This is a genomic window from Komarekiella delphini-convector SJRDD-AB1 (genome assembly GCF_014831675.1).
Classification (GTDB): domain Bacteria; phylum Cyanobacteriota; class Cyanobacteriia; order Cyanobacteriales; family Nostocaceae; genus Komarekiella.
In genome coordinates this window covers 103,586-161,256 of record NZ_VJXY01000010.1, presented here as the reverse complement: position 1 = coordinate 161,256, position 57,671 = coordinate 103,586, and the positions used below count along the sequence as shown (strand labels likewise).

The window sequence follows — 57,671 nt, the reverse complement described above, 5'->3', positions numbered from 1 at the left end:
TTAGTAGCTTACAGTGGCATCACTGAGCAAGTATTTCAAGCAATTGAATACTTGGAATTTAATGAGGGAATGTGCGGAGTGGTGGCAGAGGAAAAACGTCAAATTGTCGTCAACGATGTGCTGCACTCTACCCATCCAAGAGCACACATCCTCTACTCTTTAAATATCACAGCCTATGCAGGTCAACCGTTAATTGCTCAAGGAAAGTTGCTTGGCGTACTCTCCTTTGCCAGCCGCACCCGTACCCACTTTACCCCAGAAGAAATTGCCCTGCTGCAAGCAACCTCAGATCAGGTGGCGATCGCTCTGGAACGCGCTGATCTCATGGCTTCGTTACAGCGACAAAAAGAGCAATCAGTCCAAGCTAATCGAATCAAAGATGAATTTTTGGCAGTTCTCTCCCATGAACTCCGTACGCCACTAAACCCCATCCTGGGCTGGTCAAAGTTACTGCGAACTAAAAAGTATGATCAAGTAACCACTGATCGCGCCCTCGAAACTATTGAGCGTAACGCCCAGTTACAAACCCAACTAATCGAAGATTTGCTGGATGTCTCTCGCATTCTCCAAGGCAAACTGAGCCTGAATGTGAGTCCGGTGAATCTGACATCTGCGATCGCTGCGGCCATAGAAACCATGCGTCTAGCCGCTGAAGCCAAATCAATTAATCTGCAAACTGTCTTTGAACCGCACATAGGACACGTGGCGGGTGATTCCAATCGCTTACAGCAAGTCATCTGGAATCTACTTTCCAACGCTATTAAGTTTACACCCCAAGGCGGACAGGTAGAAATCAGTTTAGCGTCTTCTGGTTCTCAGGCTCAACTGCAAGTGCGTGATACAGGTAAGGGAATTAGCCCTGACTTTTTACCCTATGTATTTGACTACTTCCGCCAAGCTGACGGCGCAACTACCAGGAAATTCGGTGGACTAGGCTTAGGATTAGCGATTGTTCGTCACATCGTAGAGCTGCATGGCGGCACAGTTCACGCAGAAAGTTTAGGTGAGGAACAGGGTGCAACTTTTACAGTTATGCTACCGCTAATGAAGATTAATTCCAAAAGCCTTGAGATTGGTAGACAACCTGATGATTCTGTGCATCTAAATGGGGTGAAAGTTCTGCTTGTGGATGATGAGGATGATACACGAGATTTGATTGCTTTCATTTTAGAGCAGTCTGGTGCAGAGGTAATCCAGGTAGCTTCGGCTGTGGAAGCACTACGCGCTCTACCTCAGTTCCAGCCAAATCTGCTGTTAAGCGATATTGGCATGCCTGACGTAGATGGCTATATGCTGATGCGTCAAATCAGAGCCATGCTACCAGATTTGGGAGGAATGCCAGCGATCGCCCTAACTGCTTACGCTGCTGAGGTTGATTATCAACAGGCGATCGCTGCGGGATTTCAGCAGCATATCACGAAGCCAGTGGAGCCAGCTAAGTTAATTCGCGCGATCGCGAACCTGATTGATGGTCATAGCCACCCGCAAACTAGCTTACAGCAAGTTTTACACGAATAGACCACAGTAGGGTGGGCATTGTAATGCCCACCCTACAACTGATAATGCGATTGCGTCGAGCGACAATTCGATTGTATCGACCTGCAAAAATTAACTCACCTTATTCTTATTCCCATGCTCAGCATGGGAATAAATTAAATCAGTGAACAGTAAACAGTTATCAGTCCTAACGTCGTATGGTAGGGGATTTAAACCCATCAGATAGCGCCTCGTACTAATCGGCTTTGGGTTATCAACGAAGGAAGAAGTTTGAAGTTCGTAGGAAGAAGGAATTTCTTCAAACTTCTTGATATAAAGGTTTAAAACCCCAACCTAAAACTAAACTTCTTACGAATTTCTTCTTCCCTCTTCCTTCTTGAATAGTTTTCAGTTGCAAGTACTCGCCCCCGTAGTGATTCCCCTTAAACCCAATTATCTTGAATGTTTACTGTTGACTGTTTACTGTTGACTGCTAACTAAGGGACTCAATTAACTTGACAACTCGTTCCTTAACTTCATCACGAACGCGGCGAAAGGTTTCAATTGATTGTCCCTCTGGATCATCAAGTTGCCAATCTTCAAAGACATCTCTTAACACCCAAGCTTCGGGTAAATTTACCCCGCAACCGCATAAAGAAATCACCGCATCGTAATCTTCGGGATTGAAATCACTTAAAGCTTTTGATGTCTGATTGCTAATATCAATACCAATTTCCGACATGATATCAACAGATTTGGGGTCTACATGACTTGATTCCAACCCGGAACTACTAACAGCAATTTTGCCTGCTCCTAAAGTCCGAGCAAAACCCTCTGCCATTTGGGAACGTCTGGAATTTTTCTTGCAAACAAACATTACTCGTTTCATGATATTTTTGGTACTTGATAATTTGACAAAAGAAAACTTTTATAAAAAGGTTTCGGGAAAACCCATTCATTCTCGGTAGGTGATGAAAGACGCCCCAACGCCGTTAACAGTTAACAGTCAACAGTCAACAGTCAACAGTCAACAGTCAACAGTCAACAGTCAACAGTCAACAGTCAACAGTTAACAGTCTTTCGTGTTATCCCATCTCCTTTTATGGGTGGGATGAGCTATTGACTTCTAGCGCACTATTCGCTACCTTGATAGCTTCCTGCGCTGCTTTTTCCTTACGTTCGCTGTGGCGATCAGTTAAGTAATCCACCTTGTCACGCAACAGCAAGGTAAATTTATAGAGTTCTTCCATCACATCGATAACGCGATCGCGGTAAGGTGAATTTTTCATAGTTCCATCTTCGTTAAACTCCTGATAAGCTTTCGCCACCGAAGATTGATTGGGAATCGTAAACATTCGCATCCAACGCCCCAAAATTCGCAGCGTATTCACAGCATTAAAAGATTGAGAACCACCACTTACTTGCATGATTGCTAAAGTTTTTCCTTGAGTTGGTCTAACAGCTCCTAAACTTAAAGGAATCCAATCAATTTGGTTTTTGAGGATACCAGTAATATTGCCGTGCATCTCAGGAGAAGACCACACTTGACCCTCAGACCATATACTCAATTCGCGTAATTCCTGTACCTTATGATGAGTGTCCGGCACACTGTTGTGAATCGGTAAATCAAGAGGATCAAAAAATCGAACTTCTGCACCAAATTCCTCAATAATCCTAGCTGCTTCTTCTGCTAACAAGCGGCTATAAGAACGCTCTCGCAAAGAGCCATATAAAAACAATATTCTCGGTGGATGATCAAAAGAGGTCATTCAATTTTACATTTTAGGTTTTGCGGAAATTTGTAAGGAGGGTTTCCCTCTGTAGCAAACTTTTCAAGACAGATTTTGGATTGATACTACAGATAAATCTGCTTGCTCTGTAACATCAAAGAATGTCATCCATGAATATCATCAATAAGCTCTAAATCACGTAATTTCTTCTTAGTTGAAATCAGAATTCTGTATTTACTTGTGCATAGTTACAGCAGCTATTCAAGTTTGCTTAAGCAAAGCTCGTCGTAGACATCGCCTATATAGCCGTCCTAAATGATTTATGAAATTCTCTATTTCTTTCTTGGTGGCTTGGCGGTTCGATAGTTTTCATATTCAAATGACAAACCCCACTTTCCCTTATTCATTAAAATCTCGAAAACCATTAGAAAGTTGCCCATAAACTACAACTGCTAATTGCGCTCCTAAAATTGGTGCAACCCAATAAACCCAGTGATACTGCCAAATTCCTCCCACAAAAGCAGGGCCCAAAGAACGCGCCGGATTCATACTTGCACCAGTAATTGGCCCCATAAACGCCGCCTCCATTCCCACAGTTAACCCGATAGCCAACCCAGCAAAGCCAATGTGTGCGCGGCGATCCAATCCAGAACCAAAAATTATAAACATCAAAATGAAGGTGAGAACAAACTCCAACACCAAAGATTGCAACCAATTACCATTCAGTGGTAAAGTCGCACCTAAATTGGCAACTCTTCCCAAACTAATTAGCAGAAAAGCTGAAGCTGCGATCGCACCTATTAACTGCGCCAAAATGTACGGCAAAACTCGCCGTTTTGGCAAAAAACCACTCTTCCAAAACGCTAGTGTCACCGCTGGATTGAAGTGTGCGCCGCTAATATGCCCGATTCCGTAAATCAACGCAGTAACTACCGCACCAAAAACAAAGCTAATACCAATATGGGTAACAGCACCTTGGCTTATGTCATTTACCATGACTGCACCAGTACCCGCAAATACTAAAATAAAAGTGCCAATTCCTTCTGCTAAAACCTCCCGTCTGCACTGGGAAACTTCTTTTAAAAATGACTTCATTATCTAAAACTTCGCTTGTTTTCGTAATAACTCCCCAAGCGTCAGATTCAGCTGAGCCTCCCCATCAAATACTGTTCCCACCTTGCCATTATAAAAATGAACATTATCCAAGTAGTAGCCTTCATTTGGTAAAGGCACATAGCCCACAGAACTAACTATTTTTGGTGCTTTTTCAATGTAGAAATTTACGAATTCTTTGACTGGCCGTTTCTTTTGTGCAGACTCAAAATTAGCGTAGATAAACAAAGGTCGAGATAGTGGCTGATACTGGGCTTTTTCTACTGTTTGACGCGACGGTAGCACTGCACCCTTGCCGTTGTTGACTGCAATAGCTTTTAATTTACCTTGGTTTTCTTCGTAATAGGCATAGCCAAAGTAACCTAAAGCATTCGGATCTTGACTAATTCCTTTGACTAAAACTTCATCGTCTTCGCTGGCTGTGTAATCGTTGCGACTAGCTCTAACTTTGCCTACTACTGCCTCTGTGAAGTAGTCAAAAGTACCAGATTTCTTGCCTGCACCATATAAAGAAATTGGACGATTTGGCCAAGACGCACGCACCTGGTTCCAACGGGTAATTTTCCCTTCAGCAGCAGGTTCCCAAATCTTTTTCAATTCTGCAATGGTGATGTCTTTTGCCCAGTCATTTTGCGGATTAACGGCGACGGTAAGGGCATCAAAAGCAACAGGTAACTCGTAATACCTCACGCCATTTTTGTTACAAGCTTCCATCTCTGCTTTCAAAATCGGTCGAGAGGCGTTGCTAATATCTGTTTCTCCAGCACAGAATTTTTCAAATCCGCCACTGGTTCCAGAAAAGTTCACTTGAACTTGGGCGTTATTCTTAGAGTCGGCTTGAAACTCTTTAGCGATCGCCTGGGTTATCGGATAGACTGTGCTCGAACCATCTATCTTGATCGTCGTCACCTTCGCGGAATCAGTGACTTGTGTCACCTTTGACGATGGCTGAGTTTGAGTTGATGAATCGGAAGTGGCTGTGCAACTGGTCGCAAAAGCCAAAATTCCAACTGCGAGAGCCAGTTTTTTTGGTATTGCCTTCATTGACCTCACCTGTATGTTTGATATTGAAGGTATATTTATATCATTTCAAAAAAACTTGATATGTCAATTACTAGGGCACTACTATATACAAAAATTCATCAATAAAACTTGATGTTATACTTTTGCTGAGGTCATTAACCATGACTGCGCCAGTATTTATAAACACCGCAGAGGTTTCCCAAGTGCGAGTATCAACTCTCTAATCGCAGCGAGAAAGCGCAGGCAAAACTACACGCTTCTGGTGAAAATTCGCCAAATATTCCTCTAAAATCCTAAATTGGGAAAGATTCAAGCTGTAATAAATCCAGCGCCCTTCCTGACGGGTGTGAACTAAGCCTGCTTCCTTGAGAGTTTTCAGGTGAAAAGACAGTTTTGACTGACTTACCCCCAAGGCGTCACACAAGTCACACACACACAGTTCTTGCTGTCGTAGTAGTTCTAGCACACTAATTCTGAGTGGATCGGAAAGGGCATGAAAGCCAGCAGCAATTAAATTAGGGATAGTAGTAGCAGGGATTTGCATGAATTAAATTTCGATAATAGATGCTATCTCTATTGTGAAGCAGAGAATACAGCTTCAGAGATTGTAGCGTGGGCATTGCTATTTATGCTTCTATGGATTTACCAATTTTTGAGCGCAACGCCTACACTGTAAAATTAGCGATTCATACACTTAACAATCAGGGGAAAATTCTTTTTACATCAGAATAAGCAAGTATTATTTCATCTACACTCACCAAAGGAACATCATACATTCTTGCTGTTGAAACGATAATTCTATCGGCTGGATCTTTATGAAAATTACCTGGAAGTGAGTAGGAATCAATGGCAATTTGTGGAGTAATTGATAGAATCAGCACTCCTTCTTGTGCCAAAGCAATATTAAACCATTCTTGAATCGAACAGGGAAGAATTAACTTATTTTGGGTAACAAGTCTGCTAATCTCTAACAAACTTATGGAGCAAACACCTAAACCATGAGGTCTTTCTTTATTTATTGCCTCACGGTGTGGAAGAGTCAACCTTGAATCATTGTGATTCCACCAAACCCAAATATGAGTATCAAGAATGATCACACATTCACTTCAAAATTTTGATTCATTTCCCAATCATCAGGAGAAATAGCAGGTTCATTAGGATCTGCTAAATAAGCATAGGGTTGCATTTTTAGAAGAGGATTAATGGCAAATTTGCCTTGATTCTCATAAGAGTATCTAATTTGCCCAAACTTTTCTTGAATACTTTCCCTCAAAATAGAAGAAGCTAGTTCTTCAACAGACATTTCTTTTAAAGCAGCAGCTTTAATTAGAGAGTCTTGAGTTTCTTGACTGATGTAAATATTCGTACCAATCATTTTTAACTCTTTCTACTTTTTTACATGATATCAAACATCATCAGCAAAAATTTTAGTCATGTAATGTTGGGTTTTCTTCCTCTATTCAACTAACCAGATCGGCGATCGCTTCTGAATTAGAAAGTGGGGCTTCAGGCTGATAACGGATGCCAGCTTGCTTGAAGCGATGTAAAGCTTCACCCAAGCGATCGCAGTCTGCAATCAAACTTATTCGCACATACCCCTCACCCGCAACTCCAAAGGCATTTCCTGGGGTGACGACAACGCCAGTTTGCTGCAATACATCGAGGGCAAAATCTGTGGAACCCCTACCAACAGGACACTTCACCCAAAGATACATTGTCGCCTTCGTTTTCGGAATATCCCAACCCAATTGTCCTAATCCTTGAATTAGAAAATCGCGGCGGGTACGGTAGCGTTGTTGCACTTCATGCAAATAAACATCTGGCAGTTGTAAGGCGGTTTCTGCTGCTGTTTGCAAGGCGGCAAAAATGCCATAATCCAAGTTGGTTTTGAGAGTTCGCAAACCTTGAATTACATGACGGTTCCCTACCACAAACCCCACACGCCAACCAGCCATATTATATGTTTTAGATAAGGTGTGAAATTCCACACCAATTTCTTTCGCGCCAGGAATTTCTAGCAAGCTAGTTGGTTGATAACCATCAAAAGCCAACTCGGCATAACACAAATCATGCACCAGTAGAATTTCATACTTGCGGGCAAAGGCGACGATTTCTTCAAAGAATTCGCGGGGGGCGGTGGCAGCTGTAGGATTGCTGGGATAGTTGAAATAGAGAATTTTGGCTTGTTCAGCAACAGCATCAGGAATAGCAGCTAAATCAATTAACCAGTCATTCTCTGGTTTGAGAATCAAGCTGTGGATTTTCCCACCAGCAATTACCGGGCCCCGGAAATGGGCAGGATAAGCGGGAGAAGGAACCAGAACTACATCACCAGGGTTAATGTAAGCGATCGCTAAATGGGTCAATCCTTCTTTAGAACCCAGTAGTGGCAAAGCTTCGCTATCGGGATCAAGAACCACACCATAGCGCCGATGATACCAGTTAGTGATGGCACGACGAAAACTTGCAGTGCCTTCAAAAGGAGGATAACCGTGATTAGCGGGATCTTTCAAAGCAGCGATCGCTGCTTCTACCACTGGTTGTGGTGTTGCGCCATCGGGATTTCCCATGCCCAAATCAATTAAATCTAGCCCTTGTTCTCGTGCCTTAGCTTTAAGTTCATCTAGACGGGCAAACACATAAGGTGGCAGTGTTTGTATACGTTCTGCTGGGACTATCCAATTCAAACTCATTCCTCAACCTCATCACTCATTCCTCTTATTGAGACTCGATTAATCGTCGTGTCTCTACTATCTATTGGTGCGGTGGTAGAAACCATCGCAGCCATCAACTGTTCCGGTGCGACTTTAAACGGTAGTCGATGGATGTCAGAATTAGGAGATAGGGCAATTTCTGCCGACCGTTGCAATTCGCCTAATGTGATATTGCCTAACCCCAAATCACTTAATTTTTGTGGCAGTCCAATTTCTGCATAAAACTTTAACAACTGTTGCCGTGCCGCAGCAGCTAATTGATTGCCTTGTAACATTTCTTCTAACCGTAGCTGCACCAAGATCCCAAAAGCAACTTTTTCACCGTGAATACTGCCATGTCCTGAAATATGAGTTAAACCATTATGCACGGCATGGGCTGCAACGGTGCGACACTGCGCCCCTCCTAGTCCCCCAACTACCCCAGCCAGTAAGACGGTAGCGTCTACAACTTCTCGCCATTCGCTACCAGGTTCTTTGAGGGCGGCGGCTGACTTTTGCAACAGGATATCTCGCAAAACTCGCGCTTGTTGGACTGCGGCAATGATTAAAGTATCTTGTGAGTGTCCGCTGCTCACTGAAGCTTCGTACCACTTAGCGATCGCATCACCAATTCCAGCTACCAGGGTACGTTGTGGTGCAGTTTGAATCAAGTCGTAGTCGAGTATTAATAAATCTGGACAGCGAGACAATGCGACATCGTAAAGAAACGCTCCTGCTTGTGAATAAACATTTGACAAGGCACTCCACGCTGCACAGGTAGCAGCCGAGGTCGGAATTGTCACTACTGGTAACTGCAACTGCTGCGCGACTAATTTAGCTGTATCCAGTGCTTTTCCGCCACCTACACCGATAATCACATCAGCTTGATGTGCTTTTGCGGTTTTCTGTAAAGATTCCAAACTAGCTTTGCAACAATCCACGCCATAGGAGGCTTGAGCAGTATCTAACTGTTGTTCTCCCAGAATTTTTTGCAAACTCTTTTGACTATTGTCAAAAGTGCGTAAATTTGCGATCGCTTGCCGTGAGGTATCACCTGTCACAATTAAGGGACGACTTCCCAAATGGGCAATCTCTTTTGTGGCTGTTTGCAACACGCTAGAACCACGGATTACCTTGGCTGGGGCAACTGTGAGTGTAAATAACGAACTAGAAGTTTGAGTAGACACAGTTTGAGTAGAAGATTGATTAGGCATATAACTAGTTTGCCAAAAACTTGATATTTCTTAATCAAATTAGACTTGCGGCTAGAAATTCGGCGTTGCCACGCTGATTTCAAGATGACTATGAGTTTACACTTGACTCAATTAGGTTTCAGTCGTCATGAAATACAACTCGGCTGTTGCTGACTGGTTGAGCCGTTTGACGAAGTGGCTGGATAAGATTGACATTAGCCTTAAATTCCGAACTATCAAAATTTTGAATAACCGTATAATTAATTAACATTATCACTCTGAGATTCCTAGGAAAGTTATCGATAACCGCTAATTAGGCTTTAGGGGAGCTCATTCATTCCACCTGATTGCCTTTAGGAATCGGTGAGTATTCTTAATAACCATTGCCCATTCACAGCACACTGATTAACTTTTTACCAGAATCATTAGATTAATATTTTAATATAAAAATAAAGATTTTTGTATTATAAAGTACAAAAAAAATTAGATTAACCTGGTAATAAATCAATTATTGATGACTTTTGAACCACTAAGACACTAAGACACGAAGGTAAAAAGCCCGTAAAAATCTGAAATATGGGAGATGGGGAAAATATAGAACAAACCCCACCCCATGACGAAATTAAGCGGTAGGTTTTGGCAATTGGGCGAATTTGTCCGGGTAAATTTCCACTGTCATTTCAGAATTTTCACGAGAAACCAGCGATCGCTTTACTTGACCTAAGTAAACTGGTACAGAAATGCCTGGTTCTGGGTGAATAATAGTACGGGCGCGAACTGTCAGTTGATTATCTTGCCTTGTACCTAAGCGACCATAAGAATAGAGATTACTAGCTGCTTGACGTAAAGTTGCATCTAATTGTGTAGGGGAAATTTCGGGTGATATAGCAATCACTGCTTGTGTTGCGCCATTGTCATAAACTAAACTGAATCGCACCGCTCCTGGAATAACAGTACGACTCAAAGGGGCTAATGAGAGTGCAAATAAACCACCCGTCAGCACCAGCATGAAGCCAGTCGTACCCACAAGCCGAAAGCGGATGCCCCATTTGAGAATAAAAGCCAAAACTGCTAAAGCAGCAAATACCAAGGTGGCGATACCTGACCACTGGGTGTACTGAAGAAAGTTAGCTGTAGTGAGCATAAGGTTGGTTACTGAGGCGTCTTTTTTTTCATTACCGACACACTCATTTTACCGATTGCTTACATCATAGGGGTTATCACAGTCACTACTTGATGCGAATGTAGCCTGCAACAAGTTTCAAAATCAGTAAACAGTAAACAGTAAACAGTTATCAAGGCGTATGATGGGGGATTTAAACCCGCCAGATAGCGCCTGCCACTAATAAGCTTTGGGTTATTAGTTTTCAGTTGGAGGTGATCACCGATATAGTGATTCCCCTTAAACTCAATTATCTTGACTGATAACTGTTTACCGTTTACTGATAACTGTTGAAAGTGAGCGATAAATCGCTCACTACGAACCTCTCAACACTAGTAATGCCAACAACTAATAGATTGATTCCCATCATTTGAAACTGAAACTTCTACTTGAAATTCTGCTAGGCAGGTTTCAACTGAATTACTTTTTCTAATTTTGCTCTCCTCGGAAATTGTGCAGCTTTTAAACTGTCCTTTTTCATCGAACGATATATAACTGTTTGCTTTACAGGGAAAATTGGATATCCCAGAATGAGAACTAGAAAATTGAACAGTAACATTCTGACCAAGTAAACAATTTGCCAGCGAACCATTTGAATACCGATTAATAATTCCTGGTTCACATACAATTGCTGCATTAGCAGGCTGAGAAACAGTAAAATTGATTGTAAATAAAGCTAATGAAGATAACAATACCAAAGAGTGCAATGATGATTTCATAAATAAATTTACGCTTTTTATTAATTAAAATTTTGCAATAATATACTTCATTTATAAAAAATAAAAAATAAATAAAAGGGCATCTACGAGAGATGCCCCGGATGTAGGAAAATCCCCATAAGGGCTGTCCCTACACCTTCCCAACAATCAGCAACAGTGACTAATTCGGCATTAGCCACACTCACAGATGTGAATACAGTAATAGTATTAATTTAAAACTCTAAATGTCCCCAGTGCATACACTGAAAAACAATTGATGGCTATTCTAAATAGCATTGCTCGCCATTACTTAACTTACTGATTTTAATGAGCTACAAGCTTGTCATCATCATAGTGATAGACTACTCCACAAATAGCAGCTAAAAGCAACCACGAGAGCAAATTCAAACGGAAATCAAATAAAGTTATGTCTACTGTGTTGAATAGTAGCCACCCAACAAAGACCAAAAGATAACTGAAAAATATCAGTCGGTCTTTTTCTATATATTTTGACTTTCGCAGCAGTTGGAAACCTGCAATTAAAATCCAACCTAGTAAGCCGCAAAATAAAAAAGTACTTGGAAAACCAGTTTCCGCAGATAGCATCAAAAACAAATTGTGGGGATGACCCAAGCGAATCTGCATCTGCGTTTTGTAGAGTGTTGTAAAGCTGCGTAAGCCCCAGCCAGTCCAAGGATGTTGCTGAGTCAAAGACCAAGCAAATTCCCACTGAGTTTTTCGCATTAAAGCAACTGGTCTATTTGGATACATATCGTCGTTTAATCGCGCCCAAAAGAAAGCAGGAACGATCTGGCGAAAAAATTGAGCGACTGGTGAGGGAGCAAAAGCCGCAAAAAGGACGCTAGTGACTATACCGACGACGCTACCTACAAGAATGCGCCACCCTTGATAGAATGCGTAAGCTAAACAAGCAAAAATAGCGATCGCCCACCCATTGCGCGAGTTAGTAAAAATCAAAGCAATGAAATTGGTAATCTCTGCCACAGTTAAGAAGAGGAGGGGGAGAGGAAGAGAGTGGAGGAGTGGGGGAGTGGGAGCAAGGGAGCAGGGGAGCAAGGGGGAAGTTGCAGTAAGTCTTTCCCCTCTGCCCCTCCGCACCTCTGCCCCTCTGCCTCTTAACCCTTGACTTTTAACCCTTAATTGCTGATAGTTTTCCAGCCACAATCCCAATCCCAGAGTAAAAACTATTACCAGGTAAGCCGCGAAGCTGTTAGCGTGCATGAAGATTGAGGCCATGCGGCCTGGTGGTTCTCCTCCTGGTGCGATCGCCCACTCTAAGACGATCCATAAAAACTGTAACTGCAAAGTCCAGCCCAAAAACAACTGTCCCAAACCCATAATTGCTACCGGCAAGGAACCAATAACCAAAATCCAAGCCATTTGTCGCAATTGAGCAGGTGTTTGAATCAGCGCACTCAGACCAACGAAAACTAAAAAAAACGGTAAGAAATTAAATAAACCGAGGAAAGCCTCTGTTTTGTTATTGGCAAATCCAGCGGTGATGATCAGCAATACACTCAAAAGAGCAAATCCCCAGTTAAGGGGGCGGCGGTTAATTATGCTAGATTGTTGCAGCCAAGTTAGTAATACTGCAAAACCTAAACCCACAGCCCCCAAAAATGGACTCAATGGAAAAACCAAAAGTCCCAATTGAGTTAAGTTCCAAGAGGATTGTAAACTAGGGTCAGGATGATAAAAAGCCTTATTCAAGCTGGCTCCCAACATTCAGCACGAGTGAGACGAATTTGTGCAAGGGCGAAAATGGTAGGAATGATCCGACCGTAGTTAGTAGCGATCGCTCTCCATCCCAAATCCGCAAAAAACCAAGCCCACATCATCGGCCCGATCACGGCAAACATACTACGGACTGCGCCATAACGAGCGGCACTCAAAGTCATACCCCGCCGGGCCATCTGCATAGCTACATAGTTTTGAAACTGTGCTTTAGCCGCTTGAGAGCCTGCGATTGCCGTTTGTTTGGCTACTTCATGGGTAGCAAAGTGTATGGCAAATTGCTGGGCGATTTGTTTGAGTACGAGTGGTTGAAGGAGGGAAGTGACAGCCAGCGCACTACCGCCTTTGAAAAGTAATCCCAAAGGGTCACGTTGTAATAAAAGTGGCAGCGGTTGTTTGAGTTCTGAGTTGACAAGCTGACGCTGTACCCGCACAGTCAATTTTTGCTTTTCCTGTTCAGGCAATTTTTTCCACACTTGTCCAAGCAGATGCAAAAATACCTCTGCTTCTAAATCAACAGTTGCCAGCTGATTAGAATAAGAAATTTTCAAATATTTACATACTTGAATTAGCGCTTGTCGGTAAGTTACCTGCTCTGTGCGTCCCCGCAATACGGTCATCCCATCTGCCGCTAAAAAGCGAAAGCGATCTTCTAGTGCGTCTAGCCAAGCTTTGCGGTCTTGGCTTTGGACTTCGATAGGTTCGGGCGTGTGAACATAGTCTAAGGGATTGAATTTACGACTAAATAGAATTGCCGTTAAATCTTGTAATTCTTCTTCGGTTGCTAGCTCTAGCGCCATCCTCATTTCATCCAATTTCCCTTCCTCCCTTCCGTGCAGCCTTTCTGTACCCTATTCTACTATTAGGTATTTTGTCCTCTATTGAAAAGTTTTGATCCGAGGAAACCTCGGATCAAAGTTTTTGCTCTGTCATTTGTCTTTTGACAAATAATAACTAAGAACTATTTGACTCATGACTGATATTGCAGTGATTGGTGCCGGAATAGCCGGTTTAGCCTGTGCCCAGCAGTTAACTCAAGCTGGATATTCGGTGCTGGTTGTGGAAAAGTCCCGTGGTTTAGGGGGAAGAGTTGCGACACGCCGCTTGCATGGAACTTGGGCAGATCATGGGGCTTGTTACTTGAAGCCAAAGGGTGAATTGTTGAGGCGCTTTGTAGAGTTGTTAAGCGATCGCGATATTCTCAAAGTCTGGACAGATAAAGTTTACGAACTCAAATCCAATGCTCCCATATATCAACCTACAAGTTCCTGTCCGCGCTATGTTGCGCCTGGGGGAATGAGTGCAATCGCCAAATTTTTTGGCCAAGGTTTAGAAGTTTTATTGAATCAGCGTGTCATAGCTATTACCTTAACTCCCGAAAATAGTTGGCGTCTAACCCTCGAATCTAGCAACGAAGAATTAACTGCAAGAGCTATAGTAGTTGCCATTCCTGCACCTCAAGCTTTGATGCTGTTGACACCCTTGGGCGAAAGTTTATTAGATGCAGTGTTTCTCGATAACCTGCGGGCTGTAGAATTTGACCCATGCATCAGTGCGATCGCTGGATATTTTCCTACATCCCAACCGCTCCCAGTCTGGAAAGCTCTAAGTTTTATGGATGACGCTGATTTGGCATGGATTGGTTTGGATAGTAGCAAGCGTTCCAACCCTCAGCAACCACATTTTGTAGTGCATAGTAGCGCTGATTTTGCCCAACGTCACCTAGAAACACAGGATTTACAACCTGCTGGCGAGCATCTGTTGCAACGTGCAGCTGAATCTCTATCTCTTCCCTGGCTGAATACTCCCGACTGGATACAAGTACATCGTTGGCGTTATGCCTTTCCTACCCGTCCTTGGCACGAAGCTGTTTTGTCTGCCGAAACCCCCCTACCTTTAGTTTGCTGTGGTGATTGGTGTGGCGGCAATCTTATAGAAGGTGCGATGCTTTCTGGATTGGCTGCTGCTGAGCAAATTAACAATCAGATGCGTCATTTGCCTTTAGATAATATAAATTTTTTAAATATTTTTAACTAATTTTATCATCTGTCATGAGACTGATTTATCTACATAGTAAGTCATTGTTTTTGTGACCTCTTAAATTAATGCTTGCAAAATCAGTTTTATAGACTACATAAACAAATTTTAGTTCATGCTGCAACAGCAGATTGAGCAGCTAAAGTTAGAAGTAATGTAAATTACCTAAGAAGTTAAACTTAATTAAAAATTTCATCCTAATTAAGGTTGTTTTGTCACTATTAGCCTTGATCCCCTAAATAATGTACTGCGTTTTGTATAGTTTTCTGCCAAAAAGACATAACTTTGAAATAATTAGAGTTATAGATATAAAATATCGGTGGTTTACCAGTTTCTTGAATGCTGTTTTAATAAGTAATACTGAAAAACAGTATAAACTTTAACTAAAATCAGCAGAGCTAAATGTCTCATATTCTACCAAGATAAAAAGTTAAGTCCGGGGTCTGTTGCATCTATCAGTTAAATCACTTCTAACTGATTGTTATGACGGCGTTGCTATCTAGAAACATTGTTTCCCTTACAAAGCATCGACTGGATTAAAAAAGAGGTTTAAAAATTATGAAAACCGTAGTCAATTTAACACAGCAATCAGTAATAGGAGAGATTGAAAGTGTTTTGGATACATATCCATACCATCCTTATCAACAAGCCTTTGCAATTCCTGACTTGCGCCAAGAGCTAATTGTCTTTGTCCTCAACCGTATTCCCTGCTTTTATAGTGCAATGTCTGACGAACAGATACCGCTACCCGCAGCAGAAAAAGAGAGCTTGTTAAACTACAAGTTCTCCCGTAAACCCCTAGAACAGCAACTACACCTACAAAATTTGATTCACCAAGGCATTTGTTCAATTGTTCAAGAAAAGTCAGAATGGATTAGCCATCATCTTTGTGAAACAGTTCAACCAGGTTATGAACCCTCTCACTGGTTTGGTTAATACTTCTGACAAGAGTTGAGAATAAATGCGAAATTTGCATCTTTGCTGAGAATGATATCCGCAAAAGAGTAATTTTTTAATTTTGTAGAGACGTTGCAATGCAACGTCTCTACGAAATAATCGGTTTTTTTGTCAAGCAAAACCGCCCCAGTGATAAGCTGGGGCGGTTTTGCGAGAGTTGTTATGCATCGGGAGTACACCAACAAGTGATGCTCCGTTTTCTGTATAGAGAATTCAGTATGTATCCCTATTCCGCTACGTTATAGCGTATCCGGATATTTTACAAAATTGCGAACTGACAAGTCAGCGCTTACGCTATCGCAAAATCTGCCCGGTGGGGAATTATCCCCGATGCCATCGGTTTTTTAGGAACTACCCTAGTCTTTATAGGCAAAAACTCTAGCTAAAAAGAAACTCCAGATACGATAAAGGCGTTCTGGAGTAGTCACAGGTTTCAAACATAAATCGATTTTTACCTATATCATTATCCAATGTCGTTAGGGTATATACTCAAATATCGGGGTAATGTATAATGACAAATTGCTGCGCGTTTACGCTTATGTCACCTCAGCAAAAACAAACTCGACAATTACCTGACTATTTTCTAAAGTAAAGATTTTTGATAGCGTAATATCATATCCTCAAATTAAATCTAATTAGATGCAATCAAGAACCGCTATATTTTAGTAAAGACATACTAATAACAATTGTGGGTATAGATCAAGAGTATTTGATGTGCGATCGCGCAAACGCTAACTTGTTAGTTCGCAACTAAATTAAGTTTATAAAAACAGCTATCCTAGAGTTATTATTTTTAAATTACTCAGATACTAAATATTTCATTAAGGTAAGTGCATGAAAGCCGAAAAACTGCAATGGTTACAAACAACCTTACAGCTTAAAGGTTCAGTGACAAGAGCCATTTACAAACATATTATCTGGTGTGGAGCTTTTGGTTTTTTAATTTCTATATTACACTATTTTCGATTACCCGTATCTCAACCTATTTTAGGAAGTGTTATTCCCAGTATTGTTTTAGGTTTATTGCTGGTGTTTCGTACGAATACTGCTTATGAGCGGTTTTGGGAAGGCAGAAAATGTTGGGGTTCTATAGTAAATAATGTCCGAAATTTAGCACGGCAAATTTGGGTATCAGTGGATGAAATATCTCTAGACGATAGAAAAAATAAAATTACAGCATTAAATTTGTTAGTAGCTTTTGCTGTCACAACTAAACTGCATTTACGAGGAGAAACTGTAACTAGCGAGTTAGAAGAATTAATGCCGTCTTCTATGTACGTCAAACTGAAGATTATGAATAATCCTCCCATAGAGGTTGCTTTTTGGATAGGAGATTTTTTACAGCAGCAATATAAGCGCAACTGCCTCAATAGCTATCAATTAACATCTATGCAAGAATTATTAAATAATCTTGTTGATAACTTAGGTGCTTGTGAGAGAATTCTAAAAACACCCATGCCACTCGCTTATGCCATTCATCTTAAGCAATTATTAATACTATATTGCTTTCTCTTACCATTTCAAATAGTAAATAGTCTCGGTTGGTGGACAGCTATAATTACTGCTTTAGTTGGTTTTACAGTGTTTGGCATTGAGGCGATCGGCTTAGAAATAGAAAATCCCTTCGGTTATGATGCTAACGACTTACCCCTAGATGCAATTTGCAACACAATGAAACGTAATATAGATGACTTAACTAGTTTGACTTCTAGTCTTAAATCTTAAGCTCATCCCACCCCTAAAAGGTGATGGGATTTCACGTTGACTGTTGACTGTTAACTGTTAACCGTCAACTATCAACGGCGTTGGGGCGTCTTTCATCCCATCCTTAGAAGGAATGGGTTTTTCCGACGCCTTTTTATAACAAATAAATTCTATTAGGTTAGGTTATGAGTAATTAGTTATAGTTATTAACACTGGCTCATAATAGCCGAATACTAAGTTCCAAACCTTCACATATACCTGTGAGAAAATCTAAATCTAAAGTGGCAATAGTATCACTAGGTTTGTGATAATTTGGATTCCGTAAAAATGCTGTATCTGTCACCATAATTGCTGGATAACCTGCATCCCAAAATGGTGCATGATCGCTTAATCTTGTTTGACGAACTATTAAACCTCTGTTCGATACTGGTAACCACTGACTAGGTATGCCAACTTTGCGAATACTGCGGCTAATCCCAATTAAGTCACGAATTGTCCGCAAATTGCCAATTAAACTAATAAAATCGCCGCGATTTGGGTAAAAGCGTTCTAGAGGGGGCGGATAACTTTGGGAGCCAGGGCTAGAATCACGATAGCCAAGCATTTCTAAGGACATCATTAAACGTAGCGGTTGTTTTTGTTGACGCAATAAGGCTGCATAGTCAGCGCTACCTAGTAAGCCGTATTCTTCCATATCAAAAGCAACTAGTCGCAAGGGATATTTTGCTGGTTCAGCGGCAAACTTTCTTGCCAATTCCAGCAATACTGCTACACCTGTAGCATTATCATCAGCGCCAGGTGTTCCGGGTACAGCATCATAGTGAGCACCAATTAAAATTGGTGGCAAATCTGGCTTTTGCTGTTCAGCCTGAGAAGGCAAATTTAAGATGAGATTTTTACAGGTTTTGCTCCCTACTAGAAAGGTGTGGATTTCCACACTTCCCCATTGTGCAAATTGTTGACGGATGTATTCTTGAACAAAAAAATGTCCAGCTGTCGCCATGTAGGGATCACGTTCTCGCACAATCTCAATCAGATGAGTTCGTAATCGCTCTTTTAAATTCAAATGTTTCAAATAGTGCCAATATAATCTTTTTCAGATAAGAGGGAAAAAAAAGGCATAGTGTTATTAGGCTGTATTTGGCAACTGTTTAGATATAGTGAATTAAATTCATTGGACTACAAGAGTTAATGCTGCTGAGGCACACCAACCATCGTCAATGTTATCCTAGTCTTGCAACTAGCTCCTCAAACTTAAATTATTCTATTTGGCCTTAATTGATGATTATCATACCATTGAGGCGTTTTCATTCTGTAGTACAAAGCTAGAGATAGTCCCGCCCAATCATAATAAATTTATAAGACACGCTAGGAGAAGAGTAACGCATGGGCAAGGTAGTCGGCATCGACTTGGGTACAACCAACTCAGTAGTCGCCGTAATGGAGGGTGGCAAGCCGGTGGTGATTGCCAATGCAGAAGGAATGCGAACAACCCCCTCCGTAGTTGGTTTCAGCAAAGAAGGTGAAAGAGTCGTTGGGCAAATGGCACGACGACAAACCGTCCTCAACCCACAAAATACATTTTTCGCAGTTAAACGCTTCATTGGGCGCAAATATGGCGAACTGAGCCAGGATTCAAAGCGTATACCCTACACCATTCGTAAGGACGAAGTAGGTAACATTAAAATTGCCTGTCCCCGCCTTAATAAGGATTTCGCCCCAGAAGAAATTTCGGCAATGGTGCTCAAAAAATTAGCAGACGATGCTAGTCGCTACTTGGGTGAACCAGTAACAGGGGCAGTAATTACGGTTCCAGCTTATTTTAATGATTCCCAGCGGCAGGCAACCCGCGATGCTGGTAGAATTGCCGGGTTAGAGGTGTTGCGGATTCTCAATGAACCTACTGCTGCATCTTTGGCTTACGGATTGGATCGTGGTGATACGGAAACCATTTTAGTATTTGACTTGGGTGGTGGCACTTTTGACGTGTCGATTCTAGAAGTTGGCGATGGCATATTTGAGGTCAAAGCTACTAGTGGAGATACCCAACTTGGTGGTAATGACTTTGACAAAAAAATAGTAGATTGGTTGGCAGAGCAATTTCTGGAAACCGAAGGAATAGATTTAAGACGCGAAAGACAATCTTTACAACGCCTGATGGAAGCTGCTGAAAAGGCAAAAATCGAACTTTCCTCTGTCAGCGTCACTGATATTAACTTACCTTTTATCGCAGCTGACCAGGAAGGCCCCAAACATCTAGAAACTCGCCTGACTCGTTCCCAATTTGAAGGTTTATGCGTTGATTTGGTAGGGCGATTGCGGACACCAGTTAAAAGAGCGTTGAAAGATGCTGGTATGTCACCCGCAGATATTGAAGAAGTCGTGCTAGTTGGCGGTTCCACACGGATGCCAATGGTAAAGCAGCTAGTGCGGGACTTGATTGGCACAGAACCCAATGAAAACGTCAACCCCGATGAAGTGGTGGGTGTGGGTGCAGCAATTCAAGCAGGCATTCTCGCTGGCGAACTCAAAGATGTGCTGCTTTTGGATGTCACGCCTCTGTCTTTGGGGTTAGAAACCATTGGCGGTGTGATGAAAAAACTTCTTCCTCGCAACACCACCATACCAGTACGCCGCTCTGACATTTTTTCCACGTCCGAAAATAACCAAAATACTGTGGAAATCCACGTAGTTCAGGGCGAGCGGGAAATGGCAGCAAATAATAAGTCTTTGGGACGTTTCAAGCTGTATGGCGTTCCGCCTGCTCCTAGAGGAGTTCCACAGATTCAAGTATCCTTTGATATCGATGCTAATGGTATTTTACAGGTAACAGCCCTGGATAGAACCACTGGTAGAGAACAGAGTATCACCATTCAAGGCGCTTCCACTTTAAACGAGTCGGAAGTGAATCGGATGATTCAAGATGCCCAAAAATATGCTGAAGTTGACCGAGAACGCAAAGAAAGGATAGAAAAGCGTACTCGTTCTGAGGGGTTAATTTTTCAAGCAGAACGGCAACTCAGAGAAGTGGCGCTGGAATTTGGGATGCAGTTTGCCCGCAACCGCCGCCAACGAATTGATAATATCAGCCAGGAACTACGAGAAAGTCTCAAGCAAAATGACGATCGCGGTATTGACCAAGCCTACGCCGACCTGCAAGATGCTCTGTATGAGCTAAATCGGGAAGTTCGTCAGTATTATGCTGAGGATGAAGAAGACGACTTGCTTGGTACTATCCGTGACATCTTTACTGGTGGCGATAAAGAACGGGAACGCGAATCTCCCAGAGATACATACCGGGAACGCGATTCTTATGGGAGGGACTATAACAGCAAAGACTACAACAGTCGGGATTATAATAGCCGGGATTACAACAACCGGGACTATAACAGCAGAGACTATGACAAAGATAGTCGTTCCTCCTCCTATGACAACCGTTCTTCTCGCAAATCTCGTCCAAGTTACCAGGATAACTGGGATGATGACGATGATTGGTAGCAGTACTCGTGAATGGGCGGTATTTATTTACCGCCCAGACCCCATTGCACAAGTCTGGTAGTCTGAAAAAAATAATCAAATTGATTCGGAATTAGGACTTGGTAATCAGTAAAAGAGTTAATAATTAAGTTTTTTAAGTTGTAGCTCATTATCAAAATCCCTAAATTTCTGTTTATCATAAATCCCTTTAGACACAGATTCGCCTAACACGTAGCGTCAACTACAGGAGAAGACAAGCCATCCCCAAAAGTCAAACAAGAGACTTTTCTTAAAACTAAATTCTAAAGTTAAATAACTGAACTATGCAAAATTTGCAGAATTTTCGCGATTATTACGAGATTTTGGGAGTATCTAAAGACGCCTCCAATGAGGAAATTAAAAAGGTATATCGGCGGTTAGCACGACAGTATCATCCTGACCTAAATCCAGGAAACAAAGAAGCAGAGGAAAAATTTAAGGTTGTCGGTCAAGCTTATGAAGTTCTTTCTGACCCAGGACGCCGAGCACAGTACGACCAGTTTAGCCGCTACTGGAAGCAACAAGGCTTTGCTGGCAAACAAACGACGCCACGAGGCAAAGGCGGTTGGGGGGTAGATAATCGCGCTAACGGTCGCACCAGCACCCAGGAGGTAGATCCTGGACAGTTTTCCAACTTTGAGGATTTTATTAATCAAGTTATTGGTGTAGGTGGTCGCAAAGCAAGTAAAAATGGGACAAATCCTGCTAGCAATACCAAAGAAGATCCGTTTCGTTCCACCAATACAAAAGTTCAATATACAGTCAATCCCCGCCCCACCCGTCGTGATATCGAAGCTAGATTGACCCTACCACTGGAAAAAGCTTATTTAGGTGGTAGTGAACGTATTCGTTTGGAAGATGGGCGATCGCTAGAAGTTAATATGCCTATAGGGATGGTTACAGGTCAAACTATCCGTCTGCGGAACCAAGGCATTGGCGGTGGCGACCTATACTTAAAAATTACCGTTGAGCCGCATCCATTGTTTAAGCTAGAAGGCTCTAATATATTTTGCCAAGTACCAGTTACTCCCACTGAAGCAGTCTTAGGCGGACAAGTAGAAGCCCCCACTCTCGACGGCCCAGTAAAAATGACAATTCCTCCAGCAGTTAGGTCTGGTCAAAGATTTCGTCTAGCGAATAAAGGCTATCCCAGCGAGAACGGTAAACGTGGCGATCAATTAGTAGAAATTCAGATAGTTACACCTAAAAGTATTAGCAGTGAAGAACGGGAACTTTACGAAAAGTTGCGGCAAATTGAAACCTTTAAACCCCGCGCTGATTTGTTGGGTTAGAGACTATATCAGCTAAATAGTCTTTATACAGATGCATCAAAGAGAACTAGACTTTATTATCCAACCATCGTAATAACACGCTCGCTCGAATGCATCTAAAGGCTATTCCATTTGAGTTAGACATAGGAGACTCGCGTGCTGTGGACTTGAGAGGTTTACAATGATAGAAAAAGCGCGATCGCAAGGTGACTCAAACAGCCGTGAATCACAATGGGGCAATGCCAAAACGCAGTGAACCCACTTATTACTCCCTGCTAGGACTGCATCCCTCGGCATCGGTAATCGATATTCGTCGTGCTTATCGAGAACTGAGCAAACGCTATCATCCTGACACTACAGAATTGTCTACTACTGTTGCTATTGCTAAATTTCAGCAAATCAATGAAGCCTACGCTACCCTGAGCAGCCCAGAACGACGATTAAGTTACGATTTAAAAATTGGCTATTCCCGCTTTGGAGTAATTCAAGCACCCCCCGACTTGAATCATCCCGTCTCCCGTTCCCATGACTGGTCTAAATCAGCTTACCTCGATGCCAGCGATCGCCCCCTCTCCTCTGGCGAAATTTTTGTTTTGTTTATTCTATTGTTGACCTTTTTGGGTTGTCTGCTGCTAGCGATCGCCATTGGTTTAACGCGCGGTGATGCTGCCTTTCAAACGCAACTGCTGCAACCGCCTCCATTACAACAGCAGATTACTAACTTTTCGCCACCTACTACCCCAAGCGAAATTAAAGATTAAAATTAAACAATATTTTTGTTAATTATTTCTAAGTAAAATTCTCTATTGCTTATGTCTTTTCTTCCCTCTGACACTCCTTTATATAACCATCCTCTGCCGCAAATTGAGCAATGGCTCAAAAGCCAAGGCTGTCAACAAGATGAAACACAGCGCCATTGCTGGCACGTGCAGCGTCCCAGTTGGCAAGCTGAACTCTGGCTTGATATTGAGCAAATTATTGTGCGATACATCCAATCTGGAGAAGATGGGCAAGATATCCAACGCTCGTTCAAGTATTCCCTTAGTCGAGAAGACATAGAACAAGCCGTGTTTTCTGGCCCGTAGAAGAGGAGGGGAAGAGGGGAAGAGGGGCAGAGGGGGAAGAGGGGCAGAGGGGGCAGAGGGGCAGAGGGGGCAGAGGGGCAGAGGGGGAAAATGGAAAAATTTCTTCCCAATCCCCAATCCCCAGTCCCCAGTCCCCAGTCCCCAATCCCTAGACTTTCCCAAATCGCCGCTCCCGTTGTTGGTAGGCACACAAGGCGCGGTGAAATTCAGTACGGTCGAAATCTGGCCAGAGAGTCTCTGTTATGTACATTTCTCCATAAGCCATTTGCCAGAGAAGGAAATTCGAGAGGCGCATTTCTCCACTGGTACGGATTAGCAAATCTGGGTCAGCTATTCCTGCTGTGTAGAGATGGCTCTCAAACACTTCTTCATTAATTTCATGAGGTTGTAACAAACCTTGTTGGACTTTTTCGGCGATTGCTCGGCAAGCTTGGATAATCTCCTGGCGTCCGCCATAATTGGTTGCGACTGTAAACCGGATACCAGGATTATTCCTAGTTTCTTCCATTGAACGAGAAATTTCCCGTTGGAGCGATCGCGGTAGGGCCTGCAAATTTCCGACAAACTGAATTTGAACGTTCTCCTCTACCATTTCTCGCAGTTCTTGGCGCAAAACTCTTTGGAACAGAGTCATTAAAAAATCTACCTCTTCTTGAGGCCTTTTCCAGTTCTCTGTCGAAAAAGCATAAGCTGTCAGCGCTTGAATTCCCCAATCTTTACAACAACGGAGCAAATCCTTAAGAGCATCTACACCAGCTTTATGCCCCATAATTCGGGGTAGACCTTGACGTTTAGCCCATCGACCATTGCCATCCATAATTACCGCAACGTGCTTGGGTAGCAGTTCTCGTTTCAAGTCAATGGGCAAATCTTGCAATTTAGTTTCTTGTACTGTCATTTTTTATCTCGAGAAGCGGTCGATGGTAATCCGAGCAAACGTGAAACCAGTGCTAGTGCCTTCCCACCTATCTGACGAGCCAAACTTAACAGACCTGGAGCGACAGCTTCCCGATCCACCGTTGGAGACAATTGAGCATCTAATGACTCTTTTAGCTTCCTAATCGTCAGCGGTCTATTTAGGGTTCCTCGTTCCGCTAAGGAAATAGAACCCGTTTCTTCTGACACAACGACACAAATGCAATTTTCGACTCGCTCAGTAATTCCCATCGCCGCCCGGTGGCGTGTTCCCAACTGGCGCGAGGCTGTGCGTCCCGAAAGTGGTAAAATTATACCCGATGACACAATCCGTGAACCACGGATCAATGTTGCTCCATCGTGTAACAAAGTTTTCGGTTGAAAGATTGTCTGTATCAGTTCCTTAGAAACTTCTGCATTTAGCTTTACTCCAGGCACAGAAAAATCTCGCTCATCAATTGGGCCTGTGGTTTCCAAAATTAGTAAAGCTCCAATGCGGTTTTTTGACAATTCTTTCACAGCCTCGACTATTTCATCAATTACACTATCAGACTTGGGGATTGCCAGACTTGAAGGTTGAAATAACTGGCGGAATTCACCACGTCCCAATTGTTCTAAAAACCTACGAAACTCTGACTGTAAAGCAACTGCCATCGCTACAGCACAACCAATTACCAACTTTTCTAATACAAAACTCAGCAGAGGTAGACCCAATCTGCCACTTAGTGCTGAGGCTAGCATTAAGATAATAAACCCCCGCACCATCCACAGTGTCCGACGCTCACTAATAATAACTAGTATCATGTACGTCAGCGCCAGAACTAACGTGATATCCAGAGTCCCAAGCAGCAAGGACTGTGACCATCCTAGGTTTGTCAGCCATTGCTTCCACCAATCTCTCATGACATCTGGATTACACTTTTGCCTCTAATTACAGTTAGTCATTTGTCATTTGTCATTTGTAATTAAACCGCGTCTACTGTGAAAACCGTAGTTTTTTGTAATGAGGCTAAAGCTCAAAACTCAAGCCACGACAGAATAATATACTCTCTTTAAAAACTCTAGGTTTCAAAATAGACGGGGTTTAGTTCCTGGCTAATGACTAATGACCAAGAAAGAAGTCTGAGCGGAGGCTTCCTCCGATCTAGAACTTCGGGGACAAATGACTAACTCTTTAGTCTTTGTGGTAGGCAATCTTGTCGAATTAAATCTTGATAAGTTTCGCGTTGCAAAATTAAATTTGCTTCGCCATTCGCCACTACAACTGCTGCCGGTCGAGGTAAGCGGTTGTAGTTAGATGCCATACTGTAATTGTACGCACCAGTTCCCATAACTACGAGAATATCCTGTGGTTCTGTTTTTGGCAGTAGAGCGTTTTTAACCAGAATATCTCCTGATTCACAATGTTTACCAGCAATTGTGACGGTTTCTGTCAGAGGAGAAGACATTTTATTGGCAACTACTGCTCGATAAACTGCTTGGTAAGTAATGGGGCGGGGATTGTCAGACATTCCTCCGTCAACTGCCACATAGGTACGAATTTCGGGAATGACTTTGGATGAACCAATAGTATAGGCAGTGACGCAAGCTGTGGCAATTAGCGATCGCCCCGGTTCACACAGCAACTTCGGTAAAGGCAGATTCTCAACTGCACAAGTTTGTTGAATTACTTCACAAATCGGTTTTACCCACTCTTCTATGCTGGGGGGGTCGTCTGATTCTATGTACTTAATCCCTAAACCGCCACCAACGTTTAACTCTGTCAGTTTTAAACCATACTTTGCCGCTTCCTGCAACCACTGCACCATGAGAGCAGCTAAATCCCGATGCGGTTGGCGCTCAAAAATTTGAGAACCGATATGAGCATGTAACCCCACACAGTTAAGGGCAGATTGCTTGCTGATAAAACTAAACAATTCTTCTAGCTGGTTAGGATCAAAGCCAAATTTACTATCTAGTTGTCCTGTGCGGATATATTCATGCGTGTGACATTCAATACCTGGAGTCAATCGCAGTAGTAACCGAGGATTTTGTGATAGAGACTTTGTATACAAAGTCTCTACAATTTCTACCAAAGTGCGTAACTCGTGCCAGTTATCCACCACAATAGTGCAACCGGATTCTATGGCAAAAATTAACTCTTCACGAGACTTGTTATTGTTATGGAGGTAGATTTTATCAGGACTGACACCCGCTTGCAGGGCGGTGTAGAGTTCTCCACCAGATGCTACATCTATTCCTAATCCTTCTGATGCCGCGATCGCACAAACTGCTAAACAATTCCAAGCTTTTGAGGCATACAGTACTTGAGATTCACCCTTGTAGTATTGCTTGAAAGCATCTCGATATTGCTGACAAGCCGAACGTAGGGTTTCTTCATCTAAAATATATAAAGGCGAACCAAATCTTTTAACTAGAGTTGTAACATCACACCCACCAATTTCCAGGAAGTCATGATTATGAACTCTGGCACTTAAGGGTAAAATTTCTTGATTGGGCGAAAGATTGGCATTGGTGCTGGTTTGAGGTAAATATTGACTTCCAGAATGTTTAACCCCAGTGGGGTGAGTCGATACCATAACTATAATAGTTTTCCTTGTTCAAATTACGGGCGTAAGTTAAGTCTCCCGATTCCCAGTTTACAAAGGGTTTGTAATCTTATTCAATAAATGTGATCTCATTAGACTTAGAACTTAAATTCCTGACGTCAGAGCATCTGAGTGCATTGCTAGAACTCGATCAAGCCTGTTTTGGTGGCTTGTGGACAATGGATGCCTACCAACGAGAGTTGGACAGTCCCAACAGCGATTTGCTGGGTTTATTTTCCCCTCTCTCGAATTCGAGGCTGCTGGCAATGGGTTGCTTTTGGTCAATTTTAGAGGAAGCCCACATTACAATTTTGGCAGTTCATCCCCAATATCACCGTCAAGGTTTGGGGCAGGCTTTACTATATTCACTCATAAATACAGCTTGCGATCGCGGCTTGGAGCGAGCTACCCTCGAAGTCCGAGCTTCCAACTTAGCAGCCATATCTTTATACCAAAAATTTGGCTTCAAAACAGCTGGGCGGCGTCGGCGTTATTACCAAGACAACGGTGAGGATGCGCTAATTCTTTGGATTTGCGACCTGCAAGAGCCGCAATTTCAAGCAACTTTGGCAAATTGGCGTAACTTAGTTAGCGATCGCCTCAGCAAATCCTCTTGGCAGTTAATTTTTGACTGAGTTGAGATAAACCCAATATTATAAGTATTTTTTCCTACAGTTGCAAAGTTAGCTAATTTAGCTAAAAATTCATGTAAATACATTTGTTTTGCCAATCTTCTTTTGTGTCTGTAGTCAAATTTGCCACCTTAGTTGTTTCTCCTGACGTAACATCAGCGAAAGAATAGCAACGTCTGGTAGCTTTTACTTAACATTTGACCACCTTCAGCAAAAAAGGGCCATCTTGACATGCCTATTTAAATTTGAATAATCTATTGATGCTTGTTTTTTAATAACTAAATCTTATTATTATGAGCATAACATTGACATTATGAAATATATTTGATAATTGTTAACGTTTGGGATGAGCTTAACAAACACTCAATACAGCAATCAGTTGTTTGTAATCAATGCTAAAACGCTGGTAAAATCAAGCTCCTCAGTACACTAGCCATATAAGAGTAATTAATAGTTAGCAATTACCACATTAACCTGGGTGAGAAGCTTTTGGATGTCTATAATCTTTATACAGGCGTCCAAAAGCTTAGCCTGTGCTAAAATCAGCGTACCGGCACGACGCAGGTGATGGGAAAAATGCCATGTTTGAACGCTTCACAGAAAAAGCCATTAAGGTAATCATGCTGGCCCAAGAAGAGGCCCGCCGTTTAGGCCACAATTTTGTCGGCACTGAGCAGATCCTCCTGGGTCTGATTGGTGAAGGCACGGGTGTGGCCGCCAAGGTGCTGAAATCAATGGGTGTCAATCTTAAAGATGCTCGAATTGAAGTTGAAAAAATTATAGGACGAGGCTCAGGCTTTGTTGCCGTGGAAATTCCGTTTACGCCACGGGCAAAGAGAGTTTTAGAACTATCCTTGGAAGAAGCACGCCAATTGGGGCATAACTACATTGGCACCGAGCATCTGCTGTTGGGCCTAATCCGAGAAGGGGAAGGTGTAGCAGCCAGGGTGCTAGAAAACCTCGGTGTGGATCTATCTAAGGTAAGAACTCAAGTAATCCGCATGTTGGGAGAAACTGCTGAAGTTTCACCAGGCGGTTCATCCGGTCGCACAAAAACCCCGACTTTGGATGAATTTGGCTCGAACCTCACCCAAATGGCAACAGACAATAAGCTCGATCCAGTGGTGGGACGTGCTAAAGAAATTGAGCGCGTAATTCAGATATTGGGTCGCCGGACGAAAAATAACCCAGTGCTAATTGGGGAACCAGGGGTTGGTAAAACCGCGATCGCTGAAGGTTTAGCATCACGTATTGCCAACAAAGATGTCCCTGACATCCTGGAAGATAAGCGTGTGGTGACGCTAGATATCGGCTTGCTTGTAGCAGGAACCAAGTATCGAGGTGAATTTGAAGAACGTCTGAAAAAAATCATGGATGAAATCCGCTCTGCGGGTAATGTCATTCTTGTAATTGACGAAGTTCACACCTTAATTGGTGCAGGTGCAGCAGAAGGTGCTATTGATGCGGCAAACATCCTCAAGCCAGCTTTGGCAAGAGGTGAGTTGCAGTGCATCGGCGCGACAACGCTAGATGAATATCGCAAACACATCGAGCGAGATGCAGCTCTTGAGCGTCGTTTCCAGCCAGTGATGGTCGGCGAACCCACTGTAGACGAAACAATTGAAATTTTGTATGGTCTGCGCGAGCGCTATGAGCAACACCACAAACTGAAAATCTCCGATGAAGCATTGGTGGCGGCGGCTAAATTGTCTGACCGTTACATCAGCGATCGCTACCTCCCGGATAAAGCAATCGACTTGATTGATGAAGCTGGTTCTAGGGTGCGCTTGATTAACTCCCAACTGCCACCCGCAGCCAAAGAGTTAGACAAAGAACTGCGTCAGATCTTAAAAGAAAAAGACGATGCAGTCCGCTCTCAAGATTTTGACCGAGCAGGAGAACTGCGCGATCGCGAAATGGAAATCAAAGCCGAAATTCGCGCGATCGCTCAAAGCAAAACCAATGCAGCTGGCACAGAGAGCGAAGAACCCGTAGTTACAGAAGAAGACATTGCTCATATTGTCGCTTCTTGGACTGGGGTTCCGGTGAACAAACTCACCGAATCTGAATCTGAAAAGCTGCTGCACATGGAAGACACCCTGCATCAGCGTCTCATTGGTCAAGACGAAGCTGTGAGGGCAGTTTCACGGGCAATTCGTCGCGCTCGTGTCGGTTTAAAAAATCCCAACCGACCCATTGCCAGCTTTGTCTTCTCCGGGCCTACTGGTGTAGGTAAAACCGAGTTGGCGAAATCATTGGCATCTTACTTCTTCGGTTCCGAAGAAGCAATGATCCGCTTAGATATGTCGGAATACATGGAGCGTCATACCGTCAGCAAACTGATCGGTTCGCCTCCTGGTTATGTTGGTTATAACGAAGGCGGTCAGCTAACCGAAGCCGTGCGGCGACGTCCTTACACCGTGGTGCTGTTCGACGAAATCGAAAAAGCGCACCCCGATGTATTTAACATGTTGCTGCAAATTTTGGAAGACGGTCGGTTAACCGATGCCAAGGGACGCACGGTGGATTTCAAGAACACCTTGCTGATTTTAACTTCCAATATTGGTTCTAAGGTAATTGAAAAAGGCGGCAGCGGTATCGGCTTTGAATTCTCCGAAGATGTCACCGAGTCAGCTTACAACCGGATTCGCTCTTTGGTGAATGAAGAACTCAAGCAGTACTTCCGTCCAGAGTTCCTCAACCGACTTGATGAAATTATCGTCTTCCGTCAGTTGAGCAAGCCTGAGGTGACACAAATCGCCGAAATTATGCTCAAAGAAGTGTTTGGTCGTCTGACCGAAAAGGGTATCACCCTAGAAGTCACCGATCGCTTCAAAGACCGCTTAATAGATGAAGGTTACAGCCCCAGTTATGGCGCAAGACCTTTACGCCGAGCGATTATGCGCTTGTTAGAAGATAGTCTGGCAGAAGAAATTCTGTCTGGTCGCATCAAGGATGGCGATACAGCCGTTGTTGATGTCGATGAAAATGGCGTTGTCCAAGTTAGTTCTCAACAGCGCCGGGAATTGTTACCCCAAGTGGTTGAGTAAGATTTGAAATTTGGGATTTGAATCTCAAATAAAAAATTAGAAAACGGTAGAGTATTTATTGCTCTACCGTTTTTTTAACTCTTTAAGGGAAAAAATTATTTTATTTAGATTAATTGTTAGATATTTTACAAACTCTTTTGTATATCTCTCTTACAAACTTTTCTATATTTTTTATATCAACATATATGCCATCAATTTTCTTTAAATTCTCTGATTTTATGGCAGAAGTTGGCACAGTTACATATATTTGCGGTAAATCCAAATCAGTATTTTTTCGCTTATCATAACAAGATTTAGAACATAGCGTTTTTTAGTATGAGCTTGAGCATTAGTTACAATATTTTTCCCATCACAAACCCATGCACTGATGGTTTTAATTCATACACTGTTTGTAAGACTTGATTAAGTTTTTTCTAAATAATTTTAAGCGCAGTTACCGGAGTTGATATCTTACGAATACCACCAGACTTTTTAGGAATCTCAAAAGTTTTATAGCGTTAGGTTTCGTGCTTCAGTCTAACTTATATAAATTTTTTTATCGTAATTGTGGAATTTAGCTGTTTTCAGTGTAAGAGGAAAGACAAAAACTTAACCATTAATCATGAGCTTAATTAATCGTCAAAGACTTCTCAAACGATGACTTGGAATAGGGCGAGCCTTGCTAACGTACATAATTATGTATTGAGATAGAATCTAATACAAATCAGGAATTAGGGAGCAAGAGCGTGCAAACAATTTTTTTAAGTAGTGAAGAAGTTGGAAAACGTGCCAGAGAAATATACGAAAATAGTATTCGTCAACAAGTGGAACAAGAAGAAAACATCGGTAAAATGGTGATTATTGATATAGAAACAGGTGAATATGTAGTTGACAAAATAGGTATAGAATCGGCGCGATATTTGCGTAACAAACACCCATTTGCTCGACTTTTCGGTATTCGCATTGGTTACAAAGTTGCTGCTTCTTTTAGTGGTGAAATGGAGCGTGATTATCGGTAATTTTTGGTATTGTCAAGAATGGACGCGCCACCGTTGACATAATATTTCGACTGCTAAATCAACCAGATTTTACTATTGAATTTGTTCTCGATACAGGTTTTACAGAGTTTCTTTCCCTACACCCAGCAGCAATGACTCTCTTGGGTTTTCCTTTTGTGTATGATATCTATGCAAATTTAGCTGACAATAGTAACGTAATCTTGCCAGTACATCAAGCTACCATTATTTGGAATGAAGAAGAACGGGAAGTCAATGTACTTGCTACAGGACGGCTACCTCTATTAGGTACAGCTTTACTTGATGAGCATGAACTTGTCATACAGTTTACCAAGGGTGGTTTAGTAACAATTGAAGAGTTGTAGTTGCTTTCTCGATATATTACAAAGTAAAACCTTTTTCTTTGGTCGAATACATCAACCAAAGTATTTATCTCAGTAGACGTTTATGTTAAAGGCATTGCCTTACCTACGATTATTGAGAATGGTGCAAGATATCAGTTGAGATAGAATCAACATAAGTCAGCAATTACTGTTAATCTATGGAAGTGTCAAAATCTACTACTCAAAAAGAGAACACCCAGCTAGAAACAAAAGACATACCTGTAAAATTTCAAAATATCAACCGTCGTGAGTTCATGAAGTTGCCATTAGCAGAACGGCGACGCATATTAGCAGAACAAGCTGAGTTAATGTTAGTACATTACCAACAAGATAGAGAATGGCAAGAATTACAGACAGGAGACTTAGTTGATTATTAGCTCTCCTGAGCCTCAACGGGGTGATATTTGGCTAGCTAATTTTGATCCAACAGTGGGAGCAGAAATAAAAAAAATCCGATCTGCTGTGGTGGTAAGCTCCGATGGTGTTGGTAAATTACTTATTAAATTAGTTGCACCAATCACAGACTGGAAGGAATATTACACTGGCAATATCTGGCATATCAAAATTGAACCAGACACCAAAAATAGTTTGACAAAAGCTTCTGCTGTAGATGTTTTACAATTGCGCGGTATGGATGTGCAAAGATTCATCCGTAAAATTGGAGAATGTTCAACTGAAATTATGGAGGAAATAGCTACCGCTATTGCTGCGGTAGTTGAGTATTTTTGATAAGCTGTTTTTGTTTATTCCACCATTATTGTTTTTATTTTGCCATTCAATAACCAGTTTTCCACTCAAGAAAAAATCGGCTGGCTATATCGCTCTAGCAATCGGTGACTAGTTTTTCAAGAGGAGGAGGCAAAACTCAGAATCAGCTATAACCTTGCTTTATAATTGCACCAGTTAAGATGAGGAGATTCAATAATCTATGCGGCAGCTCTAATCTTAAGCTTGTATCACCTGAGCAGGTTATATTTTATGCACACTAGTTTTGCTTAATTTTGGTAGATGCGATAAGTGTATTACTAATATTTGTATGGGTTTATGCAAAACCCAGCTTGCTTACAAGTATACCTTTAACGCCAAAATAATCAAGGTATTTGTCCCACTTTTTGAATTGGCTGAAAACCTCTATGACTCCTCACGAAAGTGATGCAAAAGAAGCTACTGCGTCATCGAAAGCATGGCGTAGTTGGCAAGAAAATCTGACTCTGGTTGCGATCGCCTTATGTTTGGCACTCCTGATCAGGACTTTTATCGCCGAACCCCGCTATATACCCTCTGACTCGATGTTACCTACCTTACACACGGGCGATCGCCTGGTAGTGGAAAAAATCTCCTACCGTTTCCACCCTCCTATAACTGGCGATATTATTGTTTTTCAGCCACCCGCAGAACTACAACGTAGAGGATATCCCAAAGACCAAGCCTTCATCAAGCGGGTTATTGGTAAGCCTGGAGAGGTGATTAGTGTTGCTTCTGGGAAAGTTTATCTCAACGGTCAACCCTTATCAGAAGACTACATTGCTGAACCACCAAATCGGCCTTTCTTAGCCGTGAAAGTCCCTGAAGACGAATTTTTCGTCATGGGTGATAACCGCAATGATAGTAACGACTCTCGATACTGGGGCTTTTTACCTAGTAAAAATATCATTGGTCGAGCAACATTTCGCTTTTGGCCTCTTGACCGCATTGGGTTCATTTAATTAGCTATTGGTCAGTTGTAACAATAAACAACTGACCAATAGTTAAGAGGAAGAAAAAGAGTGAATTTAAACGGAGTCCTCTTTAACCTAATACGGTTCAGTTAAGGCTAAAACTCTTTGTCAAATTCATTTTTTGGCGTTGCATAATTGCGGGATGATTTATTGGGCTACGCCCCGCTACGCTAACACGCAGCGGAAAGTCTGAGCGCCGGCTTCCGGCGAACAGAACTTTCCAAGACAGAGGCGCAGCGAAAAGTTCTGTTCGCGTAGCGTCTCCGTCAGGAGAAGGAGGGTTAGCCCGACCTAGGAAACTTTTCAAGACAGAGACGCAGCGAAAAGTTCTGTTCGCGTAGCGTCTCCGTCAGGAGAAGGAGGGTTAGCCCGACCTAGGAAACTTTTCAAGACAGAGAGAGTAAGGAGTGGAAAATTTCAATACATCAAAATTCATCCCCTGATTCAGCAATGCCCAATTTTTTAACGTAGACGCGCAGCGGCTTGCCGCAGGCTACCGCCAAAGACGCATCTTCGCTCACGTAACTGGCTCCTGTATTTCACGTATTTGAAAATTACTATAAGAAGTTAGGAGTCAGATTGTATAGTTTTCCTAACTTCTAGCATGCAACTTGAATGCTAATTAGCTGTTAATAGTAGTCAATTTTTCTGTGTTTTTGTAAAAGTTGGAAGTAGGTGGGCATCAATAAATTAAATTTAATATTTGGCTTTTAGCCTAAAAATACTAATTAAAAGCTACAAAACATCTTATGTTTAATTATGCCCACTTAATAATTGATATATCCTTACTGTTCAAGGATTTGCAACTTTTTGTATCCCTTTCCTTTGTTATAAGTTAGGTGATTACCTGTATTATAAATAATAATTCTGCTTGTCCCTATTAACATCAGACTAGGCTTACATATTATTTATAAAATAAGAGAGTTCCATGAAGACTTATCTGCAATTTGTCAAGCGACTCTTATTAGTTGTTACTCCATTGCTAACTAGCTCTGTAGTTGCAGCTTTACCCACTCAGGCTGCTACTCTTGCGTTATCTAAAGGAGAATTATTATTTACAAACTTTAGTCAAAGCCCTTTGAGTACTTTGACAATAACTGATACCAACGCCGAAGCCATTTTTCAAGGTGGAGATGTCGCAACTATTGCTGATGCCGAAGCAAGTTTTACAGTCTTTCCACCAGAAGCTTTTAATTCATCTTTCAGTTTAGCTGAGGGGGTGAATACTGATTATTCAGGATTTGCAGAAAGTGAAGCTAGCCTGATCGGAAGTTTCTCTGTAGAAGCAGATAAATCTTTCTTTTTTGACTTTAAAGCTTTTTTAGCTTTACAAACATCTATCGATGCTGCACCACAAGAAAATGCAAAAGCAATTGGAGATATGTCTTGGGTATTGTTCGACATTGATAATAATAAAGTTTTAGACTCTTTTAATATTGCAGGGGGTTTATTTACAGAGGATAATAACGATTTTTTAAAAGTTAATAATAGCAAAAATATTGTCATAAGTAATCAAAAATCTGAATCTAGTTTTGGAGGCAAGGAAGAATTTGCAACAGTTCTTGTTCAGGGTTCCTTGCAACGCACTTTTGCAAACACAACCAATGTAGCTTTAGTAGAAGTTAAGAGAAATCAAGTTACAGTTAAAGCACCTGAACCATCAGATAACATAGCTTTACTTATTTCTAGTGGTGTGATTGGTATTGCGTTAAAATATAGGCGCAAAGTAAATAATGCTTGTTTTTTAAAAGAATAGAATATCTGCGATCGCTACATACCAATTCTCAATAATTAGTGAGCAATTAAGACTCCCAACTTCTCTTATTATCTGCTAATTAGCAGAATAACTATACTGTGTGTAACTGCTAGAAGTGTTGTTAGATGAAATATTAACTGAAATACTTTGGTTAATCTCACTTTGAGCATCACCAGAAGCCATAACTATGGTTTTCGCTTCTGCAATAATTTTGCTATCTGATAATATTATTTGTTTGATGATAACTTGACGGCGAATCATTTTCAAAAGACTGTGTTAATTCAGCAGTAATTGGTATAGCTTTAATAAAAATTGTTAGAGAGTCAGTCTAGTAAAATGATTTTCAACTAATACTTATCATTTAGGTACTTATCAATCAAGTATTTATTGCCTTAAATGATCAAATCAGGTTGTACTAGACTGACAATCTAGCCTGTCTTTAACTTTTTTAAGCAAAGGTAATCTGCGATGAATTGAGCAATTGAGAATGCAGAAGTACGAGAGAAACTCCATGAATCAATTCAAGCTTTTTAGGCATAATAGATAGATGAGGCAAAAGCTTTTCTCGAGTTTCGACCAACTACTACACCAGCCTGAGATGTGCCATCTCTGCTTGACACTACATATCCAGATTTGCCAGTGGTTTCATTCTCTAACTTTTCACCAACATATTCTGAACTAGAATAAAATTCTTCAGTAATATATTGTACAGCCACAGGATTAAAAAAACTCGTTAATAACCAGCGTGAATACTCATATGCCAAACTTTCAGCAGCAGTCAATCCACCTTTAACTTCAACAACTTTATCTGCTGCTAACTCACAAAAACTCAAATTTGATATTTTTAATTTCTTCATAATACGCCTCATGTCCCTACCGATATTATTTAATTATTAAAACTCGTGAAAGTAAGCGAAGTAGAAGTACTAAAACTAGAAAATCGAGCAATTTTGCTTCCGGTGATTGCACTAGCCTTGGCTCTTGCATCAGCCATACTTAAAGTAAAGTTACCGTAATATCTAACTCTTGTCAGAGTTTGAGCATCCGTGGTAGTAAACTGACCTTCAGCAAGTGCTACTGCATCAGCTAGAGCATATCCAAATCCAGTTCTTGTTATGGTGTCAGTGCGAGCATAGATATTACCAGCTACTACACTACTGGTTTCGGTAATGTGTTTTAGATAACTTAAGTCTTTAATCTCCAAATTATTTACCTGACATTGATTTTGGCGGTTATTAGATACATTTCTGTTTTTTAACTCCAAACCAAAGCCTAGTTACTAGTGCTTCAGAAACGAGGAAACCACTGGTAGCTCTTAGCTATATTGAGCATTCAGCGGTTCCTGTATTAGTGGTCTTTTCATCACTCTTAATGATTTAAAATATTTCTTGGTAAGCGCTTCAGCGCTAAAGCGCCAACACTAATCAAAATTAATGAGATAGACCACTAAACTAGTCAGTTAATTCAAGTTCAAGCTTTACACTGCTGACCAAAATTTAATAGGAAAAAACATTATTAATCTTCAACAATTTCCTTTTAAATCTTGATATTGCAAGAATGTCAAGAGCTTGAAGCTACTAAAATGCCCGGTTAATTACAGCAGCAGAAGTACTACCAGAGAAGGAATCACCCAAGTAGCGGGTCGCGGCTACTGTATCAGCCTTTGTGAAGGAGTATGTGGGGATGTTAGTAAAGTTTTGTGCATCACCCTTAGCGCCAGCAGAAGCACTGTTGTTTCGGGTAAAGGGATCTACGACAAAAGTTTGAAAGCGATTTAAGGAATCGAAATTAATGGAAATGAAGTCAGTTTCTCTATAAGAGCGAGGCTGTATAGTACCACCTTGGATATTAGCAGCTTCTTCAGCAACTTCTAAGATGTTCAGATCAGAGATAATCATTAGGTTTCTCCTGAAAGTTTTAAAAATTTTTTTTTGCAACCAATTTACTTCTTATTGGTTACATCTTTAATATAGTCTATTTTTTGGAAAAATCAACATTTTTTTTGGCAATTTTGATAAAAATAACTAATATAGTTTTCCCAAATAATGTAAATTCACGTATTTTTTAAAGCAGAAAAATTCGCACACAAATTCTAGACAACTATTGTATTTTTGTTGCCTAGCAGTGTTTTTGCGAGTTAATCTTAATTAATTAAACGCCTTTTTAATCACCAAGAATTTAATTTATCAAGCTAAAAAACTTAATTTTTCCATATATATATATCATGCCCGAAGCATGTTTTAGTTAAATTCATAATTTTTGAGTAAAGCATGAAAAAATTATCAGCTACAAAGATATTTAAAATTCAATTATCTATTGTTTGCAAATTGGCATCTGAGTCTAGCGGAATATCTATTTCCATAAACTCAATTTGTTGCTGTAACCAAGCAGCAAATAATTCTGCAATGATTTTTTGGCGTAATTGGTCATCTAATTGGGGTTGAATAATTTCATCAACTCCAATCAGATGAACTCCTTTGATAGTCTGAATAGGTTTGAGAATTTCTGGAGCAGAAGCAGCAAATATAGCCGCTGCAATCTCCGGGCGAAAATCTTTACGGTATCGGAGTCCTTGGTATCCATAAGCACGACGTAGCTCTGGTTCTTGGATGTATAAATGAGCAATTTCTGGAAAGCTAATTTCACCTTCTTCCAGTGCGTAAAACAGTTCTAAAGCCAAGTCTTTATCATCAAAAATGACTTCATAGGTGACGGCCGCAATGTAATCTAGTTGATGTTCATAAAAGAACTTTTCAACTTGCGTCGAAAATAGATGATTCGCTAACTTTCTCGAAAGAACTTTGTTGTAAATTAATTCTTCAAACTCTTTGAAAGATAGATGATATTTTTTCAGCCAAATCCAGGTATCTTTAGCTTTTACGAGCTTCTGGGCTAACCGCAGTTGGTCACATTCCTGCTGTAGTTCTTCTTCGTCAACTTGAATCCCTGCATGTTGGGCTGCTTCCGTAATAATTTTTTGAGTAGCGATCGCCTCCACGACACCAGGAAATTGGCAGGAGAGTTTGATACTGTGAATAATATCGGAATCGGAAATTTTTAGAAGTTTGCTCATAATGCAATTCCTCCCATAATTTTTTATTTGCTCGACTAAATCTCTATGCCGCCTTTTTGCAGTTTCTTAAATGGATCTAAAACAAAATCAATCATCCGCCTTTGGCGAATAATGACTTCGGCGGTTGCTGTCTGACCGGCAGTTAATGGAATACGTTTATCGCCATTTTGGACATACTGCTGCTCTAAAGCGATTTCTAACTCGAAGGTTTCTATGTTTCCTGGGGATGTTTGGCTAACTTTAGAGTCTGGAGAGATCCAAGTAACTTTCCCTGGTAAGACGCCATATTCTTGAAAAGGATAGGCATCAAACTTAATCTTGACTGGCATTCCTACCTTCAAAAAGCCACTATCCTGATTAGGCATATGAGCTCTGAGTAAAATGCCAACATTTTTAGGCGCAATTTGGGCAATCCTCTGACCAAGTTGTACTACCTCTCCCGCTTTCTTGGTGGGTAACTCAAAAATCACTCCATCAATAGGCGATCGCATTATTCGTTGCTGCATTTGAAGTTTTATGGACATAATCTGGCTTTTGGCCTGAGCTATTTCTGATTGCAATGCAGCAATTTTGGTTTGTAAGTCTTTGAGTTGCTCTTGACTTTTGAGCACAGTCAGTTTTCCTGCTTGTACTACGCTTTGATAGCTGCTTTGTTCTTCTTGCAGTCGGAGTTTTGCTTGCTCAATATCAGACTCCAACTGCTTGATCGTTGCCTGATAGCGATTTATCTCTTCAGTGAAGCGCAATTCTGCCTGCTTGATGTCAGATTGCGCTTTTTGATAGAGTCGTTTGCTTTCTTGTTCTTGTTTTTTGAGTTGATCAACTTGAGTTGCAGAAACCGCACCATTTTTCACGAGTTGCCTAAAGCGTTCGACTTGCCTTGAATCTATAGTCAAAAGGCTTTGAGCAGACTTGTGATCATCATGAGTAGTGTTAATTTGCTGTTGCGCCTGACTAACTAATGCCTGTTTCTCTAACTTTTGGAGGTTATAGCTACTCTGTTTTGCATCCAGGTTTTGTTTTGCCTGGTTCACTTGGGACATTTTTTCCAATATTTGAGATTGGTTTTGTTGTTCCTGAACGCTTAGCGTTAACTGTAGTTGGTTTTTGAGTACATCCATTTGCACCCATTGATTTTGCAGTCCAGAGAACTTTGTCTGTGCCTGTTGTAGTTCGGTTTGCAGGATATCAGACTCCAGTTCGAGCAGAACTTGCCCTGCTGTTACTGTCTCTCCTTCTTTTACCCTGACAGCTTTAACACTTCCGCTGACTTGAGCATCTAATTTTTGCGTTGCGCCTTGAGGTTCTATACGTCCTCTAGCGCTTCCTGTTTCATCGACCTTTGACAGCGTTGCCCAAGGTAAGACGATCGCAGCAAAGCCAATCAGCACATACAAAACACCACGTGTCCAAGCTCTAGGTAGAGCATCTAGCAGTTCTACAGTACCGTAATACCAATCAGCATTACCTTCTGTAGTCTGTTTAATCTCAGGATCGTCTATTTGTGTGAAACTTTGATACTCATCTCTCTCCTGGTTGGAAAGTTCAGATGAGAAATTGCTAGATGCGTATGGCATAGTTTTATTTCCCAAAAGGTATAGATAGAGGATTTGAGACTCCTACATAAGCAAGCACAAAGCCTAGAGAGAGCAAGGGACATAGTGGGGATGAGAATTTCCTCTTTTCTCTGCCCCAGACTCAACTAACTTGAGTCAGTTGTTGTTGATTTAAATAGTAGTAATGACCTTTTTTAGTAATTAACTCGTCGTGAGTCCCGCTTTCTACTAATACGCCGTGGTCTAAAACCAAAATCAGATCAGCATTGCGGACAGTAGAAAGGCGATGAGCAATAATCACACTGCTGCGTCCTTTGAGAATTGTTTTGAGGTTGTTTTGAATGATACGTTCTGATTCGGAATCTAAGTGACTGGTGGCTTCATCAAAAAGTAATAAACGCGGATTTCCGAGTAGGGCACGGGCAATAGCTAGGCGTTGGCGTTGCCCGCCAGAGAGCATTCCGCCGCCTTCACCAATTTGGGATTCGTAACCCATTGGTAATTGCTGAATAAATTCATCTGCTCCTGCTAATTGTGCTGCCTGTATAATTTCTTCTAAAGAGACTTCTGGGTGAGCGATCGCAATATTTTCTCGAACAGTGCCACCAAATAAAAAAGTGTCTTGATCAACTACACCAATTTGAGAACGGAGCGATCGCAGCGAAATACTTGTAACATCTTGCTCATCGATTAATACTTTGCCGTCTGTTGGCGGATATAAACCCAAAATCAATTTGCTGAGGGTTGTTTTACCAGAACCACTACGTCCCACCACCGCCACCATTTGCTCAGGCTGGATTTCAAAGCTGATATTTTCCAGCACATTAGTCTCACTTTCTGGGTGATAGCGGAAGGTAACATTCTGAAACCGAATATGACCACGAAATCTACCTAGGGACTTGCGAGGTTTATTTCGCAAGTCTTCTTCTGGTTCCGCCTCTAATACATCATTAATTCGTTCGGTGGAAATAATGATTTCCTGCAATTCATTCCACAGCAGTGAAAACCGTTGAAAAGGACTCAAGACGTTTCCCACCAACATGTTGAAAGCAACCAATTGTCCAACAGTGAGTTCCCCTTGAATCACCTGCGTTGCTCCAAACCACAGTAATGCTGTGTTCACAAAGACTTCTATAACGCCACTCAGAATTTGCAGGCGGTTGCCAATTACTTGAGCATTAAAGCCTGTTTTGATCAAATTATTCAGCAATTCCTCCCAACGCCAGCGTACCGTCTGTTCAATGGCCAATGAGCGGACAGTACGAATTCCGGTCAGAGATTCTATAAGATAGCTATTTTCTTTAGCTCCAGCATTAAAAATCTCTCTGGAGATGCGGCGCAAAATACTTGTGCTAGCCAGCGCCAAGATGAAAAATGGCGGCACAGTAAACAGCACGAATAATGCCATGCGCCAGCTATACCAGAACATCATGCCCAGATAAATTACCAATGTCAGCATATCCAGCATGATGGACAGTGTTTGTCCAGTCAGGAAGCGCTGAATCTTCTGATTTTCTTGGATGCGCGAGACGATATCCCCGACATAACGCGACTCAAAATAGGAAAGAGGTAAGCGGAAGGTATGTTTGATAAAACCCACCAGTAGGGAGACGCTAATCCGGTTGGCTGTGTGATCTAGTAGATATTGCCGCACTCCGTTCATGGCGATGCGGAACAAACCAAAAATGATCATCCCCACAGCAACAGCGTTTAAGGTTGTAACGCTGCGTTGCACAAGTACTCGGTCTAGCAGCAGTTGGGTAAATACTGGCGTTACTAGTCCAAATATTTGAATCAGCACTGAAGCTATCAAGACTTCTAAAAGTACTGCATAGTGAGGTTTGACTAACTCAAAAAACTTCCAGAAGCTTGGACTCTCGTCTTTGGCATCCTTAAGTTGCATTGTTGGTTGCAGTAACAGTGCATAATCACTCCAACCTGCTTTAAATTCCTTAATAGTCAGATTGCGTTGTCCGATGCCGGGATCGCCTACAATTACTTGCTTTTTCGTGATTTCATAGACAACGATGAAATGTTTACCTTCCCAGTGGGCGATCGCAGGTAGAGGTTGTTCTGCTAATTTATCGAGACTGGCTTTGACTGGCCGGGTAGCAAAACCGAGGTTCTCGGCTGCCATTGCTAAGGCATGTAAAGATGCACCACTACGGTTGACGTTGGTCATTTCCCGCAGGTGATTGATACTAAAGTGCTTGCCCCAATAGCTCCCAATCATTACTAGACAAGCAGCGCCGCAGTCTGATGCACTTTGTTGAGCATAGAAAGGATAGCGTCGGGTGAGGCGTCTCCACCAATGCCCCATTTGCACTTTTGGACTGGGAAAGTAAGGGCGTGGTTTTTTTGGCTGTTGTTGTGGTGTAATCTGCGTGGGAAAGGGGATAATTTTCCTTTGCTGACTCAGTTGTGATGGTTGTAATCTATTCTGACGGATCTCTTGGCAAGCAGTGGGAGTTGCATCCGAGTTGGTAAATAATGCTAATTCTGACCAATGTTGTAGTGCTGTTTGCCAATGAGAACTTTTCAATATGTACACAATTGAGGGTTGTGTGACTTGCCAACCTTGGTGTTGAGATATCTGCATCTGGGCGGTTATGAGCTTGCACCCATCTGCATTTGAGAGCTCGCCTCGATATAGCAGCCACAACTGAGAATCTTGGTAAAATTCTGGCGCTAGGGAGCCAATTTCTAGAGCACGCCGCTCAAATAAAGATAATGCTTGCAAAATACCTGGCACAGATGTCGGACGTTGGGGCGAACTGTAACAATAAGTTAGCAATAAATCCCATAGTTCAGCACGAGCAAAAAGGCGATCGCGAAGGCTAGGATACTTATTCATCAAAGCTTGCAGCATTTCACCTGGAAGATAGCAAAGCTTCAACCCATTGGAAGCCCTAGCTGTGTAAGCTTGCCACTCTTGCTCTACAAATAGTGTCTCTTCACCAAAAGAAGCCCCTACCGTCAGAGTCGTGATCAGATTATCAGCACAATCCAAGAGCCTAACTTTACCTGCCAAAACTACGTAAATTCCAGGTCTAGCTTGTTCTAATTGCCAAAACTGTTTCGCCAATGGTGGTTCAACAATTTCTATCATCGTCAAACAGTTTTCTAGGTCTTTGTCTGAAAGCTGTTCACTGAAAAACGAAGCAACTTCTTTACCTAATTGATGCTTGGAAAATACGGATAACACCCACTCACCTCCAAGGACGCACTATAAAAAATCCTGATCGCGGCCCTCTGTGCACCCAACTAGCCTAGGAATGCAAACATCTCGCATTTGCTCTAGAGAAATCATCAATGCAGAACAAACACTTCCCGCATCTGTCTATTTCTGGGGTGCATAGGTTATAAAAAGGCGTCGGAAAAACCCATTCCTTCTAAGGATGGGATGAAAGACGCCCCAACGCCGTTAACAGTCAACAGTCAACGTGAAATCTCATCACCTTTTAGGGGTGGGATGAGCTTAATTAAGAATTTGCAGAATTCAGATTAGCTAGCTTGCATTGGCTATCAGGAGTTACAAGGTTGAACACGCCAATTTTGCGGCTAATTCAGAAATTCCTAGTTATTAAGGGATCAGGTAGATTTTTGAGCCGAAATTTTGTAAGTAGCGGCTGGAGTATAGTCAAGTCCCTCAAACAAGCTTTGTAGCTTACTAAAGCTTGTTTTCTTACAGCTTGATTATCAGCAAGAGTAAGTGTCATAATTGTAACCAGTTTTGTTAATGGAAAAACGCAGAAGCATGAAGCTGTCGCATCTAAATCGTGAAGTCCTCATAGGCCGAGATTTCAGATATAGATGCACAGTAAGTTAGCCTACAAAGGTTAACTCTGTAGTCATCTAATACAAAACTAAAGCTGGGATTTTCCCCTTGGCATTTTGGGAGTCAAGGGGAGAGACTCCCGGTTTAATTCATAAGTTAGTTTCTACTCTCTGGTATTTTGGGAATCTAGAGTGTAGATCTAAGTTTGCTGAAATGGCATTTAGTTAATTTTTGAAACAAATCCTCTATTTTAAAGAAACATCGCAGTCATATCATCTAATAGCAATACCATGTCACTCTTGAAAGAACGCAGACTTTGGGGGACTGAGGTCAGGCACAAGTGTGACACCAGATAAATGAACCGACTAGCCGTAAAAGGGAATCTTTGAAAGAGAAAACTGCAAAGTCAGTGTTGCTTAAACACTGTTTTATTACTTGCTATAAGTATCTTGTAAAATTAGAGACAGTTTGTCAAGGCTTTATCCTTTTATTATCAATAACTTATATTAACTTCACTAAAACTTTAATTTGTGTACTGTATCAAGCACTCACTTTATGCTTAATATATCGATCCATTCTTTCCCTGATCTTTCACTGGGATGTGCAAAAAAAAATTTGTCGAACAGAGGCGATCGCTAGCTAATTCGTACTACCGTTTTACCTTCAGTGTTGCTGATAATTAAGAGAAAGCAACAGATCCAGCCAAGAATCTTGCTTTCTCTAATTATTAAGACTTAAGGGTGATCAAAACCATCCAAAAATCTATACCCTTAGATAGATGCATCGCCTATTTCAAATACACACTTGACAAAGTGCAGTTTTCTTAAATAGGCATGAATGCCTTGATACAGAAGGTTTAGCTGGGTTGACTTTTCTTCTGTTCTTTAATAAATACGGTTTTTCAATACCTAGTTGGTTTACTAAAATCCTAGCTTCAACTTCCTATTTTTCAAGACTCAAAATCTCATATAAAATCTCATATAAATGTGTGCGAATTATGCATTGCTATAAAATGGCAAATATACATTAGTAATTTACAAGCATTAAAATTCGATTTTTTTAGATAGAATACTAATTCGACACGTTGCTTTGAATAGCCTTGTCTAGGATAGCGAGTTTAGCAAAGGTGAGACTGGATTCAGTCAAGTGATTATTCTCTAGACTTGCTACTAATAAAGAGCTTTTGGACTTTTGCAAGAGTTACAATTTTGATTTGCTTCAGTTTTGTGCATGTTTCTCAAATCCAGTCAGCAGCGTTCATCTATTTATAGGAGTTTTTGTATTCCATACTTGCTCAAATTCTGTTTTGGTAATTTCAAACTCTTGTATATCGTCTTCACCTATGCGTTGGTCGCACAACATGCCGTAATTATCAGAAAAATGGCTGCCATCATAAGATAATACGTTTCCGTTTTCGTAAACCTCTATTTGTCTGATTGCATGTAAATTATGACCAATTTCCATAAAATAGGTGCTAGTACCCCAAGTATCAAACTCGCCTTCAAAAGATTCATCCCAGACCCATTTGCAATATTTCTTTGCTTTTTGTAATAAAGGCATAATTTATTTACTCCTTTGAGAAATTGTTGTTCTCAAGCCAATACTTATAGGATAAGCACTCTTCACCGTCCTTGTGATTTGGTAAAAGGGTATCAAACATGCACCTCTTTCCCCTTTAACCAAGAAGTATTGGTTCTTAAGCTACTTTGCAAGAATATAGATTTCGTAAGTTTAGACGAGCGTACTTTAAAAATTAAATATAGAAAAGTGCTCTTACTAGGCAGCACACTACCAGAAGTTGAAGCCTACAAATCTAATTTTAACGCGTTTAGATTTGCTTCCCATACTTTTCTGGGAAGAGGTAAGGATTAAAGGAGAAAAGCAAAACCATATTAATTTACCTCCCCTTTTTTAAACGTTGAGTAAGCAAAGTTTAAGATTAAGCCCTCTTTTCACTACCAACTAATTCTTTGGGTTCATAGTGACGGCAACCATTACACGGCCCGTCGGGGTTGACAGCACAACGGATATAGCCAGATCGAGCATTAAATTTACAGCTGATGTCACCAATCAGATAACCCACCCCTTCCAGATAGTAGCGATCGCCTTCAATAGGTCTGTGCCGTACCTGCACCACTGGGAAATTCATGGCTGCTTGCCTCATGCGTACGCGTGTCCGCAAACGGGTTTTACGAATTACCCATAAGGAGAACAGGGAAGGTAAAAAACCAACGGCAATTACCAAAAGTGTCCTAAACACCTTCTTTTTACCTCTTTTGTGCGCTGATTGATTGTCCTTGATGTTGCATGGTACTTTACAGGAGTGCAAATCTTAGGGCAATTCCACTTTTTTGCTACCACAGTAGTTGCAAATGGCAGCAGTGTAGCATATGGGAATTCTAAACAAGAAATACCTTCTGCTACTTCAATCAGCATAACTGTTACAACCCAAGGGATGAGCTATTATCGAATATTGATAATTTTAAGATTTGTTGATTAGTATCCTTTTGAGTCAGCGCCTTGTGTCAGCCTCAGTCCCACCTTGTTTTTTCTGTGTTGCTGTGATGCTAATCTTTTTTTTGTTTGCTGACGGAGTTGGTGTGCTAGCAGTCCTGCTTCCCTTTCTGCTCGGAACAGATCAACTTTTCGCATCGTAAGGATAAATGATTCGTCAGGCTTTTGTTTTACACAGGGGACACCAACCACGAAATACTGACAGATATTGTTGCATAGCTCCTCTCTCACTAATGGGTGTTGAGTCTTGAATGTGCTAGCTATTGTCTTCAATTCCAATATTGCCCCTTCTAACTCCTTTGCCATTTGGTTGATACGTTCAGTTTGTGCTACTAGACGCTCCCAGTCACTAATAATCTTTTCTTGTTGAGGTTGTAGTGGCACTATAGCAGTAGTCACAGTTGCAGGCTGTAACAGGGATTTAAGCGAGATGAGATTTTTATAGTTATCTTGGATTTTTTTCATAGTTCCTCTTGCAAGGCTACTTAACTTGTAAGGCATTTTAGCAGCAAAATAGTATTTTTGTACTATAGAAGAGGTTTTTGTCTGAAAAACCTGGCCTTGGTCGAGGTTCAAAGTGATTTAGCGATCGCCTATTCGCCTACGAAAACAGATAATGGATAAATGAGTTTTCCTTATAGATAATATTTACTAGTGTAAAATAAAACTTTTATTTATAAAATTCTAGGTATTATTTTGGAGCTAAACAACAAGATTCCCGACTTCTCAAAGAAGTCGGGAATCTTGTTGTTAATTACAATTAGCGATTAGTTGGATTAATAAGTTTACTCATTTCATAAACTGTATCACTTTTGTTGTAATTTTTACGCCATTGTTCAAGATGATTTATCGATATTGATTTAGTTACGACATTTACACCATTTCCACGCCAAGCTATTTCTGAATCTGTTGTAAAAACCCCACATTCTAGTTGTTCAAGCCTCATATTCCAATATTGGCTAAATCGGCCTTTTAAAGTAATAACTTGTTCAAATACCTTGTTTCTATGCTTATTTCTTCTTTTTCTTTCCGTTGCTCCTGTTGCTTCTGTATCAATAAATTTAGTTTCAATTAAAAACAGACTACCTTTAAATGTGAGATATACAAAATCACATTTACCTAAATCTGTATAATCAGCAATTGGAGATTTTTCAAATAACAGCAGTTCAGCACATGAAGGAAATAAATCTTTCATGTTTAAAAATAAATAAGCTTGTAATAAAAGTTCCTTATCATAAGGAAACACGATTACCCCCTCAAAGAATTTTTTAATGTCTTCCTGAGTTTGGGGTTGAATTTTTCTACAATACGAAACAAATTTATTTAGCTCATTTACGGTCATCAAGTTTTGGCTCCTTCCCCAGTCGCCGTCCATACGGTCATAGCATAAAAATATACTGCAATCTACCGGAAACCATCATCCGCAGAAGTAACTAAAAAAACTTTTGTTTTCCTAAATACTAAGGTTATCTACTGTTGACAGTTAAGTAAAACTGATATCAAGCTACTTGTATTACTAGTACTTTTATTCCCTAGCCTCAACCACCAGTCAGCAGTTTTACATGAGCAGGAAATCTAGCGTTTTGTAAAGCTTGAACGGTTATTCTGGAATCTTGTACACAAAATTGCCAACCCAAGCGAACAAGTTTACGGGAATTTTCAGTTTGTACAATTCCTATGACTGGCATTTTTGCCTTTTCTTTATCTCCTGACTGTTCTTGCAGAATAGTTTTCAAACGATGTAATTCTTCGATATTACCTGCTTGCTGAGGATTGAGTTCCACCATCACCATTTGTACTGTTTCTACTGGTTCTGCATCTTCAACAATAAATTGAGTTTGGTCATCTCGTCGGTCTACTTTACCCCAAATAATTAATCTAGTATCTACTTGGAGTAGTAAACTAATACGTTCATAAGTTTTAGGAAAGACTACAGCTTCCGATTGTGTAGTTAAATCTTCTATTTGCAAAATTGCCATTGAATCACCTTTTTTGGTAACTACTTTTTTCACCCCATTCAACATAACAACGGCACAAAGCTTTGTTTCTTCTCTTTGTTCGCCAAGTTGTGAAAGGTTAATTGGAGTTAACAAAGGTGCTATTTGACTCAAGGCTTTTAACGGATGGTCTGATACATAAAAGCCCAATAGTTCTTTTTCTTTTCGCAGTTTTTCCTGTGGGGGAAAATCTACTATAGGTTTCGCTTTAGGAGCAGTTTCAAAAGCATTATTAGCTTTTTTATTTTGACTAGAAGAAAATCCGCCTAATAAATCAAAGAGATTTCCCTGACCGCTAGCTCTATCTTTGGCACGTGATTGTGCCCAGTCATATACTAGTTCTAGGTCTTGGATTAACTGCTGGCGGTTTGATTCAATTTTGTCAAAAGCTCCACAGTAAATCAAAGACTCTAATGTACGGCGATTAACAGCACGTAGATCTACACGATCGCAAAAATCAGCCAGAGATTTAAACTCCCCTGTCGTATTCCTCGCTTCCAAAATACAGGCGATCGCATTTTGACCAACATTACGTACCGCTGAAAATCCAAATAAAATCTTTTTTGCTGTTGGCGTAAAATCTACACCAGAGCGATTAATATCTGGCGGTTCTATCTGAATACCCATATTGGTACAATTAGTGATATATCTCTGCACCTTATCGGTATCACCACTGTTAGCTGTCAACAGTGCCGCCATATATTCCAACGGGTAATTAGCTTTTAAATATGCTGTTTGGTAAGTGACATATCCATAAGCAGTCGAATGGGATTTATTAAAACAATTAGCAGCTATTAACCCATTTTTGATAACAAAATTATGATCATGCTCAACTCCAATATCATAAACATTTTGTTTACTAATATAGCTACGTGTGACTATTTTAACCATGTTTTTCTACTTCCAAAACAAATTCTCTAAAGTTTATTAATTGATAAAATTATCAGGCTTGTAGACAGAGTAATGTCCATAATACAAAACTTTATGACAATCAAATACTGCTATACTCTTACACAAAAAGAGCCACATTTTCTCAAATTTTGGTAAATTAATGAATATGCGGTTAACAGACAGCTATTTGCTGACTTCAAAGCCTATTTAATATATATAAATTAGGTTATTTATCAACTTAATCAACATGTATAGCATAGCAACCTAGACCATTTGGGCGACTAACCCAACTGAGCAGAAATCGTCAATATGTACTAAAATCAAGGACTTGAGTCACAAAGAGAGCAATCATGGCATCCATCCGCGAGTTGCACGAACAGCTAATTAAAAAAGAACGTTCTGCCGTCGAAATTACCCAAGAAGCTTTAGACAGGATTCAAGCATTAGAGCCAAAATTGCACAGTTTCTTACATGTGACAGCGCAACAGGCGTTAGAGCAGGCTAGTGCTGTGGATGCCAAAATCGCCGCAGGAGAAGAAATTGGCATACTTGCAGGGATTCCTGTTGGCATTAAGGACAACATGTGTACTAAGGGAATTCCCACCACCTGCGCCTCTCAGATTTTGAAAAACTTTGTGCCGCCTTATGAATCAACCGTAACGCAAAAATTGCTTGACTCTGGGGCTGTGATGGTGGGTAAAACCAATTTAGATGAGTTTGCAATGGGTGGTTCCACAGAAAACTCTGCTTACCATATCACAGCTAATCCTTGGGATTTGTCGCGGGTTCCTGGTGGTTCTTCTGGGGGTTCAGCAGCAGCCGTAGCAGCAGATGAGTGCGTTGTTTCCATCGGTTCTGATACTGGCGGTTCAATTCGACAACCTGCATCTTTTTGCGGTGTAGTCGGGATGAAACCAACCTACGGACTAGTTTCTCGCTACGGCTTGGTGGCGTTTGCTTCATCTTTAGATCAAATTGGCCCATTTGGACGCTCAGTAGAAGATAGCGCAATATTATTGAGTGCGATCGCAGGTCATGATCCCAAAGACTCCACTAGCCTCAAAGTTCCAATTCCCGATTACGCTGCTGGCTTAAAACCAGACCTCAGAGCCAGAGGACGCTTAAGAATTGGTGTCATCAAAGAAACTTTTGGCGAAGGTCTAGACTCTGTTGTCGAACAAACTGTTACTAAAGCGATCGATCAATTACAAAGCTTAGGCGCGGAAATTCATATAATTTCCTGCCCCAGATTTCGCTATGGCGTACCTAGCTACTACATCATCGCCCCATCTGAAGCATCAGCAAACCTAGCTCGTTACGACGGTGTTAAGTATGGTTATCGCGCTCCTGACGTAGACAATCTACTGTCAATGTACACTCGTACCCGTTCCACTGGTTTTGGTGAAGAAGTCAAACGCCGAATTATGATTGGCACTTATGCCCTTTCTGCTGGCTATTATGATGCCTACTACCTGAAAGCGCAAAAAGTTCGCACTTTAATTAAGCAAGACTTTGAAAAAGCTTTTGAACAAGTTGATGTGCTAGCCTGTCCTACTGTTCCGACAACAGCTTTTAAAGCAGGAGAAAAAAATACTGATCCCTTGAGTATGTATTTACTGGACTTGATGACGATTCCCGCGAATCTAGCTGGTTTACCTGGTTTAAGCGTGCCATGCGGTTTTGATGACAACGGATTACCAATTGGATTACAGCTAATTGGTAAAGTGCTGCGAGAAGACCAACTGTTTCAAGTGGCTTATGCTTATGAGCAATCCACTACTTGGCATCTGCGTCAGCCGCAGATATCGTAAACTACTCATGGTTGCCTACAATCAAAGCTTGTAGGGTGAGCATTATATAATGCCCACCCTAATTTCAACGATGGTTGCTTCTCTACGAGAGACTTCTCCAACGCCAAGGCTGTTTCTGTCATTAGCGTAGCGTTAGCGACGTAGGAACATCTGGAGAACTGCTAAATCTAGTGGGTGACTTTTGCTTCTGAGCTAGGGATTCACCTATAAATTGTGGATTAACTGTATAAAAGAGTCCAATAGATGCAGCTACTAATAATATGATATAGATACCAAAAATTGGTATGTGTATAACTGTTTTTTTGTCTGATTTCTTACTATCATGATTGGAATCTTGACGGAAAACTTTGGTTATAAGAGTGTGTGTTAAAGCATTCCCATCTAACCCTAAAGCATCTCCGTAGCGACGGATAAATCCTTGCACAAAAACAAGCTCAGGCAATTCTTCAAATCGTTCTTCTTCTAAAGCTAGCAAAAGAGCAGGGCGAATAAGTATTTGAGCTGCTATTTCTTCTATCTTTATAGATTTTTCTTGTCTTATTTGTCGTAATTGTCTACTTATTTCCTTTAGCTGCTCTAATTGAGTCTCATTTAAGAGCGTCACAATCTTCTCCTGATATCAGTTAATCTTTACTATTAAAGTGTGAAGTTACTTAGATATGCATACGTAAATTTACTAGTTAATTGAATTTCTACCAAATTTTTTTTGATAATCAGTTTAATGCTGATTTGAAAACATCAAAGCCACCTAGGCAAGTGTAAAAATTGTATTTATATATACCTTAAAAATAAAAAATTAAGTTCCTGATCATCAACAAGCTGCTACTTCTAATACAAGTATTGTCCAGGCTGTTACTTTGGGTAGGGGTAGTTGCAGTAATCGCCTACTGTACTATCTGTCTATTTCTGTTTGTTCAGCAACCTCGCTTCATCTTCTTTCCCTATGCTGTCATTGAAAAGACACCAGAGCTGTTTAATCTCCCTTACACAGAGGTTTGGTTGCCTGTAACAGTTACAACTGGCAAAGTAGAGCATATTCACGGTTGGTGGATTACAGCTAAACAACCCAATACCAAGGTGCTATTATACTTGCACGGGAATGGTGTAAATATTGGCGCAAACATAGCTCATGCAAACCGATTTCATCAACTGGGGTTTTCGGTGTTGCTGATTGATTATCGGGGTTATGGTCGTAGCGAGGGGAGCTTTCCCAATGAAATGCGGGTTTACCAAGATGCAGCCACCGCTTGGAATTATTTGGTACAGCAACAAGAGATTTCACCCAACCAAATTTTTATTTATGGACATTCGCTGGGTGGTGCAGTAGCTATTGATTTGGCTCTCAAACACTCAGAGGCCGCTGGGTTGATTGTGGAAAGCTCTTTTACCTCCATCCGCGACTTAATAGCTTATCAAAACCTGTTTTGGATGTTTCCCGTCGATTTAATCTTGACGCAGCGGTTTGAATCTATTAAAAAATTGCCAAAACTGAAAATGCCAGTTTTATTCATTCATGGCACTGAAGATTTAACTGTACCTTCTTTCATGAGCCAAAAACTTTATGCTGCTGCTCCTGAACCGAAAAAACTATTTTTAGTTCCAGGCGCAGATCACAACGATACAGCAGTAGTTGCCGGCTGGCAATATTTGCAATGGATAGAGTCTTTCGTTGCACAAGTGCAAGCTCACAGCTATTTCAAGCCTTAACATCACATCAGCTTGGCTTTTTGCCAGAAGTCTATTGTGACATCGCGATCGCCTTACTTGATAATTCGAGCAAAGGCCGTTTTTCCACCGTAGCATGGCTGTTGCCTACTATGAGTTGCATTCTCAAGTCACAAATCTTCATCAAACTTCTATTCCGATATATCGCGATGTATTCCGATATATCGTATAGTGAAGAAAGTTGATTTGAGATTCACTTATGTTTAGACACTTTCGCTCTGGCTTTCCTGCACCTGCATGGGCAGGAGTCAGTGAAGAGGATTCATGGCTCAGTTATTGGTTTCAGCATGGCAAGCATCATGACAGACATCATGGGAAACACTTTGGTGACGAAACATTTGGTCGTGGCTGGGGAGATGAATCCCGGACTCGTCGAGGTGACATCAAGTTCATTCTGCTGGAATTGTTATCCGAGCACCCTAGTCATGGTTACGACCTAATTAAAGAAATGGAAACTCGTTATGGTGGTTTCCGTCGCCTCAGTCCTGGCTCAGTGTATCCAACACTCCAAATGCTGGAGGAAGGTGGCTATTTGAGAAGCGCACAGGAAGGAGGCAAACGGATTTACACAATTACAGATGAGGGTAGACAACTCTTGGCAGAGCGTACCCAAAAAGAAACTACAGACTCTTCTTGGGAAACCTTCAAAACTTTTATGGCAGGTAAGCCCCAAGAGTTGATTGAGTTGCGAAAAGTGGCAACAGAATTAGCTGGTATTATGGTGCAGGTTGCTCGCAGTGGCAATGTAGACCGAATAAATCGGGTACGTGGGCTTTTAGAGCAAGTTAAACGGGAAATTTACGCGATTCTTGCTGAGAAATAAGTGTAACCTTACAAATTAGAAGCGATCGCCCTCAAATCTTCCTCAATTAGAGAGCTTAGCAATGTCCACAATTGCAAATCAGTAAAATCTGGAATTACCATAAATGCACCGACTTCTTGTAAGACTTGTGGATCGTGGGTAGAGGCAATGCCAATAGTGCGGATACCCGCGCCAACCGCAGCACGGATGCCAGAAGGAGAGTCTTCTAAAGCGATCGCCTCCTCTGCTTCAATTCCCAACTTGTTCAGAGCAGCTTGATAAGGTGCAGGGTCGGGTTTACCTGCTATGCAATCGTCCGCTAAAACAACTGTATCGAAAGCTTCTTGTATTCCTAATACCTTTAGCATAAATTCTGCATTTAATCTAGGTGCATTCGTAACTAATGCACGTTTTAGTTGATGTGCATCTGTCCATGCTAGTAATTCAGAAAATCCACTCAGTGGTTTCAGATGTGGGGCGAGTTTGCGAAAAAGCGCCTCTTTTTCATCTGCAAATATTTGTCCTTCTGCTGGTGACAATTGTGGCAAGATATCTTTGACAATTTCTGGATTTAGCCGACCACTAATCCGGGATTTATAGAATGTTTCATCAATTTCTAGGCTGTAACTCAACAGCATTTCCCGCCAAGCTTGGTAGTGTATGGGATCAGTATTGACAATAGTGCCGTCTAGGTCAAAGAGAATTGCAGCCAGCATAGGTTTTTCGGTTAATTATGAAAAAATGTAAACTTATCTTTATTTATTTTCCTACATTCCGCAGGTTTGTTAGGTAGGAAAATCAATAACCTCTGTAGAGACGTTGCAGTGCAACGTCTCTACTACTATGGTGGAATGGGTTAGAGCCATTTTTATACAACCAATTTTGCTCCAGAACCCGTAATTTGTTTGACAATATCATTAATTTTTTGAGTCCAAGGATGATCTGGATAGCGCAAACAAAAAACGCCACTGCTTCCTAAATTAAACATCTCTTCACAAACAGGAAGTACTCCAGCTACAGGAGTTTGGTAGGTATTCTCCACTCGTTGCCGTAACTCTTTGAAATCTAAAGATGGCAGCGCTTTGTTGATTACTAGCAGCATCTTAGGGACTTCTAACTTACGAGCAACATCGACCGCCACTGCTGTCCCTTGGTAATCTTGTTTATCTGGACGGAGAATCAGCACAAGGACATCAGAGAGAATAATTGATAACAAAGTTTCTTCGTTAATACCGGGGTGAGTGTCGATCAACAGATAGTCCAGTTTTAAACGACGAACTAGATTACGCAAACCATCGTTAAGCAGGCGTGCATCATATCCCTCGCGTAAGATTCGAGAAATATCACTCATCCTAATACTGGAAGGAATTAGATGAATACTCCCCTGCCTACCAAAAAATGTTTGTTTTTGTTTCAAAATGGCGCTAACGTCATAGACTGCTTCTTCTATGGCACAACGACCCCACAGATAATCGTTCAGGGTGTAGCGGATTCGATCTTCTTCAAGACCAAACAGGACGTGAATTCCTGGCGATTGGATATCTGTATCAACAACCCCAACTCGCCGTCCAGAGCGAGCGATGAGAGTAGCGAGATTACTTGTAACATTTGATTTACCAGTTCCGCCACGGAATGAGTGAATAGAAATAATTTCAGGCATGATAATCCTTAATTGTGAATGGGGGATGGGGGATGGGAGATGGGAGATAGGAGATGGGGGATGGGGGATGGAGGATAGGAGGAGTATTAGTTGTTTCATAAGCTTTTTAGCCTTTTTCAACTGAATAGTTATTTCCAATTAAACTGAGGAAAAAAGCTTATCTGTGCAAAAACATTATTCATTTGCCGCGTTTCGTTTGTTTCTCATTGCTTTTGCCTCCTCTTGCAATTTTTGGAACGTTGTTGATTCGGCAATTTCCGCAACTTGACGCGCACGTTTGGCATCGTCAACTTCGATACGTAATGTGTGCAACTGTTGTCTAAGTTTTTGTTCGCGGGCATAAATTTCATGTACCATGCGTTGAAAAACTCGTCCCAATTGTCCTAATTCATCATTGCGCTTCACAATTGATGTTAGCTTTTGGCGATCAAATTCTTCTGCTTCTTCAACACTAATCTCATCCATACTGATTTTCTGAGCGAGTTGCGCCATTGGTTTGAGCGGTTGTAGCACATTTCGTCTTAGTAAATAATTAATTAGCAAAATTACTAAAGCAAATATGCCAATAAATAATCCCATAAATGAAACAGAAGCACGATTGGCATCATCAAACACTTTGCTAGCAGGAACATAAATAATTTGAGTGCCTATAATGTCATTGAGTTTCCATCCAAAACCATTTTCTGAGCCATAACTTACGATGTGGCTTTTTGGAGCAGCTTCAGGGGTGCTATGGCAACGTAGACATGTCTGATTTTTAATAGAAAATGGACGAGCGCTATAAAATAACTTCTCGTCAAAAGAGTCACGAAAACCGGATACATTTTTCAGATCTGGTTGATTGCGAAACTGTTCGATGAGCTGCGTTTCAAATATATCTGCTTTATCTCGCAAGTTAGTTGGATTAAGGTTGGCATCTTTGTAAAAGAAGTCTTTATATTCTTCATTTTTGCGAAGATTCTCAAATACTTCTCTCACCGCATAGCTGGGAATGCTTTCAGGGACAAACGTAGATTGAGTCTCCACCATAGGTATCAGGAGTGGGCTGATATGCATGTTTGTGAAGTTTCTCACTGAGTTCATCATTTCTGCAAGAATTTGGCTTCGATAACCAATTTCGGCTTCCGCTTTTTGCTCCAGTGCATGAGATAAAGCAAAACCACTAACTGCGATCGCACCGATGAACACCAACGATAGAAGTAAGGTAAATTTGGTTGCTAATTTGAATTTATTCAACATTGCTGTTTCCGTTTTATATACAACATTGTTAGAGATTTATAGGTAATTATTCATTGGATTTAATTTTTTGAATGATCAGCGTAGAATGCTGTTATTTATGACGACTAAATCTAATCTGCATTCATGCTTACAAATCTAGTCATACAGCGATATGCTGTTGAATTCCAGATTTCAAAGCAAATTCATGACTTTTGTTGTAACAAGCTGCGTCAGCCTATAACGAAAGTCCTATGCATTGCTCAACACGATGGAGCGAAAGTTGTACGGCATCTACTTACTTAGCTTAGGCAAAATCTTAGACGTTTTTCAGATGCGGAGAACTGAGTTGAATTCGTATTCTTAAGACATGAAGCGAGGAAAGCGCTGAGCAACCAACTAGCAAATCGCGCTCTGTGCTTAACACATCACACATTACAAATTAAGGAGAAAACATCATGTCTGACAACATTAAGCCCGTAGAACTATCTACTGAAGAACTTGACACCGTTGCTGGTGGTTTAATCGACGTTACCCAAATTGCTGCTGTCAGAACTAATTTTGAGGTAGTTGATTCCAATGCCGTTGCTGGTAAAGGTTTCGCAGCTACAGGCGGTTTCGCTATTAATGATGAGAGCGATTCAATTGCTGCCAGACGCGACTTCGTTAGTTAGTAGTTAATTCAACTCTAATCCATTATCACTTAACCAAATTACAAATTAAGGAGAAAATATCATGTCTGAAATCAACAAGTCCGAACAAGCTCAAGAACTATCTACTGAAGAACTCGACACCGTTGCTGGTGGTTTAATCGACGTTACCCAAATTGCTGCTGTCAGAACTAATTTTGAGGTAGTTGGTTCCGATGCCGTTGCTGGTAAAGGTTTAGCTGGTACGAGTGGTCTGGCTATTAATGATGAAACTGATTCAATTGCTGCCAGACGTGACTTCGTTAGTTAGTAGTTAATTCAACTCTAATCCATTATCACTTAACCAAATTACAAATTAAGGAGAAAATATCATGTCTGAAATCAACAAGTCCGAACAAGCTCAAGAACTATCTACTGAAGACCTCGACACCGTTGCTGGTGGTTTAATCGACGTTACCCAAATTGCTGCTGTCAGAACTAATTTTGAGGTAGTTGGTTCCGATGCCGTTGCTGGTAAAGGTTTAGCTGGTACGAGTGGTCTGGCTATTA

General features: G+C 41.1%; 54 protein-coding genes (1 of these 54 cut by a window edge). 21 read left to right on the top strand and 33 right to left on the bottom strand.

Annotated elements, in window-relative coordinates:
* Window positions 1-1,518, top strand: partial view of a PAS domain S-box protein gene (locus tag FNW02_RS11885; protein WP_191757753.1) — the 3' end only. The gene continues 2,589 nt to the left of window position 1, outside the view; the window shows 1,518 of its 4,107 coding nt (coding positions 2,590-4,107); the start codon falls outside the window, past its left edge; it ends in the stop codon at window positions 1,516-1,518.
* Window positions 1,519-1,969: 451 nt separating this feature from the next.
* Here FNW02_RS11885 and arsC read toward each other — a convergent pair whose 3' ends face one another.
* From arsC to FNW02_RS11825, 13 genes are all read right to left on the bottom strand, one after another.
* Complete coding sequence (gene arsC, locus FNW02_RS11880; RefSeq protein ID WP_191757752.1) at window positions 1,970-2,365, bottom strand: arsenate reductase, glutathione/glutaredoxin type; 396 nt, start codon at window positions 2,363-2,365, stop codon at window positions 1,970-1,972.
* 211 nt (window positions 2,366-2,576) lie between these two features.
* Window positions 2,577-3,245: an arsenical resistance protein ArsH gene (gene arsH / locus FNW02_RS11875; RefSeq protein ID WP_191757751.1), complete on the bottom strand. Its 669-nt coding sequence runs from the start codon at window positions 3,243-3,245 to the stop codon at window positions 2,577-2,579.
* Window positions 3,246-3,605: 360 nt separating this feature from the next.
* A complete protein-coding gene (locus FNW02_RS11870) occupies window positions 3,606-4,301 on the bottom strand; it encodes an MIP/aquaporin family protein (protein WP_191757750.1) in 696 nt (231 codons plus the stop codon).
* Window positions 4,302-4,304: 3 nt separating this feature from the next.
* On the bottom strand, window positions 4,305-5,363 hold the full coding sequence (locus FNW02_RS11865; protein WP_191757749.1) for a PstS family phosphate ABC transporter substrate-binding protein: 1,059 nt from the start codon (window positions 5,361-5,363) through the stop codon (window positions 4,305-4,307).
* Window positions 5,364-5,562: 199 nt separating this feature from the next.
* On the bottom strand, window positions 5,563-5,886 hold the full coding sequence (locus FNW02_RS11860; RefSeq protein WP_191757748.1) for an ArsR/SmtB family transcription factor: 324 nt from the start codon (window positions 5,884-5,886) through the stop codon (window positions 5,563-5,565).
* 157 nt (window positions 5,887-6,043) lie between these two features.
* Entirely contained in the window at window positions 6,044-6,439 is a 396-nt protein-coding gene (locus tag FNW02_RS11855; RefSeq protein WP_191757747.1) for a PIN domain-containing protein, read from the bottom strand.
* Window positions 6,436-6,717, bottom strand: coding sequence for a hypothetical protein (locus tag FNW02_RS11850; protein ID WP_191757746.1), 282 nt, complete (start codon window positions 6,715-6,717; stop codon window positions 6,436-6,438). The genes FNW02_RS11855 and FNW02_RS11850 overlap by 4 nt, the downstream gene beginning before the upstream one ends.
* 85 nt (window positions 6,718-6,802) lie before the next feature.
* A complete protein-coding gene (locus FNW02_RS11845) occupies window positions 6,803-8,035 on the bottom strand; it encodes an aspartate aminotransferase (protein WP_191757745.1) in 1,233 nt (410 codons plus the stop codon).
* The gene (locus FNW02_RS11840) at window positions 8,032-9,249 is read right to left on the bottom strand and encodes an iron-containing alcohol dehydrogenase family protein (RefSeq protein ID WP_191757744.1); all 1,218 of its coding nucleotides are present in this window, start codon (window positions 9,247-9,249) and stop codon (window positions 8,032-8,034) included. The genes FNW02_RS11845 and FNW02_RS11840 overlap by 4 nt, the downstream gene beginning before the upstream one ends.
* A gap of 118 nt (window positions 9,250-9,367) precedes the next feature.
* Window positions 9,368-9,499 (bottom strand): hypothetical protein, encoded by a 132-nt coding sequence (locus tag FNW02_RS39535; RefSeq protein ID WP_263627731.1) that lies wholly within the window; start codon window positions 9,497-9,499, stop codon window positions 9,368-9,370.
* 351 nt (window positions 9,500-9,850) lie between these two features.
* Complete coding sequence (locus tag FNW02_RS11835; protein ID WP_191757743.1) at window positions 9,851-10,372, bottom strand: Ycf51 family protein; 522 nt, start codon at window positions 10,370-10,372, stop codon at window positions 9,851-9,853.
* A 1,040-nt stretch (window positions 10,373-11,412) separates the two neighbouring features.
* Window positions 11,413-12,834, bottom strand: coding sequence for an O-antigen ligase family protein (locus tag FNW02_RS11830; protein ID WP_191757742.1), 1,422 nt, complete (start codon window positions 12,832-12,834; stop codon window positions 11,413-11,415).
* A complete protein-coding gene (locus FNW02_RS11825) occupies window positions 12,816-13,658 on the bottom strand; it encodes a YaaW family protein (protein WP_191757741.1) in 843 nt (280 codons plus the stop codon). The genes FNW02_RS11830 and FNW02_RS11825 overlap by 19 nt, the downstream gene beginning before the upstream one ends.
* A gap of 157 nt (window positions 13,659-13,815) precedes the next feature.
* Between FNW02_RS11825 and FNW02_RS11820 the strand changes: the two genes are divergently transcribed.
* The 3 genes from FNW02_RS11820 (at window position 13,816) to FNW02_RS11810 (ending at window position 17,562) form a co-directional block, all read left to right on the top strand.
* A complete protein-coding gene (locus FNW02_RS11820) occupies window positions 13,816-14,880 on the top strand; it encodes an NAD(P)/FAD-dependent oxidoreductase (protein WP_191757740.1) in 1,065 nt (354 codons plus the stop codon).
* A 558-nt stretch (window positions 14,881-15,438) separates the two neighbouring features.
* Window positions 15,439-15,816: a hypothetical protein gene (locus FNW02_RS11815; protein ID WP_191757739.1), complete on the top strand. Its 378-nt coding sequence runs from the start codon at window positions 15,439-15,441 to the stop codon at window positions 15,814-15,816.
* Between the two features lie 855 nt (window positions 15,817-16,671).
* Window positions 16,672-17,562, top strand: a complete 891-nt coding sequence (locus FNW02_RS11810) for a bestrophin family protein (RefSeq protein WP_191757738.1) — start codon at window positions 16,672-16,674, stop codon at window positions 17,560-17,562.
* Window positions 17,563-17,758: 196 nt separating this feature from the next.
* Here the strand turns inward: FNW02_RS11810 and FNW02_RS11805 are convergent, their stop codons facing one another.
* Complete coding sequence (locus FNW02_RS11805; RefSeq protein WP_191757737.1) at window positions 17,759-18,607, bottom strand: M28 family peptidase; 849 nt, start codon at window positions 18,605-18,607, stop codon at window positions 17,759-17,761.
* A gap of 320 nt (window positions 18,608-18,927) precedes the next feature.
* Between FNW02_RS11805 and dnaK the strand changes: the two genes are divergently transcribed.
* From dnaK to FNW02_RS11785, 4 genes are all read left to right on the top strand, one after another.
* Window positions 18,928-21,039 (top strand): molecular chaperone DnaK, encoded by a 2,112-nt coding sequence (gene dnaK, locus FNW02_RS11800; RefSeq protein ID WP_191757736.1) that lies wholly within the window; start codon window positions 18,928-18,930, stop codon window positions 21,037-21,039.
* Window positions 21,040-21,341: 302 nt separating this feature from the next.
* The gene (locus tag FNW02_RS11795) at window positions 21,342-22,349 is read left to right on the top strand and encodes a DnaJ C-terminal domain-containing protein (RefSeq protein WP_191757735.1); all 1,008 of its coding nucleotides are present in this window, start codon (window positions 21,342-21,344) and stop codon (window positions 22,347-22,349) included.
* Between the two features lie 218 nt (window positions 22,350-22,567).
* Window positions 22,568-23,089, top strand: coding sequence for a J domain-containing protein (locus FNW02_RS11790; RefSeq protein ID WP_191757785.1), 522 nt, complete (start codon window positions 22,568-22,570; stop codon window positions 23,087-23,089).
* Between the two features lie 51 nt (window positions 23,090-23,140).
* Window positions 23,141-23,413: a DUF3143 domain-containing protein gene (locus FNW02_RS11785; protein WP_191757734.1), complete on the top strand. Its 273-nt coding sequence runs from the start codon at window positions 23,141-23,143 to the stop codon at window positions 23,411-23,413.
* A gap of 148 nt (window positions 23,414-23,561) precedes the next feature.
* On the opposite strand, the gene FNW02_RS11780 is transcribed toward FNW02_RS11785, so the two are convergent.
* From FNW02_RS11780 to lysA, 3 genes are all read right to left on the bottom strand, one after another.
* On the bottom strand, window positions 23,562-24,311 hold the full coding sequence (locus FNW02_RS11780) for an isoprenyl transferase (RefSeq protein WP_191757733.1): 750 nt from the start codon (window positions 24,309-24,311) through the stop codon (window positions 23,562-23,564).
* The gene (cdaA, locus tag FNW02_RS11775) at window positions 24,308-25,231 is read right to left on the bottom strand and encodes a diadenylate cyclase CdaA (protein WP_191757732.1); all 924 of its coding nucleotides are present in this window, start codon (window positions 25,229-25,231) and stop codon (window positions 24,308-24,310) included. Before cdaA ends, FNW02_RS11780 begins: the two co-directional genes overlap by 4 nt.
* Window positions 25,232-25,494: 263 nt before the next feature.
* The gene (gene lysA, locus FNW02_RS11770; protein ID WP_191757731.1) at window positions 25,495-26,907 is read right to left on the bottom strand and encodes a diaminopimelate decarboxylase; all 1,413 of its coding nucleotides are present in this window, start codon (window positions 26,905-26,907) and stop codon (window positions 25,495-25,497) included.
* Window positions 26,908-26,999: 92 nt separating this feature from the next.
* On the opposite strand from lysA, the gene rimI reads away from it, so the two are divergent.
* The 8 genes from rimI to FNW02_RS11730 all read left to right on the top strand — a co-directional run bounded on the left by rimI (window position 27,000) and on the right by FNW02_RS11730 (window position 35,450).
* Complete coding sequence (gene rimI, locus FNW02_RS11765) at window positions 27,000-27,551, top strand: ribosomal protein S18-alanine N-acetyltransferase (RefSeq protein ID WP_191757730.1); 552 nt, start codon at window positions 27,000-27,002, stop codon at window positions 27,549-27,551.
* A 578-nt stretch (window positions 27,552-28,129) separates the two neighbouring features.
* The gene (locus tag FNW02_RS11760) at window positions 28,130-30,598 is read left to right on the top strand and encodes an ATP-dependent Clp protease ATP-binding subunit (protein ID WP_191757729.1); all 2,469 of its coding nucleotides are present in this window, start codon (window positions 28,130-28,132) and stop codon (window positions 30,596-30,598) included.
* A 725-nt stretch (window positions 30,599-31,323) separates the two neighbouring features.
* Window positions 31,324-31,596, top strand: a complete 273-nt coding sequence (locus FNW02_RS11755; RefSeq protein WP_191757728.1) for a hypothetical protein — start codon at window positions 31,324-31,326, stop codon at window positions 31,594-31,596.
* Window positions 31,596-31,958, top strand: coding sequence for a clan AA aspartic protease (locus FNW02_RS11750; protein WP_191757784.1), 363 nt, complete (start codon window positions 31,596-31,598; stop codon window positions 31,956-31,958). Before FNW02_RS11755 ends, FNW02_RS11750 begins: the two co-directional genes overlap by 1 nt.
* A gap of 176 nt (window positions 31,959-32,134) precedes the next feature.
* Window positions 32,135-32,353, top strand: a complete 219-nt coding sequence (locus FNW02_RS11745) for a hypothetical protein (RefSeq protein WP_191757727.1) — start codon at window positions 32,135-32,137, stop codon at window positions 32,351-32,353.
* A complete protein-coding gene (locus FNW02_RS11740) occupies window positions 32,343-32,705 on the top strand; it encodes a type II toxin-antitoxin system PemK/MazF family toxin (RefSeq protein ID WP_191757726.1) in 363 nt (120 codons plus the stop codon). Before FNW02_RS11745 ends, FNW02_RS11740 begins: the two co-directional genes overlap by 11 nt.
* A 404-nt stretch (window positions 32,706-33,109) precedes the next feature.
* The gene (lepB, locus tag FNW02_RS11735) at window positions 33,110-33,682 is read left to right on the top strand and encodes a signal peptidase I (protein WP_191757725.1); all 573 of its coding nucleotides are present in this window, start codon (window positions 33,110-33,112) and stop codon (window positions 33,680-33,682) included.
* 940 nt (window positions 33,683-34,622) lie between these two features.
* Entirely contained in the window at window positions 34,623-35,450 is an 828-nt protein-coding gene (locus FNW02_RS11730) for a hypothetical protein (RefSeq protein WP_191757724.1), read from the top strand.
* A 75-nt stretch (window positions 35,451-35,525) separates the two neighbouring features.
* On the opposite strand, the gene FNW02_RS11725 is transcribed toward FNW02_RS11730, so the two are convergent.
* The 12 genes from FNW02_RS11725 to FNW02_RS11670 all read right to left on the bottom strand — a co-directional run bounded on the left by FNW02_RS11725 (window position 35,526) and on the right by FNW02_RS11670 (window position 49,259).
* Window positions 35,526-35,711 (bottom strand): hypothetical protein, encoded by a 186-nt coding sequence (locus FNW02_RS11725; RefSeq protein ID WP_191757723.1) that lies wholly within the window; start codon window positions 35,709-35,711, stop codon window positions 35,526-35,528.
* A gap of 269 nt (window positions 35,712-35,980) precedes the next feature.
* Window positions 35,981-36,307 carry a hypothetical protein gene (locus FNW02_RS11720; protein ID WP_191757722.1) on the bottom strand — a complete coding sequence of 109 codons (327 nt, stop codon included), beginning with the start codon at window positions 36,305-36,307 and terminating at the stop codon, window positions 35,981-35,983.
* A gap of 29 nt (window positions 36,308-36,336) precedes the next feature.
* Window positions 36,337-36,714, bottom strand: a complete 378-nt coding sequence (locus FNW02_RS11715; protein ID WP_225225589.1) for a hypothetical protein — start codon at window positions 36,712-36,714, stop codon at window positions 36,337-36,339.
* A 313-nt stretch (window positions 36,715-37,027) separates the two neighbouring features.
* Window positions 37,028-37,348: a hypothetical protein gene (locus FNW02_RS11710; RefSeq protein ID WP_191757720.1), complete on the bottom strand. Its 321-nt coding sequence runs from the start codon at window positions 37,346-37,348 to the stop codon at window positions 37,028-37,030.
* Window positions 37,349-37,755: 407 nt separating this feature from the next.
* Window positions 37,756-38,523, bottom strand: a complete 768-nt coding sequence (locus FNW02_RS11705) for a peptidylprolyl isomerase (protein ID WP_191757719.1) — start codon at window positions 38,521-38,523, stop codon at window positions 37,756-37,758.
* Window positions 38,524-38,558: 35 nt separating this feature from the next.
* On the bottom strand, window positions 38,559-40,100 hold the full coding sequence (locus FNW02_RS11700) for an HlyD family efflux transporter periplasmic adaptor subunit (RefSeq protein WP_191757718.1): 1,542 nt from the start codon (window positions 40,098-40,100) through the stop codon (window positions 38,559-38,561).
* Between the two features lie 121 nt (window positions 40,101-40,221).
* Window positions 40,222-43,284, bottom strand: coding sequence for an ABC transporter transmembrane domain-containing protein (locus FNW02_RS11695; RefSeq protein ID WP_191757717.1), 3,063 nt, complete (start codon window positions 43,282-43,284; stop codon window positions 40,222-40,224).
* A 1,830-nt stretch (window positions 43,285-45,114) separates the two neighbouring features.
* Window positions 45,115-45,417, bottom strand: a complete 303-nt coding sequence (locus FNW02_RS11690) for a hypothetical protein (protein ID WP_191757716.1) — start codon at window positions 45,415-45,417, stop codon at window positions 45,115-45,117.
* 379 nt (window positions 45,418-45,796) lie between these two features.
* Window positions 45,797-46,117 (bottom strand): DUF6464 family protein, encoded by a 321-nt coding sequence (locus tag FNW02_RS11685; RefSeq protein WP_191757715.1) that lies wholly within the window; start codon window positions 46,115-46,117, stop codon window positions 45,797-45,799.
* A gap of 236 nt (window positions 46,118-46,353) precedes the next feature.
* The gene (locus FNW02_RS11680; RefSeq protein WP_191757714.1) at window positions 46,354-46,836 is read right to left on the bottom strand and encodes a hypothetical protein; all 483 of its coding nucleotides are present in this window, start codon (window positions 46,834-46,836) and stop codon (window positions 46,354-46,356) included.
* 295 nt (window positions 46,837-47,131) lie between these two features.
* Window positions 47,132-47,713 (bottom strand): hypothetical protein, encoded by a 582-nt coding sequence (locus tag FNW02_RS11675; RefSeq protein WP_191757783.1) that lies wholly within the window; start codon window positions 47,711-47,713, stop codon window positions 47,132-47,134.
* A gap of 196 nt (window positions 47,714-47,909) precedes the next feature.
* The gene (locus FNW02_RS11670; protein ID WP_191757713.1) at window positions 47,910-49,259 is read right to left on the bottom strand and encodes a helix-hairpin-helix domain-containing protein; all 1,350 of its coding nucleotides are present in this window, start codon (window positions 49,257-49,259) and stop codon (window positions 47,910-47,912) included.
* A 350-nt stretch (window positions 49,260-49,609) separates the two neighbouring features.
* On the opposite strand from FNW02_RS11670, the gene gatA reads away from it, so the two are divergent.
* Window positions 49,610-51,070, top strand: a complete 1,461-nt coding sequence (gatA, locus tag FNW02_RS11665; RefSeq protein ID WP_191757712.1) for an Asp-tRNA(Asn)/Glu-tRNA(Gln) amidotransferase subunit GatA — start codon at window positions 49,610-49,612, stop codon at window positions 51,068-51,070.
* Window positions 51,071-51,191: 121 nt separating this feature from the next.
* On the opposite strand, the gene FNW02_RS11660 is transcribed toward gatA, so the two are convergent.
* Window positions 51,192-51,674 (bottom strand): helix-turn-helix domain-containing protein, encoded by a 483-nt coding sequence (locus FNW02_RS11660; RefSeq protein WP_191757711.1) that lies wholly within the window; start codon window positions 51,672-51,674, stop codon window positions 51,192-51,194.
* A gap of 227 nt (window positions 51,675-51,901) precedes the next feature.
* On the opposite strand from FNW02_RS11660, the gene FNW02_RS11655 reads away from it, so the two are divergent.
* Window positions 51,902-52,777, top strand: coding sequence for an alpha/beta fold hydrolase (locus tag FNW02_RS11655; protein ID WP_191757782.1), 876 nt, complete (start codon window positions 51,902-51,904; stop codon window positions 52,775-52,777).
* Between the two features lie 217 nt (window positions 52,778-52,994).
* Complete coding sequence (locus tag FNW02_RS11650; protein WP_191757710.1) at window positions 52,995-53,618, top strand: PadR family transcriptional regulator; 624 nt, start codon at window positions 52,995-52,997, stop codon at window positions 53,616-53,618.
* A gap of 8 nt (window positions 53,619-53,626) precedes the next feature.
* Here the strand turns inward: FNW02_RS11650 and FNW02_RS11645 are convergent, their stop codons facing one another.
* The 3 genes from FNW02_RS11645 to FNW02_RS11635 all read right to left on the bottom strand — a co-directional run bounded on the left by FNW02_RS11645 (window position 53,627) and on the right by FNW02_RS11635 (window position 56,496).
* A complete protein-coding gene (locus FNW02_RS11645) occupies window positions 53,627-54,313 on the bottom strand; it encodes an HAD family hydrolase (protein WP_191757709.1) in 687 nt (228 codons plus the stop codon).
* A gap of 152 nt (window positions 54,314-54,465) precedes the next feature.
* Entirely contained in the window at window positions 54,466-55,257 is a 792-nt protein-coding gene (locus FNW02_RS11640; protein WP_191757708.1) for a MinD/ParA family ATP-binding protein, read from the bottom strand.
* A gap of 174 nt (window positions 55,258-55,431) precedes the next feature.
* Window positions 55,432-56,496 carry a Tll0287-like domain-containing protein gene (locus tag FNW02_RS11635; protein ID WP_191757707.1) on the bottom strand — a complete coding sequence of 355 codons (1,065 nt, stop codon included), beginning with the start codon at window positions 56,494-56,496 and terminating at the stop codon, window positions 55,432-55,434.
* A gap of 434 nt (window positions 56,497-56,930) precedes the next feature.
* Between FNW02_RS11635 and FNW02_RS11630 the strand changes: the two genes are divergently transcribed.
* Together FNW02_RS11630 and FNW02_RS11625 are read left to right on the top strand one after the other, a co-directional pair.
* On the top strand, window positions 56,931-57,146 hold the full coding sequence (locus tag FNW02_RS11630) for a CTB family bacteriocin (RefSeq protein WP_191757706.1): 216 nt from the start codon (window positions 56,931-56,933) through the stop codon (window positions 57,144-57,146).
* 61 nt (window positions 57,147-57,207) lie between these two features.
* Window positions 57,208-57,432 carry a CTB family bacteriocin gene (locus FNW02_RS11625; RefSeq protein ID WP_191757705.1) on the top strand — a complete coding sequence of 75 codons (225 nt, stop codon included), beginning with the start codon at window positions 57,208-57,210 and terminating at the stop codon, window positions 57,430-57,432.
* The last annotated feature ends 239 nt before the right edge of the window (window positions 57,433-57,671 follow it).

Coding starts and splice junctions, on each gene's coding strand:
- FNW02_RS11830 (WP_191757742.1), bottom strand. CDS start 12,834: ATGTTGGGAGCCAGCTTGAATAAGGCTTTTTATCATCCTGACCCTAGT.
- arsC (WP_191757752.1), bottom strand. CDS start 2,365: ATGAAACGAGTAATGTTTGTTTGCAAGAAAAATTCCAGACGTTCCCAA.
- arsH (WP_191757751.1), bottom strand. CDS start 3,245: ATGACCTCTTTTGATCATCCACCGAGAATATTGTTTTTATATGGCTCT.
- FNW02_RS11865 (WP_191757749.1), bottom strand. CDS start 5,363: ATGAAGGCAATACCAAAAAAACTGGCTCTCGCAGTTGGAATTTTGGCT.
- FNW02_RS11815 (WP_191757739.1), top strand. CDS start 15,439: ATGAAAACCGTAGTCAATTTAACACAGCAATCAGTAATAGGAGAGATT.
- FNW02_RS11760 (WP_191757729.1), top strand. CDS start 28,130: ATGTTTGAACGCTTCACAGAAAAAGCCATTAAGGTAATCATGCTGGCC.
- FNW02_RS11675 (WP_191757783.1), bottom strand. CDS start 47,713: ATGACCGTAAATGAGCTAAATAAATTTGTTTCGTATTGTAGAAAAATT.
- FNW02_RS11730 (WP_191757724.1), top strand. CDS start 34,623: ATGAAGACTTATCTGCAATTTGTCAAGCGACTCTTATTAGTTGTTACT.
- FNW02_RS11635 (WP_191757707.1), bottom strand. CDS start 56,496: ATGTTGAATAAATTCAAATTAGCAACCAAATTTACCTTACTTCTATCG.
- FNW02_RS11845 (WP_191757745.1), bottom strand. CDS start 8,035: ATGAGTTTGAATTGGATAGTCCCAGCAGAACGTATACAAACACTGCCA.
- FNW02_RS11840 (WP_191757744.1), bottom strand. CDS start 9,249: ATGCCTAATCAATCTTCTACTCAAACTGTGTCTACTCAAACTTCTAGT.
- FNW02_RS11670 (WP_191757713.1), bottom strand. CDS start 49,259: ATGGTTAAAATAGTCACACGTAGCTATATTAGTAAACAAAATGTTTAT.
- FNW02_RS11690 (WP_191757716.1), bottom strand. CDS start 45,417: ATGCCTTTATTACAAAAAGCAAAGAAATATTGCAAATGGGTCTGGGAT.
- FNW02_RS11790 (WP_191757785.1), top strand. CDS start 22,568: ATGCCAAAACGCAGTGAACCCACTTATTACTCCCTGCTAGGACTGCAT.
- dnaK (WP_191757736.1), top strand. CDS start 18,928: ATGGGCAAGGTAGTCGGCATCGACTTGGGTACAACCAACTCAGTAGTC.
- FNW02_RS11625 (WP_191757705.1), top strand. CDS start 57,208: ATGTCTGAAATCAACAAGTCCGAACAAGCTCAAGAACTATCTACTGAA.
- FNW02_RS11860 (WP_191757748.1), bottom strand. CDS start 5,886: ATGCAAATCCCTGCTACTACTATCCCTAATTTAATTGCTGCTGGCTTT.
- FNW02_RS11725 (WP_191757723.1), bottom strand. CDS start 35,711: ATGATTCGCCGTCAAGTTATCATCAAACAAATAATATTATCAGATAGC.
- FNW02_RS11810 (WP_191757738.1), top strand. CDS start 16,672: ATGAAAGCCGAAAAACTGCAATGGTTACAAACAACCTTACAGCTTAAA.
- FNW02_RS11795 (WP_191757735.1), top strand. CDS start 21,342: ATGCAAAATTTGCAGAATTTTCGCGATTATTACGAGATTTTGGGAGTA.
- FNW02_RS11780 (WP_191757733.1), bottom strand. CDS start 24,311: ATGACAGTACAAGAAACTAAATTGCAAGATTTGCCCATTGACTTGAAA.
- FNW02_RS11745 (WP_191757727.1), top strand. CDS start 32,135: ATGGAAGTGTCAAAATCTACTACTCAAAAAGAGAACACCCAGCTAGAA.
- FNW02_RS39535 (WP_263627731.1), bottom strand. CDS start 9,499: ATGTTAATTAATTATACGGTTATTCAAAATTTTGATAGTTCGGAATTT.
- FNW02_RS11720 (WP_191757722.1), bottom strand. CDS start 36,307: ATGAAGAAATTAAAAATATCAAATTTGAGTTTTTGTGAGTTAGCAGCA.
- gatA (WP_191757712.1), top strand. CDS start 49,610: ATGGCATCCATCCGCGAGTTGCACGAACAGCTAATTAAAAAAGAACGT.
- FNW02_RS11870 (WP_191757750.1), bottom strand. CDS start 4,301: ATGAAGTCATTTTTAAAAGAAGTTTCCCAGTGCAGACGGGAGGTTTTA.
- FNW02_RS11645 (WP_191757709.1), bottom strand. CDS start 54,313: ATGCTGGCTGCAATTCTCTTTGACCTAGACGGCACTATTGTCAATACT.
- lepB (WP_191757725.1), top strand. CDS start 33,110: ATGACTCCTCACGAAAGTGATGCAAAAGAAGCTACTGCGTCATCGAAA.
- FNW02_RS11640 (WP_191757708.1), bottom strand. CDS start 55,257: ATGCCTGAAATTATTTCTATTCACTCATTCCGTGGCGGAACTGGTAAA.
- FNW02_RS11630 (WP_191757706.1), top strand. CDS start 56,931: ATGTCTGACAACATTAAGCCCGTAGAACTATCTACTGAAGAACTTGAC.
- FNW02_RS11680 (WP_191757714.1), bottom strand. CDS start 46,836: ATGAAAAAAATCCAAGATAACTATAAAAATCTCATCTCGCTTAAATCC.
- FNW02_RS11650 (WP_191757710.1), top strand. CDS start 52,995: ATGTTTAGACACTTTCGCTCTGGCTTTCCTGCACCTGCATGGGCAGGA.
- FNW02_RS11785 (WP_191757734.1), top strand. CDS start 23,141: ATGTCTTTTCTTCCCTCTGACACTCCTTTATATAACCATCCTCTGCCG.
- FNW02_RS11710 (WP_191757720.1), bottom strand. CDS start 37,348: ATGATTATCTCTGATCTGAACATCTTAGAAGTTGCTGAAGAAGCTGCT.
- FNW02_RS11705 (WP_191757719.1), bottom strand. CDS start 38,523: ATGAGCAAACTTCTAAAAATTTCCGATTCCGATATTATTCACAGTATC.
- FNW02_RS11835 (WP_191757743.1), bottom strand. CDS start 10,372: ATGCTCACTACAGCTAACTTTCTTCAGTACACCCAGTGGTCAGGTATC.
- FNW02_RS11700 (WP_191757718.1), bottom strand. CDS start 40,100: ATGCCATACGCATCTAGCAATTTCTCATCTGAACTTTCCAACCAGGAG.
- cdaA (WP_191757732.1), bottom strand. CDS start 25,231: ATGAGAGATTGGTGGAAGCAATGGCTGACAAACCTAGGATGGTCACAG.
- FNW02_RS11850 (WP_191757746.1), bottom strand. CDS start 6,717: ATGATTGGTACGAATATTTACATCAGTCAAGAAACTCAAGACTCTCTA.
- lysA (WP_191757731.1), bottom strand. CDS start 26,907: ATGGTATCGACTCACCCCACTGGGGTTAAACATTCTGGAAGTCAATAT.
- FNW02_RS11820 (WP_191757740.1), top strand. CDS start 13,816: ATGACTGATATTGCAGTGATTGGTGCCGGAATAGCCGGTTTAGCCTGT.